Genomic DNA, 57,671 nt, shown 5'->3' with positions numbered 1-57,671 from the left:
TCCAACATGTAGTTCCTTTCTTAAATGTGCTAATTTCTCATTGGCGAATGTGATGGATTCATCATTGAAAGTAAATTCATTAGGGACGAATAAATTGATTCCAAAGGTACCCCTGGTTAATTGTTTGATTTCCCTCGATTGTATTTTTATTTGCTCAGGAGTCATATAACCTGCTCCAATCATTCCTAAGCCGCCGGATTTGGATACCTCGGAGATCAATTGAGAAGTTGTGACCCCACCCGCCATAGGTGCTTGAATGATTGGATACTTAATGTTCAAAAGATCTGTCAATGTATTATTCAATAGATAACCCACCTTCATTGGAATTAGAAATATAACCAGAATTCAGATCAGAACTAACATACTAGCCGAAGACTTTAGACATTGATTTCTGTGAAGAAACTTCCCCTTAGGGATAAAGTACAAATTTCCAATAAGCCAAACAAATAAACGTACAAACCCAGGAAACAAACCCGAACACCGTCACAATCGTATTCTCGGACCACTCGTATTTCAACCCATAATGAAAATGAATCGGGGTCATCCTGAAGATCCTCTTCCCTGTCATTTTAAATGAGGCAACCTGCAGAATCACCGAAAGCTGTTCGGCAAAATAGATGATAAACAACAGTGGAATAAGCACCTCCACCTTCTCAATCACGGCAAGAAATGAAAGCGATCCGCCTATCGCCAATGATCCCGTATCTCCCATGAACGCTTTTGCCGGGAATAGATTATAAATCAGAAAACCGAGCAGGCATCCAATCATGACCAAACTAAAAAGCTTCACCTCTGGGGTGTCTGAAATCACAAAGAAGAAAAAGTATGTAGGGATGGCAACCACACCTAACAGCCCGTCCAGGCCATCCGTAAAATTGATGGCATTCGCCGACCCAACAACAAACAAGGCGATCACGATGAAATAGACCACCATCGGAAGATCGAAAGAGACATTTTCCGTAATCCGTATTCCCGTATCGATCCCCAGCTCGCTGATCACGTAGAAAAGCAGTGAGCCCGTAAACAGGAATTGCAATACAAGCTTGGTCCTTCCCGATACCCCTAAAGGATCCTGGCGTGATGCTTTCCAGAAATCGTCCAAAAAACCGATAAATCCAAATAGAATATACGTCACAGCCAAGAAATACATGATTGGCGTAGGTGAAAATAGGATGGATACGATCATACCTGTTAAAAGAATGATCCCAAACATTAACGGAGTCCCTTTTTTCAACTGATGATTGGAAGGAAGCTCTTTCCTTATCGGCTGAAGGAGCTTTAATTTTCTTAACAGAGCAATGAAAAACGGGGACAGAACAGCGACTAAAATAAAGGCAATGATGGCCGGGATGATTTGATCACTCACATCTAGTATTCTCCTTTTCTATTTATTTCCTATATATAAGTTCTAGTAAGAAGGGTGATATCCTTTAATCTATTAAAAAAAGCTGGGGTGATCAGGATGGCCATAAAAAAAGCCTTCCGCTCCCCTAAGGAAGCAGAAGGCCGAAAACCCTTTATTTTTTATGAACAGAAGCATCGTAAATCGATTCGATCGCACTCTTCATCGCTTTATCGAATTCTTCGCCCGTCTGATTGACCCTCAATTCCTCAGCCAGTGCGCGTGAGAAACTGGCGATCATTCCATCGTTTTCTTTCAGCTTCTCATTCGCTTCATCACGGGAGTAACCTCCGGAGAGGGCAACCACCCGGACCACGCGTGGATGCTCGACCAATTCTTTGTAGGCATTAGCCTTTGTCGGAATCGTGAGCTTCAGCATCACGTTTTCATTTTCGGACAGATTATTCAAATGATTGAGGATTTCCTTCCGCAAGATTTCTTCGCACTTTTCCTTGCTCTCACTGTGGATATTCACTTCCGGCTCAATGATCGGAACGAGATCGGCTGCGATGATTTTCTTGCCGATTTCGAATTGCTGCCACCACAGCCTTGATCCCCGCTTCATTCGGCTCATGGATGACCGACCGCATCTTGGTGCCAAAAATATTCCGCTCATTGGCACGGCGAAGCGTCTCATCCAAATCCGGGTTCGGCTTCATGAGCTGGACGCCATTTTCTTGTTCAGCAAGACCTTTATCCACTTTTAAAAATGGGACGATATCATGATCAGCCAGATAATCCGCCGTATATTTCCTCTCCACCTTGCTGTCCATCGTCTGCTCAAACAGGATCACTCCGAGGATGTGCTCGGAACTGAAAGCTGGAGACGTCATGATTCTCGTGCGCATCTCATGCACCTGATCAAACATCTCGTCCTCATTCGAATAGGAGTCTTCCATCACTCCATACGCTGCCAATGCCTTAGGTGTACTGCCGCCGCTCTGGTCCAGCGCTGCAATAAATCCTTTACCATTCTTCATTCGATCCAATTGACTCTGATTCATGTGTTCCACTCCTTTTTCATTCTTCTGGTAAACCTTCCTCTATACTAGTTCCCCATTTTTGTAGGAGTTAACACATTAGAAAGAATTGAATGTAACTTCTGAAACAGGCTGCGCAGTTTGTGTGATCCGAAATAAAAGAAATTATATAGTTAGATTTGTAGTATAATTGTAAATAACAATCAATATTCTAAAAGAATGTCTAGGACACTAGGGAATAGAGGGGGAAATTTGAAAAAGAGAACCAAGCATATCATAGCAGGTCTGCTTTTGCTCGCGTTTATCATCACGATACCGCCAGTGTTAGCTCCAGCGGTACACGATAATGAAACGCCGAGGTCTGCATTGAGACAAGCCATTTACAAGGATGGACATCCCTATCAAAACTTTTTTGCACTTATAAAAAAGGGAGATTATCAAGATGAAGACTATGGGCAGCGTTACAATGTATATTGGTATGATCACAATAGTCCAACGGGAGAGACAGCATCAATATGTTATACAAATATGCTAGAAAATGAAAAATATGAAGTTACTTGTGGGACAGGTCCATAACGGGATTTCAGTCACGTAAAAACTATAAAAAAACCCAGATCAAGTCTGGGTTTTTCACTTATGATTGTTTCCTGCATGTAATCACCAAAAAAGAAAACGGCGGCTTCCCCTCCGCGTTCTTATGAGGCTCCATAATCTCCGACACTTCCACAAGATCAACATCCGCGAAGTCACGCTCGATTGATTCCCTATCATAGAAGTACATTTTCACACCTTCCATGATCTCGAAATAATCCTCACCGAGCTGTCTGCCCTTTCCGTACATTGGGGCATCTTTAGAAATCGTGGTAAACACCATGTATCCGCCGGGTTTCAGCTGATCATAGCAGTCCCTGATAAACTTTTCTCTCTCCTCTTCACTCAACAAGTGGAGAAGTGCATAGCTGAAAATCCCGTCGTACTGTTTGTTTTCAAACGGCATATCGGATACCGGCCCGTGAAATATAGGAATCTCAAGTCCGCTCTCCCTAGCCAGTTCAATCGCTGTTTTTGAAATCTCGATGCCCGTGACCTTCATTCCGCTGTCCATAAAGACCTTCGCATTCCGACCATATCCAATACCGGGGATCAGTACTTCTTTCACGTTATTCTCAAGGAAAAAGTCCTTCGTCCTGATGGCCGAGTCTGCAGGTTCGAATCCCCACATCGTTTGATTTTGTATAAAACTCGATTCCCAGAATTCAGTCAAAATCACACACCCTTTTTAATTAAATTCAGCCTTAATCACACTAAATTTAACATTTTTTCATTATTTATTGTTGCTCCAGCTCTATTTATCATTTGATCTTTATGAAAAAACCTTTTTTAAAGTCAAATGGGACAAAATCAGCAGCCTGCCAGCTCTTTTATTATCGAATTCTTTGAATTTATTATCGAAAGCCGAAGATTTATTATCGGTTTTGAAGAATTTATTATCGAATCACCTGAAGCCGCTTTAGTTTATTATCAATTCACAGGATTTATGACCAAATAGCTCTTATTATAAGCGATTTGTAACGTTTATTATCAAACGATGTCCTTCCGCACCGAAACCTCTAGAGAAAAACGATGTCCTCCCCACCAAAACCTAAGAATCCTTCGGTGCCGTGAAGCACACCTGCCCCAGCCTCATCGCCTGACAGACCCCATCCCGACCGAAAAATAAAAATACTTCTTATCCAACGACTCAGGCTCCCCGCCTACCATCACATCCGTACAATCCACCCACTTCACCTGCTGAAGCTTGCGGCTCAACTGCCGGTCAATCTCCTTTTCTATCTCCCTCATCTCCGTCATGAATTGTCCAAATGTGAGTTGATAGTGATCCGCTGCCTGGCGGTGGGGAGCGTGCTGGATAAGCAGGCTCATGAATTCATCGGATGTGGATGCCTGCCGGGCAAGTTCATCTTCCCTCCGGACGACAAACTGATACATGTCTCTTTTACGTGAAGGAAGGGACCTTACGATATCTCTCGCCAGTATTTCCATCAAATATCCGTTCATGTCATACACCTTTCTTCAAATGAAAGAAACGGGCTGCCAATCTTCTGCAGCCCTTTCCATTATTATTTCATCTTGTATTTCTTCATGAAGCGCTCCGCACGGCCTCCGCGATCGGAGAACTTCTGTCTTCCCGTATAGAAAGGATGGGTGTCGGAACTGACTTCCACTTTCAAGAGCGGATAAACGTTTCCGTCCTCCCACTCGATCGTCTCACTTGAGTTCATCGTGGAACCCGTCAGGAACTTAAATCCGCTGTTTGTATCCATAAACACTACATCATGATATTCTGGGTGAATGTCTTTTTTCATCAGTCATACTCCTCCTTTTTTATCTTACCAGCTTGATTTCTTTACACCGGGAACCTGGCCTTTATGCGCCAACTCACGGAATGCAATACGCGACATCTTGAACTTTCTTAGATATCCACGCGGACGCCCCGTTACCTCACAGCGGTTCTTCAGCCGCGTCGGGGAAGAATCCCGCGGAAGCTTCTTAAGCGCTTCATAATCCCCTTTCTCCTTCAGCTCTCTCCTTAACGCTGCATATTTCATCACCGTCTCTTGACGTTTCTTTTCCTTTGCCACTTTTGATTTCTTTGCCAACTGAAAATCCTCCTATCTATCTACAAATCGTAACGGTTACGATTTAATGAGTATAAAGATATTAAATCATAATCATTCCGATTATGCAAATAAAAGAATTTCTTCAAACTAAAAAGGCTTAGTAATATCCTAAGCCCAGATCCTTAAAATCATTTCCCCGCAATGAAAAGATAAATGAGAGAATAAAAGTCAAAAAGGCAATAAAGAGCTATAAACAGCAAAAAAGGCTGACCCATTACTCAGTCAGCCCCCACCTTCACCCATTCACTCCTGAATATACGCCTGCTCCTTTAAATGGCTTGTATGGTCAACCATTGCATAATAAAAATGGTCATACTCCACCCAACGGATTGGAATCTTTAATTGCAGGGCGTTCTCCTTATTGAAGATATTGATATTCTTCTTATCATAGGTTACTTTTTTTATCTCATGAAGAAAGATGCTTTCCTTCTGATTTCCTTTGGCCTTGATCAGTTCTCTGCCGACAATGGAGACGGCACTCCGTTTTTTCTTCCAAAGTTCATACACAGTCAACAGTCCACCGATGACAGTGAAGGCGATTGAAATATACACTTCTTCATCAATCCCGTCAATGAACACCCTGATCCAATGGCTGATCAGGAGCGCATAGAAAAACCACAACCCTTTAGGAAGGCTTGGCGAACTTTCAAAATAGACCGCCTGCTCGCTTTCCGTATGTTCCTCTTGACGCTTTTTCATAAACAACTGCTTATGTTCTTCCACGGTCCTTTCATGGAAAGGTTCGAAATCGGTGTACGTCCCTTCCCACAAGTCCGCTGCGTCATCCTCTTCCTCCAATACATATCCGCCAGTCCATGCCGTCAGCACTTCCCCCTCATGTAAAAAGCTCATAAGATAATAACGAAGAGGTTGATTGTAAGAATTGAACGTATCTACAAAATCAACGACCTGAATATCTTCTGGATAGATATTCAGGTGTTCCCCTTCTTCATCACGCAAGAATGCAAGGTGGTTGAATAGATGCGATTTGGCAAGAACCGGCTGCTTAGGGCTTACCGGAAACAAATGCTCTTTCTTCCCTTCTGAAAGCCCCCAATACACCATTTCTGCACTTTCGGCATTGACCGAAATTGATTCAAGGATTTCCTCTTGGACATGGATATTCTTATCGATACACACCACTGCCGCAGTACCGCTGATCCTCGGATCCCTGAACAGGGCAGCTTCTTTCAAAGACTCCTCTGCCTCTTCCGTAAAATAAAACGTCATCAGCCTGATCAGCGTATTGATTCGATATCTGAGCAGGAAATATGAGTCTTTCCAGGACCTATATACATAATGGGGCTGGTATTCGGCATCGTAGTACGTGAGATACTCTTCCCTCAACCGCTTATAATCCGCGGAAAGCACCGGCAGGATTCTTGCTCGTTTATAGCCCGGTTCCACTCCCGACTCATTGATTGCCAGAATAAATTCATAGAGCACAAATCTATAATGTTCCGATTCTATTTTTTCAAAGGTCTTATCCACGATGCCTCTTAAAAGCACCGGAAACTCAGACAATTCCTCGACCGGCAATTCGACTTCCTCTTCGAGAATCAATTTGACAGTCTGTTCATGGATTTCCTGAAATATCCCCTCATCCTTCGTCAACAGGAGGCATTCCAAGGCACGAACTTTAGCCTCGGGATCAAATTGATCCATATGCAGGACGATTTCATCGATGATTTCGGGCATCGGATAATCACACACAAAATCAATCAAGGCCAGAGAAGGGTTATCCCATCTGTCGACACGTTCAGGAAAAGAAGAAGCAGCCGACTTCACCATATCCTTCAACAATTCAACCCGGATTTTCAGATCGTCATTCTCTTTCAACTCATACAAACGGCCCATGGCATCAAACCGCTTTTCAGCATCAGGACTATGCAACTGCTTCATCATATTTCTTAATGTTATTTCGTTCATACCTTCCCCTTCTCCTAAATAATTCAAATCATTTCTACTTTATTTTATTATGGCGCAGCCGCCCACACATGTGTCTTATGACCTATATAAAAATAAATCTTGCATACGCACATCACGTTCCCTTAAACTAAAAAACAGCCCTTCAGAGAAGGACCGTCTCATAAATGTATGGAAGCGAAATCAGGCTAGCCGAATAACCCATAAACCTTCAGAATACCCCACACCATCATGATGAACCATAACAAAATAATGACTGAACCCGCCAACCAATTTTTCGGCTTGTCCTTTTTCAACATTTCTTCTGCCTTTCGCTCACATTCTACTATTACTTCATCTGGTATCATCTTTAACGCAAAGACGATACCCACAGGAACGAGAATGACATCGTCCAAATAGCCAAGTACAGGTATGAAATCAGGAATCAAATCAACCGGACTCAGCGCATACGCCACTACACACGCTGTGAATAATCTTGCATACCATGGCACCCTGTCGTCCTTATACGCTAAATAAAGGACCAAGATTTGCTGTTTTAATTTTTTCGCCCATTCCTTCATTTTCTCCATAAGATGCTCTCCTCTTAAATCGGACTATATTTATGAAATGATATATAAAGAAGTAAGCCTACATAAAACATCATCATAACTCCACACATCAATCCCATAGAAGCCAGCATTTTCTTCTCATTCTTTTTCAAAAGAGCCAGAATGCTAAATAGAATAGTTAAAACTATACCGATTGATTGTATACTCATAAAGTATCTAGGAAAAATATTAGTGAACAAAGGGTGTAAAATCAACACTATACCTAATCCAAATGATACGTAACTTAACCAAGAATATCTTTTTCTTTTCATAATGCCCCTCCTGCCCTTTTTCGATTTCCAGCTCATGCCCTTTAACAGCAACAAGGTCACTTTTGCTTATCTAACCCTTCCCCGTTACCTTCAAAATGCTTGTATACTTCATTTTATGTAAAACCTGAAATACCACCTTGACTGATCACTCCGTTGTTATAATCATAATAATAATTATGATTAAGCAAATAAAAGATTTTCTACAAAATAAAAAGGCTTAGAAATGCCTAAGCCAAGACTCTCCTTAAAAATCATTTCCCCGCAATGCAAAAATAAACGAAAGAATAAAAGTCAAAAAGGCAACCGGAAGAGCAATCAGTATCGTCGCAGAAGCCTTCCTCCAAAACCCGCTCTCACTAAACCAGGAGGCCGCTGCAGAACCTACATATCCTACGACGATAATCCACACCCACAGCTGGCCGATTTGTTTTCCAACGAGAGCCTGTAAAAGTAAAGACGTCAATATCAGAATGAGAATTGAGACAACCCCCAGATATTTTCGCAATCGAAATCCTCCCCGTAAAAAATACTTACTATATTGAGATTCTTATAGCTGCCACATTAAAATATGTCTCTTTCACAATAAAAAGGTGTCCAGTGTATCGAGTCTTAACCATCGTCTTCATTTAAAAAGACGGTCCTTCACTGAAGAACCGTCCCTCCTTTATAGATATTTAACCACAGCCATCTCCCTGCCAAATCGGTCTCCCTCATCAATAAACCCGAGGCCTGCATACAGGTTATGGGCACCCTTGTTGTCCGGGTGGTAGCCGACGACGATTTTTTCCGCATCAGGCAGCTTGGCCATTTCCTCTATCATCCGTCTCGTTGCTTCTTTTCCTATCCCTTTTCCCTGACTGGACCGTTCTACCATGATCCTGTAGACCCAGTACGCGCCAAGCTCTTCCTTAACTGAATTGAACATCAGGAACCCGGCCATCTTTTCATCACCGTAAATGGCAAATGCCCTGAGCGTCGGTTCGAATTTCGTCTGCGCAATCGAAATCGCATTTGATTCCAAGTATTCGGCTTGATCTTTGGTTAATTCCAATTGGCAGCACTCGTACCAATTTTCCGAGTTGATTTCTACTAATCTTACATTCATTCTATTTTCCCCTTTCGATTTCGGGGACCACCTTTGTTAATGAGGCGTACTCCCCTTGTCTGTTCCTTTTTTCAATGCAGGATGTTTTTTCATCATGAACGCCTCCCTTAACAAAAATGGCCTAAAGTATTCAGGCATAGCTATCATACCATAATTTTCTAGATTGGAAGTATAATTATTTTGACTACGTACTTGTTGAACGGATCCGGACCCGATTTGAAAGTGACATTTTTGGGTCACTATCCCCTAATCAAAGGACAAGGCAGCTCCGGTTTGAGCCGGAGGACCCGTCCTCATGACCCGCCTAAGGCAGCAATACGATCTTCCCCAGCTTCCCCTTCTCCTTAAAATACACCTGTGCTTCTTTTGCTTGTTCCAATGGAAAGGTCTTATCGATGACAGGTGTTATTTTCCCTTCAGAAATGGCTATCAGCATCTCTTTGAACTCTTCTCTAGTCCCCAGCACAGACCCGTACATGGTGATATGTTTTAAATACAAGGTCCGAAAATCGAGATTTGTCTGCTGTCCCCCGGCAGAGCCCGATATACAGAACTTCCCGCCTTTCTTCAGAACCTGAAGAGACGTGTCGAATAGAGCGTCGCCCACCACATCCAGGACGGAGTCGACTGGTCCCCCGTTCGCGTTTAGAATATCTTCTTCCAGGTGTTCGGAGTGATAGGATACGACATGGGACGCCCCTAATTCCTTCAACCTTTCTTCACCGCCCAAGTCACCAACGACCGCAATGACCTTGGCGCCAAAAACATTTGACGCGATCTGCACATTCAACGAACCCACCCCGCCATTCGCACCCGTTACCAGGATCGTTTCCCCAGGTTGGACTTGAATCTGGTTCACCATATGCCACGCTGTCAACCCGCTCACCGAAAAAACGGCGCTTTCCGAATAACCGGAAAGAGGCATATTAAAACAGAGTTCAGCCGGCCACACGACATATTCAGCATACCCGCCGTCATACTCCGATCCGATGAACGACATATCCTCCGAAATATGCTCCAATCCACTTTCCCCACTCGAGGTAAAAGGAAACAGCACAACATCCCTGCCTATCATCGATTGAGGTACAGAACTCCCGACTTTCACAACCTGCCCCGTAATATCAGAGCCGGGAATCCTCGGGAACTGCACCCCCTCCGGCCGCCAGCCCGATTGGGTGCCGGTTCCGTAAGCCCCTTCTCTCATCCAGATTTCAGTATTATTAATCGCACAAGCCTTAACGTTCACAAGAACTTCATTAGCTTTTGGTTCAGGAACCGGGATATCCACCACTTCCAGCATATCCACATCCCCGTATCCCGTTACTCGCACCGCTTTCATAGCCATCATCCTTTACCGAATCAGAATCATTTGAAAACTTATTATTTGTTGTTTCATTTTTTTTAATCATAATTTCCGATCCACAATCGGGGTCTGTCCCCCGTCGCCCTAACGCTTTAATTGACAGGCGGACAGGCCCACCCTATTAGGAAACGAATATCGCCTCCCCATTCCGCCCATAATAAAACCCAAAAGGATGGTGAACAGTATGACACAAAACCAACAGCCTAACCAAAAATTAGACTCTGCAATGAAACCCGACTTCGCGGGAACAAATGCTCAGGAAGTGAAGAAGCAGATCCAGAAGGACGTGAATGCGGGACAAGGCGCAATGACTTCACGTGAAGCTGGTGCGATGCGGGGTTAGCCTCAGTCTCACTATTTTAATATAGAACAAGGGCTGATTCCCCGCCAAACCTGCAGCAGGGAATCAGCCCTTGTTTTCCTTTTCAATAGGCACAACGATCTTTCGTCAGATAATGGATAATAGCATCACAGGACCTGTTCCCTTGCACTATAAACTGAAACAGCTTTATTCACCATGTTCCCCTATATGATGAATTCGAATCTTATTCCAAATCCCTTTCCAATTCTTCTTCCTGACCCGCTCCTCGTAAATCACTGCACGCTCTTTCGTTTCCATAAAATAAGCGGTTGGTTTTAATTCCAGATTTAGTACATCCTCTATCCCGCAAGGTGCGGTTAGAACCAGCTGATTTTCCTTGTTCAGCTTCACCCCAAGAGCCGTGGCCGTTTCAGGAAATTTGGAAATGGCATCTTCAGAAGAAGTGTAGGGTGGGATATGATTGATAACGTGCATCCTGGCCTCATTTTTAACAGACCAGGGAATGCCGGTCAAAATGCTTCTCAACTTATTCTCCCATTCCTTTTCAACCGCTTCATCCAATCTCGTGTCATCAAAATAAATCACATCCACATCCGGAGTCTTCGTCCGTTCATCGAACCCATGCAGCGTATCCCAGATTTTCGACCGGACGAATCCTGCACATATCCACCAGTCCGGCAAATCCAATGTGCTCGCAGCCTCCAAAATCTCCATCATCTCATCATCGCGTCGGATCACCGCAAGAATATCTTCTTCTGTCTTCAACATGTTGAATTCCCCCCTCATCCCACTCGAACATTTATTCTCATTTTAACACAGCAGGATGAAAAGGAAGCAGTCTCAGAATAGAAAAAAGCTGCCTCCCACTTCAAAATGTGAAAGGCAGCTATATCTTAAAGGCACATTCACATCTTCCTCCGCGCCCTCATCCGTCCAACAACCAAATACCCTCCGGCCATCACAAAAAAGATCACCAGCAAGCCCGCGAATCCATCCGTAAACCCGCTCCGCTCAATTGCATATCCAAACAGCGGAAAGCTGATCATGATTACAAAACTCTCCATCAACCCGATCAGTGAAAGAAATGTCGACCTGACGTTGCTTTCCAGGAAGCGCTGAATGAATGAGCTGAAGATCGGTTCGAACAGGCTCAACAGCTGCGCCAGGAACAGGAAGGACAACAGGATCGCCCAGTCAGTGGCAAAGATGAACAGGATAAAGAACATCAGGAATAGTCCCAATCCGTAATAAAGGATATTGAAAAACTTGAACCGTTCCTCCACCTTGTATGCAATCTTTGCCATCACGACACCGAGCAGTCCTTCAATCGTGAAAATTGCCCCGACCACGATCGAAGAATAGCCCAATTGAATGAAATATTCCTGTCCGTAGAACACGATGATCACCATCACAGCGCTCGCCAATATGAACAGTACGACAGGCTGATGGATGACGGGATTGTTTTTCCAGACCCTCACACCAAGCTTGAATTGATGGACCCACTGGTTATACCATCGACCGCCGATGTCTTCCGTCTTATCACGTTCTGGTTCCTTCATGAACAGCAGCGGAATCACGGCAAGGACATGGGTGACGATCGTCGAGACGTATACCCATTCCCAGCTGACCTCGGCCATGAAGCCGCCGAGGAATTTAGCCAGGCTCAACGATAATAGGGAAATCGCCGTCATGCTCCCGATGACCCTCGTATAGTCTTTTTCACGGTTTTGATTTTTCAATGTGTCATACGCGAATGCCTGCTCGGCCCCTGAATGGAAGGTGACCATCAGCCCCATCGACAGAAACGCGAGCGTGAACACCGTAAATGTCCCGCTTATTAGCATGAGCAGTGCATACAGGAGGCTGAACAGATTCCCGATTACGAGGCTGACCTTCCTCCCGTACAAATCGGCGATCATGCCGGTCGGCACCTCAAATAACACAATGGCGAGATGCAGCAAAGCTTCGAGCAGTCCGATCTCACCGAACGTCATGCCTTTATCGCCTAAATAAATGACCCATAACGCACGGTCGAAAAATAACTGTGCAAAAAATAGATAAAAATAAAGCAGATAGATATTGTTTTTTGTCTTAAACATCGAATGTCGTCCTCTCTTAAACAAAAAGTCAAAAAAAGCCGCAGGGCATCATCCCCTGCGGCTTTCGCTATTATTTCAGGAAATCATACATCGTTCATGGATATTCAGCTAAAAATGGACAGACCTGTCCCGTTGGCAGCTGAATATCCAAAAATAGACATCATGAAAACAAGATATTTCTTTCTGGCCCTGATGTCCACAGTGAACGATTGCATGAGTTTCCCTCCTTTATGTTTAAGATTCTCTTTTATTATATAGAGGTTTCCAGTTATAGACAAGTGAATTTTAGGGCTCATACTCCATTCAGTCTCTTCTCGAAACCTGAACCCCATTCTGTACAAATTTAATCTCTTTAAAACTCCCCCAAAAGCCTTCTGCCTCAATTGAAAAGAATTGATCGGGGTTATCCCTGTTCCTGTAAAGGCGCTTTGTCTGCATCGCCATATTCAAAAAACCCGTCGAGGAATCATAATATCCATCTGCATTCCAATATGTACTGCGTGCTGAAGCCTCCCCGCCTTCGCTACTCAGCTTCAAAGTATAGCACTGATCATCCATACAGTCGACTTCATAGGTATCCGATACCCACCAGACAAAATCGTTTTCATCTGGTTTATTGATAAACATTGCAGCGACTCCTACTAGAATAAGAGCAATTGCAGATAACGCAGCAAGCCATTTTTTATTCATTTTATCCCCCCTCAAAAATAGTTTACCAACCTTTTAGACTTTCTTAAAGCAGCAGTCGGGTACCACTCATACCAAACGAAAAGAAGCGCAGGACCGGTTCTGCAACAATAGAACCATTCTTTGCACTTACTGACTTTTCTGGGTGCATCTAATCTGAGCCCCTATCCTATTCCCCCAGCTCAATCACAATCGGCTCAAGCTCAACTTCTTCATGCCCCTTACCTGACATCAGACTTGCAATCTCAACCGGCTGAATGATGAGCTGACTGGCATTTTCATGAATTGTACCGAACGCAGTGGTCCCTTTAAAAGTCTTACCGTCATCCTTCGACACACCACCGCCGCCCGTTCCATCGATGTACACATGACCAAGATCGTCAGTCACTCTGAAAACAGGTGTCACACTCTGCCATTTTTCAAGGAGTTCATCCGTCACCACCTGCTCATAGGCAATGACCGTAGACACATCCGTGAATTCAACCGATTTCAGCGTAAAGGTTACATCGTCGTGCTGGACGATTTCATTGATAAGTTTCTCCTCACCTTCAAGGCGCTCCAACGAAAAGGCAAATGACCAATCCCCCTTCTCCTCTAAATCATTTTCCATGTTTGTAAAGGCATGCGGCGTCCAACTGATGTCCACCTCTTCCGGAGGCTCATCCTCAAAGTGCGGTGTAAAGGTGGATAAGCCGACATAGCGCGTTTCACTGATCCGTGTGATTTCGTTGCTGCCTCCGCTCCCGGTTGATCCCGCGACGTCAAACCAGTTCGGTCCGGTCATTTGCATGAATTCCCCGAAATCCTCTTCCGTTTCAATCGCGAACGACACCGTGATATTCGTTCCGTCGTATACCGCATTGTCGATCATGACCGTCACCCCATTATCCGTCTCCGCAAGACCGATATCTGTGGAGAACGTTTCAAAGTTCTTGTTTTCTTCTCCATTAAAATACCGGATGACATCATCCATAAATGGTATTTGTGATGCAACTGACGGCAACGCAAAACTTGCTGCAGTCGTCGCCCCGATCATAATGACAGCGGCCGCTGCAATCTTACGCCAAACCGGTGCCTTTTTGCGTTTTTTCCATACGTGCTGTTTGACCCGTTCTTTTTCCGCATCCGACACATCCAGTAACTCAAGCTGATCGACATCAAGCTCCATCCATTCCTTCATGCTCATACGAATAGCTCCTTCACCTTCAAATTAGAGGCCAAAATCTTCTTTCCCCGGTACAAGCGGTTATCGACAGCCGCTTTCGTCAGCCCCAGATGGTCAGCGATCTCACCGTTTGAAAGCTCCAAATAATATTTCATCATAAAAATATCACGGTCATTTTCCTTCAGTTGACTGATCGCAGCTATCAACTCATCCCGTTCTTCCCGCTTCATGACGGAAACGTCCGTTTGCAATGGACTCGCTTTCCCCTCGGTTCATCCGACTGTTCATGGGCCATCCGTTTTTTCGCCTGGCGGTACAGGTCTATGGCTTTGTATTTCGCAATCATGCCGATCCATTTTTTAAAATCGCCCGAATCACCCTCAAACTGACGTGCATTCTGCCAAACCGTCAGAAACACATCATTGATGCATTCATCGATATCCGGCTGCTTCATACTGTGCAGAATCTTCGTCGCGATCGTCTTTACAAGTGGCATATACGCATCAATGACATACTCAAGTGCATCTTCTTTCTGTTTTTTTAACCTAGAGATAAAGTTTACCGGGGAACATTTCATCTTTTCCGCTCCTTTAGTTATTGAAAAAGCTTTTTCACAAAGTACAACGAACTGTGGAGGAGATTATTCTCAAAAATATACAGTTGAAGGATAAAGGAAGGATTTACTTGACGGTCATCTTCATTTTGTATATGGCTTTTTTAATAGAATACCTCTATCAAACACACAAAAATAGCCCCTGCAGAAAAAATCCATCAATGGTAATTACAGGAGAGAAAAGCTTAACAAGGATTTTTCAAAAAAATACCGAACTATACCATTATGAAACTCAATACTGTCAAGGGAAGTAGTAATGAAATTTGAGAAGGGAGTAAGATTTTTTCTTATCTATTAAATTTGAAGAATCACACTAATCAATGAGGAGATGGGTTCTATGCAAGTTGTAACCAACATGTTTTTAGATCAGTTCGACATGCATGTTCATGAGAATGATTGGTTTGCCTCCATGGATCAGGCGCTTCAAGGATGCACCGCAGCTGAGGCAGCATGGACAAGTTCGGGAAACAGCAATTCGGTTTGGCAGATTGTCAACCACCTGATATTTTGGAATGAAGACGTAATCCATCGAATGAAGGGCACAGAGAATCCCCTGAAGGCAGAAGACAATGAAGAAACCTTTGGAAATCCGGGGGATCCAGAAGACGAAATGGGATGGACACAGACAGTGCAGCGCCTTAATGAAGTCATGAATAATTTAAAATCGGCCATTGAGGACCTTGACGATGAAAAGTTAAAGGCTCCATATGCAGCTGACAGGTACTCTTATGAGCGTTTACTAAGCCAGATCATGATGCACGATACGTATCATGTCGGTCAAATTGTCCTGTTGCGGAAGCTGCAATCCTCTTGGGGAGGCGTTGATTGGTCCTGAAATTCTGTGCTTAATTGAATAACCGTCTCAAAAAAACCGGTCAGTGGCAATAGCCATTGACCGGTTTAAATGCAAATACCCTTGCCGAGGGACCTGTCCCCTCGACCTACCCTTAGTGAATGTCCCTCTTCTTAAATCTTCCTCCACGAACCTCATTGATATCCGCCACGGCGAGAAATGCTGAAGGATCGAGTTCTTCGACGATCGATTTCAATTTGGCTTCCTCGAGACGTGTCACGATGCAGAAAATCACTCTCTTATCGTCACCGGAGTAGCCTCCTTCGCCCTTCAGATAGGTAACACCGCGACCCAGGCGCGCTAATATCGCATCCCCGATTTCTTGATCTTTATCACTGATGATCCATGCAGATTTCGATTCATCGAAACCATCGATGACAATGTCGATCGTTTTAAAGGCAATGACATACGCAAGAACCGAATACATGGCACGATCCCAGCCGAGGACAAATCCGCCCCAGGTAAAAATAAAGACGTTGAACAGCATGATGAATTCGCCGACGGAAAATGGGAACTTCTTATTTAACAGGATGGCAAGGATTTCACTTCCATCCAGGGCACCCCCATACCGAATGACGAGCCCCACCCCTGCACCGAGGACAATCCCGCCGAACACGGTGGCGAGCAGCATATCTTGAGTGAATGCCGCCACGTGGTGAAGGTAATTCGTTGCCAGGGATAAAATGGTGATGCCGATCAGGGTCGATATGGCAAATGTCTTTCCGATTTGTTTATAACCGAGAAAGAAGAACGGTATGTTCAGGAAAAAGATAAACGCCCCCAGGCTGATGCCTGTAAGGTTATAAAGAATGATCGAGATGCCGACAATCCCGCCATCCATAATCATATTGGGAACAAGGAATACTTCGATCCCGAGCGCCATCATGATCGCTCCCAACAGGATGAAAAAACCCCGTTTCGCGATCTTCGCTTTTGTTAATTTCGGATGCTGCAGCCTTGATTTCACTTGCTGCTCCAATGTTTCTTCAGTCATTTCAACTTCCCCCTATTTCTATCATTTCATGGTAAATGATCTATATATAATGAATTTAGATAGATTAGGAGAGATAATTGGACTGGTACATGACGACTTCAATGAACCCAATCGTATCAGGAGAAATGACCATTGCGGGCTCCCCCGTCAAACCTGCGGGTGCAAAGGATCTGATTTTCTCAGTCAAATACGCTTTTAGTGGCACCCCATCATCAACCGGATGAGGAAGTGAAGAGGCTGTAGAGAGGATCATATCAATTCCCCTCAGGTGAGAGGTATCTGCTTTCAATTCTTCCTTGACGCTCACATCTTGGTATTCCAATATATGTACTTGCTGAAGTCCTGCTAGAAATACAAGTAAAGACCAGATCGAACCTTTCCTCACTCTTTCCCCTCCCCCGACATCATTTCCTCTATAAATTATACCTTATTGCACACATTAGGCAAAATCTCTTAACCAGGGGGCCACAGGGATATATTCCGCAAAAAGGGTTTCCTGCCCTCTTTACAGAATCTATACTTCATAGACAAATAGAAAGGAGCACGTCATGTATATCCCGCCGCAATTCAAGATCACAGACGAATCGATTGCTTATGACATCATAAAAGAACACGGCTTCGCGACGCTCATTTCCCAGCAGAACGGAATGCCCGCGGCCACTCACCTGCCATTGCTGCTTAACGAGGATAATACCTGTCTTTACGGCCATTTTGCCCGCCCGAATCCGCAGTGGAAAGAAATCGAAGACAGCAGCGCACTCGCCATTTTCCATGGCCCGCACTGCTATATCTCCCCCTCCTGGTACGAGACGAATCAAACCGTGCCCACCTGGAATTACGTGACCGTTCATGTATACGGAAATGTCGAGCTTGTGGATGACGAAGATGAAGTGATGAAGTCGCTGCAGGACTTAGTGATGAAATACGAAGCCCCTGACAGCCCGTACAAATTAGAGGATGTCGATTCCAAGTACCTGGCTGGCATGAGCAAAGGAATCCAGGGCTTCAGACTGCACATCACAAAAATCGAGGGGAAGGCGAAGTTAAGCCAGAACCATTCAGCGCATCGCCAAGAGCGGGTCATCCAGGCGCTGGAACGAATACCGCATGAGAATGAGCAGGAAATTGCACGGTTGATGAAGAGGAATCAGCGGTAAGCTTCAAGGCTTCATAAAAATACGGCTTCACAAAAAAATGGGGTCTGCCCCTCAAATGGGGGACAGACCCTATATAAAACGCTGTTGCTTCTAACTTTCCTGAACTTCCTTCGGCTTGGATTTCATCCATCCTACAACCCCGATTCCTACCAGAACCGCCCAGAAGATACCTTTCCAAACCGGACCCTTTGCGAATTCATATGCGATGACCCCAACGGCCGGATGAGCGAGTGTGTAGACGGCAAGCTTGACGCCGACCCATCCGACAATGACGAAGGCAGCCGACTCAAGTCCGGGACGTTTCTCCAAGAGGCCGACAAACGCAGACGCCGCAAAACGCATGATGACGAGCCCGATGATGCCCCCAAGCAGAATGACAATGAAATGTCCGCCGTCCAGTCCGCCGATTGCCGGAAGGTTCGTCTCAGGCAAAGTGACCGCCAAGGCAACTGCTGCCAGGATCGCATCCACCGCAAACGCGATATCCGCTGCTTCGACTTTGACCACTGTCCACCAAAAACCTGACGACTTTGGTTCTTTTTTTTCTTTATGAGGTTCCATTGATTTTTTCAACACGTGCTTTTTCAATAAATGATAGATGGCAATCCCCAACAGATACATGGCACCGATGGCCTGCACCTGCCAAATGTCCACCAGATACGAAATCAGGAACAGGGAACCGAACCGGAATACAAACGCCCCCGCCAGACCATAAAACAACGCCTTTTTCCGTTTGTCCTCCGGTAAATGCCGGACCATCGTGGCAATGACCAGCGCATTATCCGCCGCCAGAACCCCTTCCAACGCAATCAAAATCATCAATACCCAGCCGTACTCAAGTATTAAAGACCATTCCATCGGTCATCCCTCATTTCTCATTTTGAATAAGTATTCACAACTGACAGCTATACACCGACATGCCCCACGATCCTACATCTCCTGCCACTCCTTTTTCCCATAGAAAAAGACCTCTACCGATTGGTAAAGGTCTTATGTCTGCAATCTATACGCAAGGGGTCCTTTACCGTTCAGGCAAAGGTCTCGCAAGCAACATCCCTGTTGCCAAGTGAACCGGAGACGGAAAACCCGTCACGAAATGACGACACACTTGAAAGCTACTCCCCTTTGGAGTCTTACCTATTTAATTAAATTTGCTTCTTCCTTCACTATAGCAAGCGGATCAACCCGGAGTCAATAGGCAGATGTATCATTTTATTGGCAAGAGGGCAGGTTGTGGGATCCGGGCTGCCAGCTGGAGTCTATGCTCTCCCATTTTGGCTTAGGGGACCTTTTTTGTATAAAATCATAAATTTTTTATTGGATTCAGGTTCAAAACGTGTGGAAGATTGATTTTTAAGGGAAAGGCGCGGGTCCAGCATCCCTCAACAGAGCTGCCCGGTTTGCTATATTATCAATACTGGACACTTTATTATCAGAAAATCTAAATATATTATCAAAACCATATTTTCACCCGTTCCAGCAGCAGAGGCGCCACTCTATATCGTATCAGGACCTGCCCCCCTTTGCTGCTCTAATACTTTAGTGGACAGGGGATCGAACAGACCGCGTCCCTTGGTAGCATGTCCAGGGAGTGACTCCAGCCATTGCCCTCATCCATACATTAAGTCCCCCACAATGCCTTACCAAACAAAAAAGCCGTGCCCGGCACCAGCAATCCAGGAACAGCCCCAATCACAAACTCCTCTATTCCCGTCGACAATTCACTCTCCGTCACCCATTTATGATTCTTCACTTCTTCCCCGCCGTCCGTCGGCATGTAATCCCACCATGTAGACGGCCGTTTGGAATTCATTTCTGTGCCTCCTTAAGACGGCTTTAATTTTGGCAAGCAGCACGTCTATAAAAAAACACCCTTATAATTTTTTATAAGGGTGTACATCACTGATATATAAGAAGTTTAAAATTATGATAATCATTGTGAGGAACCTATCTTCTCCACCTTCAAATGCTCAAACGTCACTTGTCCCCCTTCCGAAAATAATGAAATACCTTGATCCCTCACTCGCGGAAAGACCAAATTCGTATGAACGGTCCGACCACCATCAATAAAGACCTCGACACTCGTCTTATCAACCAAGATAGTGAGGTGAACCTGTTTAGCAGCGGAATCGAATGGTGCCTTGCTTTCCAGGAATGTCCCTTCTCTGTCCGGTTGATCGGTAAATCGCCGGTTCACGTAAGAGTGGTCACCTTCCAGGGAGATTCCAGCATCGATATGTCGGGACCGATCTTCGGACTCGCGTAATCTGAAGCCGACTTGATCGGCCTCATCCCAAGAAATATCCGCCTCAATCCGATAAGTCGCCCCTTCAAAATCCAGCTTCTCCATTCCATCTTCAATAGTAATATCCTCAAACCTCTCTGAAGATTCCACCAACCCATCAAGCGCTTCAATAGGCTTCGAACCAAGAAAATATCCACCCTCAGCATCACCATCCAACCTGATTTCCCGCACGATTGAATCAGTCCCATTAAACCCATCATGCTCCATCGTTGGAGTGTTATCCGCATACGACCACTTATTCATCCAGGCAAATGCATAACGCTTCTCTTCCTTATCCTCGGCCTTTCCGTCTTCAAACGTGACCCCTCCATACCAATCGAATCCATGATCCAGCCACTGTGGATCCGACTGATCTGCTTCAAACGTGCTTCCATTGAATTCCCCAGTCCAATAGGCATACGTATTCGGTTCCCCAATCGTTTCTCCATTGGCACTCACTCCAAGCACCCATTTCACCATTCCATCAGGGGCTCTCAATTTGAACAGATCCGGACATTCCAGCACGCCTAAGTCCGATGTGTGGAAGTCCCCTGTAAACTCCCAGTCCTTCAGATTCTCAGATTCATAGAAACCGACCTTTAAACCTTCCGCCATGAGCATGACCCATTTGTCACGCTCATCATCCCAGACTACTTTGGGATCACGGAAATCCTTCTTGCCCGGGTTTTCTAAAACAGGATCTTCACTGTAATTCTTGAAGGTCTTTCCTTCGTCGGTACTCACCCACATGTATTGCTCCTGCTCACCCGTCTCCCCGGTTGGCTGGGTCACGATCGCAATGAAGGCATCCTTTCCGAACCCGGCTGTATTCTCCCGGTCGATGACGACGGAGCCGGACCATGGATCGCCGTTTTCATTGGTGTATTTCGGGATCGTCACCCCCTGGTCTTCCCAGTGGATGAGATCCTTGGAGACGGCATGGCGCCACTCCGTCCCATTGCCGTCCGGGTAGTCTTGGTTATAAAGATAGTAGTAATGGTATTTACCTTTATAGTAGACCGGCTTTTGCGGGTCGTTTTTCCACTTGTCGGGGGTCGTGAAATGGTAGGATGACCGGTACGAACCATCCTTTTCAGCCTCTGGGGATTCGCCTTTGTCATGAGATTTCGTCCACCATGCAGCCGCTCCAACCAGCAGGACGATCAGAACGATCAGCAGGAAAATCCTCTTCTTTCTTTTTATTGGATTCATTTTTTTCCACCGCCTAATAAAAAAAGAAAATGCCATCAATGACATTTCCTTTTTTGAAGTTTGCTTTTATTGCTCGTCGTAAGTGATTTGACCTTGCTCCAGGATGCCGCTTTCCACAACAGAGGATTCCTTGTTGTTGATATCAAGCAGGAATGATGGAGCGAATGTTGATTTATGATCCTCGAAATAACCACGGTTCGTCATGTAGCTGGTTACGACGAATTTGTCGGATTCTTTTTGCGGGATCACATAGTGTGCGTACGTCCAAGTGATATCGTTCGGATCCAGGTCCTGATGTAGGACGATTCCTGTTTTGTTCATCGGTTTGAACTCGCCTGTCAATGAGTCAGCCACATAACCAAGCATGTAGATGTCTTCATTGTCTGTTCCTTCAATGGTCATTTTCGATCCTCGTGTGCTGGTGAACAGGTAGAACTTTCCGTCTTTCTGGAAGATGTTCGGGCGTTCGATTTCATCCGTCACCGTGTTCGATACAATCAGCGGTTTCATTTCTTTCTTGATCGTATAGTCATCATTGATTTCGATGATTCCAATGGCACCGTTCGCGAGCTCTGCCAAATCTTTCTTAGGGCTTTCCTGAAGGGATTGGAATTCCTCTTGGAAGAAGCTCATTCCGTTTCCGTAGTACGCACGGTTATAAAGGGAATCTTCACCTGCGTAGCCGTACTCTGTACCTGTGTTTGCTTCGAATACTAAGTATTTTTTGCCATTGTCTTCGATGTAGTGGGGGTCACGAAGCGTATGGTTGTTCATGAAGTTACGGTCTTCGAATGCTTTCCCGACTGTTTCATAGGTATCTCCGTCGCCGCCGCTGTAGATGGATTTGTGATCCTCGACACCGTCGATGTTCAATTCGTTTTTCGCTTGTTCAGAGATATTCACTTGAGCCGTCGTCAATGATTGACGTCCGAATAATCCCTTGCTTTCATTGAAGTCTCCGCGGTTGGTGTAGAATAAGCGGATATCACCGTCTTCTGTGAAGAGTGCGGAGCCCGACCATTCTTCAACCTGACCCTTTAACGTTTCATCGTTCGCTTTGTATTTATCTTGATCGTCGAAGACACGGCCTGCATTCTTCCAGGCATCGATGGAGTCATCACCGACTTTCTTATAGAACATATAGATGAAGGTATCATTGGCGTTTTCAGGGTCGCCGGCAAGTCCGAATACAATGTGATAGCCGTTGTACTCAGCTACAGTGCCGTCTGCGTTTTGAAGCGGCCATGTATCCCATACGTCCATTTTGATTTCATTTCCGTTTTCATCAATCTTCGTTGCCGATTCTACATTTTTTATGGAAGAGGCGTCGAAGGAAGGAACTTTGAATTGAGCGTCTTCCTGCTGCTCTACCATGTTCTTCATATCCTGGCGGGTGATTTGTGATGTGCCATACGTTTCTTTGTATCCTTTTTCAGAAGCCCCGTTGGCAGAAACCGATGTGAAGCTCCCCCCGAAAAGAATGGCTGCACTTAACGATACAACTGTTGCTTTGCTTGCAAATTGACGATAGTTCATTATGTACTCCTCCTCGTATATTATAAGTTCCGGCGCTCTAAGCTCGCCTTACATATATCAGTATAAGAGGGGTGCCCCAAACTGGATATGGCATGGATTGATGTCATTTTCGTCTTAAATTGATAAGGGGGAATATGGGCTCAGATAGGGGGAGGATAATAGTCATTGAAATACAATCATTGAGGAGAATACTCCAGGTGTCCTTTTCTTTTGTCCATTAGTAAAAATGCGCCGAAAATGAAACCGACCCGTCCATCTGGACGAGTCGGTTCTCTTTTATTAAGAAGAGGATGACAGGCATGCCCCTTCCTTCCAAGCCTTATCGAACTGCTCTAATGCAACCTGTCTCGAGCTTGCTTCATTGATATAATCCTGCATGATCTCTCCCATCTCCTTTTTAATACAAGGGGAAAATGAGGACCAATTGAAGGTGTCCGTCTCCTTGATCAGCTGCAGGGTTTCCTCACCGAGCGGGCCGATATCCTTAACTGGGATGTCCTTGAAGGCCGGGATGAAGTGGAACTTCTCCGTCATGTATCCCTGTCCTTTCTCTGATGACACCATCCAGTTAAGGAACTTCTTCGCTTCACGTTTTTCCTCAGGGGAAGATTGGGAATTAATGACCCAATAGCCCGGGACGCCTGCAAGGACCCTGCCTTCTTTACGATCATTGAGAGGCACTGGGAACATGCCGACAGGAATATCCTTTCCTTCAAGCAGGGGCTGGATCCAGTTCCCCTGCAGGATCATGGCGGCCTTCCCCTCTGTGAACAGTTCGAGCTCCGTATAATAATCGGTTCTCGCGGGGCGTTCATTTCCGTAACGGACCGTTAGATCGATGAGGGAGAATAGATCCTGGAATGACGGATTGTCCCGGAAGCTCGTTGAACCGTTATCCAATCCTTGAGTAAATCCCTTGTCTGCTTGAACAAAGGCGACACTCGCCATATGGTGGCCAAGCTTCCAATCCTCGTAATAGCCGTTGGCAAAGGGCATGATCCCCTTCCGGTCGAGCTTAGAAGCTGCTTCTTCAAGCTCCGGGTAGGTGGATGGCAGGGAAGTGATGCCCGCCTTTTGAAAGAGATCCCGGTTGTATACGATACCAAAGCCTTCTATATTCATCGGCATCCCGTATACCTTATTGTCCAAGGTGATCCCGCTGAGCACATTCTCTGATGTCCTGTTGACCCACGGTTCATCTGACAAATCTTCTAAAAACCGTCTCCATTCTTTCGCAGCTGCCCGTCCGAGGTTGGTGAAGATATCCGGTCCTTCACCCGCTGCAAGCTTCGCAGTTATATCGGAATAGTCATCCGCCGCTCCCCCAACTGTTTCCACCTTGATGGCGACTCCCGGGTTTTCTTCCTCATAAGTGGATACCATCTGTTCGAACTCGCTGGCGATTTCCACCTTGGGATTGCGGATTGTGAGGGTGACCTTTTCTTCTTCAGGTTCCGATTCCTTTATCTCTTCTTTGGTCTCGCCGCAAGCTGTGAGTGTGACAGAGATGAAGCCGATGATGAAGGCTTTGAGTAGTTTCTTTTTCATTCTGATCCCCCACTTGACCGGTATTCAAACGGCGTCAGTCCGGTCACTTTTTTAAAAAGCTTCGAGAAATATTTCTCATCCTGATAGCCGAGCATGGTGGATATCGAATAGATCGACTCCTCCGTCTCCATAAGCCACGACTTCGCCTGCTCGATCCGGATCTTGGTCACGAACTTCGACAGGGTCATGCCCGTTTCTTTCTTGAATGTCCTTGAGATATGTTCCCTGGTGAGGAAAAACATTTTCGACAGCTTTTCAAGGGAAATATCCTCCATATAATAGGTCTCTACATAGGAGACGAGCTCCTGGATGCGCCTTGCCGCCTCCATTTCATCGGGACGGCGGATCGTCCGGTACTGATTCTGTTCAAGCTCACGGGATAATCCTTCGTACACGTCCCGGGTGCTTCCCGGGGAATCGAGCTTGTCCTGTACGAGGCGGACGGGAACGGTCATGTTTTCACTCATCCACTCTTCCACATAGAGCCACTGATCCTTCGCAGTGATCACGATGCAAAGGCTGTCCCCGTCAAGAAAGGTGAATGCCCTGCCGATTTTCCGGATTCGAAGCTCTTTATCCAAGGCTTCTATATGTATTTCAGGGCGCTGTTTCCCATAGAAGGAAACAAGCGTCATGTCCATTTCCCTTTCATCGGGTAGAAGGGATACGAGGGTGTCCTCCGAGACCGTCTCTCCTGAACAGATGGCGGTCATGATCTGGTTCCCGCGCAGCCTCATCGCTTCTTCCAGGATCTCTCCCTTCTCGATTCCCTCTGCCGCTTCCTGCTTCACAGCCTTCACCACTTTTTCCAGAACAGCCTGGAATGCCTCCTCCTCAATGGGCTTAAGAAGATAATCGAAGCTGTTCAACTGGATCGCCTTCCGCATGAAGGTATAATCGTCATACCCGGTGACGAGGATGATCTTCCCCTTGAAGGACAGCTGATTGATTTCTTCAATGAGCTCCATCCCCGTCATCTTCGGCATTTTGATATCTGTGAAGATGATGTCGGGCGCCTCTTTCTTGATGATCCCGAGTGCTTCGACTCCATTCGCCGCCTCAAAGATCTCCGTGATGCCAAGCCTCTCCCATTCCCCGAGCTGGCGGAGGACATTGCGGACATTCCGTTCATCATCGACTATCAGTGCTTTCATTCGTTTTCCCCCTCTCTAGCGATCTTCCAGGAATGGAAGCGTCATGGTGACCCTGAAGCCCTTCCCATCCATTCGGTCTATGTCAAAAGATGTTTCATCATTGAAATTCAACTGCAGGCGTTCATATATATTCTTTAGACCAATCCCTGAATTTGCACGACCTTTCTTGTGAAGGGATGACTGAACTCGTTTCAGCTCTTCTTCGGTCATGTGCACACCGGTATTTTGTACAATGAAGGTAATGGAATTCCCCTCTCGTTTCCCGTGGATTGCCAAGGAAGAATTCTCATATCCTTCTTCATAGCTATGCTTGAAATAATTCTCCACAAGAGGCTGGAGGACCATGCTCGGAATGGATGCGGGAAGCACGTCCTCTTCCACTATGATATCCGCCCGAACCCCTTCCCCAAAGCGTTCCTTCTGAAGGGAGAGGTACGACTCGATATAGTTGAGCTCATCCTTGACCGTGACCCACTGATCCGCATAAAGGGAATACCTCATCATCTTCGACAGGGAGGTGATAAGCCTGTACACATCCTTCGCATTGGACCTGAGTGCTACAGCGCCGATCGTTTGGAGGGCATTGAAAAGAAAATGCGGATTAACCTGGGACTTCAAGGCTCGGAACTGATTCTTCCGGCTCTCGATCTCCAATTTATACTCACGATCGATATGCTGATTGATCCGATGCATCATATCATCCATATGTTCCTCTAAATGTCCCAGCTCATCCTTCCGGGAGGTGGTGAAATCGATATCCAAATTCCCTCCTTCGATGGACCTTACCTTTTCACTAAGGTGGATGATGGGTTTGGTGATGATATGGGAAATGACGATGACCATGATAATCCCGAGGACCACTACACCGATCCCCAATAGTATATTCGAATACGCAGCTTCATTTACATCCTTGAACAGGGCATCTTTCGGAATGATCTTCACGAGCTTCCAGCCTTCCAGTTCCCCTTCAAGTTCCTCTTTCAGAATGAGTTCATCTGGTGACGCTTCACCTTTGAATGTCTCTCCTTTTCGGCTGGAATAGATGATTGTACCATTATCATCAAGGAGCGCTACCCGTGCATCCCCCGTATCGGACAGATGCTGGATGATCGACCCGTAGGAATTCAGCTCGATATCCATGGACAGGAATCCAAGGAACTTACCCGTCAGGATATTTTTCACCTTGTGATGTATGGTAAGCACCTTCGTCTTATCCGATTCCGGGATGATCGCCGCGTTTCCAGTATTCTCGATCACATGGGGGGCTTCGATGAGATAATTCTGCTCTGACTCAGACAACTTTTTAAAAAGGGGATCCAGAAGGATATCCTCCTGCACTTTCGGGGCACTGAACTTCGAGCGATATACCGTCATCGCCTCTTTATCCCGGTTGAAATAAAAGCGAAGCTGACGGATGTCAGGACGGGTGACGGAGAAAATCTTCATGCTTCTCTCAAAGGAATTCTCCTGATCCCCCTGCAGTCCCTGTTCGAATACCCTCAAAACATCGGGGTCGTTATAAAGGGCATAGGGAAGGGATATCATGTCCTCGAAATACCGTTCCAGCACCGCCCCGCTCTCCTGCAGTTCTTCCCGGCTCGTCTCGATTTCATGCTCCTCGACACTGGTCTTTGTGTTGCTATATATGATGAACACCGACAGAAAATACGGCAGGATAATGAACAGGATCAGCATCCCGAACAACCGGCTGCGGACACTTCTCATCGGCACACCCCCTTTCGTTATTCCATTCCGACTTTCAGCAAGTCTAAACTATAACAGAAGCGAAGAACCCGTCAATGATTCGTAAGTCGTGCTGATCGGCTGTGTATGGGTCTATGGGGTTATTATGCAGGTGGGACAGGGAAAATATGATAAAATTGAAAAGACCCGCCAATCGTGAGGACGGGTCTTTTGTATTTTTAAGATTGTAAGCTCGTAAGTCACTGAAAATTGCGGAATGATAAAGGCTGGAACTAACTAAGTCCTTCAGCTTCACCCTTTTTTCTCTCCCGTTTCACCAGCATCCCCATTGGAAGATACGTGATGTAAAAAACGACAAGCGCCGCTATTTCAAGATTCATATAATATATGACTCCCGATCCGAAAAAGGACAGGATCGTTTTAGATTCGGTCGGATTTGCCAACTAGAAGAAATTCGTGTCGAGAAGAAGGTTAAGAAAGAAAATCGGAACCGCCGCTCCCCTCGCTCGCCGCATGACCCAAATTTAGAATCATTCTAAGTGGCTCATAAAATGAAAAAGCGGCTCGTATTTTTGAAATCTGGCCTGTAGTTTTGGAAAGCGGCTCGTATTTTAAAAAGTGTCCCGTAAATTTGATAAACAGCACGTAAAACGACCGCCGGCCTGACTTTCTCTATCCCATCTCCATCGTATCCACCACAATCTTCACCTGTAAAAGACCAATCTGTCTATTTTAATTAAAACCAAACATAAAAAGGGCTGATTCCCGGCAAAACCACTGCCGCGAGATCAGCCCTCTTCTATTTATTTCTTCTCGATAAACGGACCATAATCCCTTTGCTTATGCTGGACGCCGATCCATTTGACGGTGGTGAATTCCTCCAGTGCCCACTCACCATTGAACCGGCCTAGTCCGGAATCCTTCTCACCGCCGAACGGCATATGCGGTTCATCGTTTACCGGCTCATCATTCACATGGATCATGCCGGTCTGGACTCGGTGGGCGATGCTTGTCCCTCTTTCAATCGAAGAAGAATGAACCGCTCCGCTCAGCCCGTACGGATGTTCATTGGCCAGTCGTACCGCTTCTTCATCGTCTTCGAAGCGAATCATGGCGGCGACAGGTCCGAAGATTTCATTTTTCGCAATCGGCATTCCGTTGGTTACACCCGTCATCACGGTTGGGGAAAGCTGATTGCCTTTAGCGTCACCGCCTAAGATGACTTCAGCGCCCTGCTCCTTGCTGGCGTCGATGTCTTTCAGGATGCGTTCAGCCTGGTCTTCATCGATCAGCGGTCCGATGTGTGTTGCTTTCTCAGCCGGGTTGCCCGTGTTGAGTTCCTTCACCCGCGATACGAACGCTTCAACGAATTTGTCGTGGATGTCTTTGTGCACCATGATCCGGTTGATCGACAAGCAGATTTGACCCTGATGATAGAACTTGCCGAACAGCGCCGACTCGACTGCTTGGTCGATATCGGCATCATCGAGCACGATGAAGACATTATTGCCGCCGAGTTCGAGTGCCGTTTTCTTTAGATTTCTACCGGCCAGCTCACCGATCCGGCGTCCGACCTCGGTTGATCCAGTGAACGAAATGAGGCGCGGGATCGGGTGTGTGACAATGTCGTCCCCGATTTCGGAGCCGCGTCCGACGACGACGTTCAACAACCCTTTTGGAAGGCCTGCTTCTTCAAAAATGCTCGCGAACAACAATCCGCCCGTCACCGGTGTATGGGTCGCCGGCTTGACTACGACACCGTTACCCGTGGCAAGGGCCGTCGCGATCGATCGCACCGCGAGATGAAACGGGAAATTCCACGGGCTGATGATGCCTACGACTCCGAGCGGCTCCCGGTATACACGGTTTTCTTTTCCCGGCACCTGCGACGGCAGGATCTTCCCTTCCATCCGGTATGGATAGGTGGCCGCTTCCTTCATGCTGAGGATCGACACCTTCACCTCGCCGGCCGCTTTCATGTACGTACTGCCGGATTCCTTGATGAGCCAGTCGATGATCATCTCCTGATTATCTTCAACGATGCGAACCGCTTTTTCCATCACCTCGCGCTTCACCTGCGGGAGCTCATTAGCCCATTCCTGCTGCGCCTTCTGTGCAGATTGATAGGCGTGGTCCAGGTCCTCCTTGCTTGCTGCCTTGATTGTGCCGAGTTCTGATTGGTCATATGGATTGCGGTTTGTGATGGTACTGCCGCTGTTCCCGTCTGTCCACTCACCATTGATGAATAGTTTTGTAAAATCCGTCTTCATATCCTTGTCCCTCCTACATTCCCTGCTGCGTCGGGCGCACAATGATTTCGTTCACATCGACATGCTCCGGCTGCTCGACCGCATATGATATGGACTTGGCAATGTTTTCACTATCCAAAGGCTTCATTTCCTGCTGCTTGAAGGCCTCCAATACATCCTCATCCGTTATGGTTTCCGTCAGTTCTGTGGCCACCGCTCCAGGACTGATGATCGTCGTCCGGATGTTATGGGACGCATTCATTTCCTGACGCAGCCCCTCGGTGATTGCCCGGACCGCATACTTCGTTCCGCTGTACACCGAACTTCCCGGCATGACTTTATGACCGGCGACGGAAGAAATATTGATAATATGTCCCGACTTCTGCTCTTCCATATACGGAAGCACGGCCGCGATCCCGTACAGGACGCCCTTGATGTTCACGTCCACCATCTGATCCCATTCCTTGATCTTCCGCTTATTCATGAACGAAAGCGGCATGAGTCCCGCGTTGTTGACAAGGATATCGATGCTACCGCACTCCTCATTCGTCTTCTTCGCAAGGTCTTCCATCTCATCAGCATTCGTCACATCCGTCACCTGATAAAAGGCCTTGCCTCCGCTCTCTTGAATCTCCTGCTGAAGCTCTTTCAAGCGCTCTTCCCGTCTCGCTGCAAGCATCACCGTGATCCCCTTCGACGCCAGCTCCTTCGCAGTCGCCTGTCCGATTCCGCTGCTTGCTCCTGTAATGATTGCTGTTTTAGTTGTAGTCATGTATGATTCCTCCTGTTTATGTGTTAGATTTCAGTTTACTGTTCTTATCTACATATCCTGTTTTCACGAAAAGTAGATGGGTTAAACAAGAGGTGGAGAGTTTGGGAGATGGGGATGGGTTTGAGGGTCTGGAGATAGGGGCGATAATTTACGTATTTGGGAAGCAGTGAAACTGTATGGAAGGCCACATACGAGAGAGGAATCCCTAGAATATGTGTATATTTTTGCCGGGAACTTGAAACCGGGCCGGATCCTGCCGGAATCGCTGCTACTTCATCGTTAAAACAAATCTTTTTCTTACAGGATTGACGGATTTCCAGCCGGATGCAGATTTATAAGCTGGTAATCCCGTATAAAAAGAGCTCTCCCCTTGCTTAAAAATGGATGCACGATAATTTATGATCCTGTTTCGGGATTTATGATCCCCAATCCGAATTTATGATCCTATATCGAAATTTACGATCCTGAAACTAAAAATACGATCCTAAATCATAATATATGATCTTCTGATAATCATTCTAAACTAGAGGTTCCGCCCATGCCCCCATGTAATTTATTCAGGTTTAATGGCACGAATAGAGATACTGACTGGAGAATATTTACGGGGTGATGCCCCTTTACCGCAAGCGAAGTGCGAAGTGGGACACGGGCACAGGCACCTTGTCCAAACAGCAGTCCATTCATAATTCAAGGCCCATCCCTGAGTACAGTAACGCGTTAACGCACTCTGGGACGGGCCTTTCAGTTTTGACCTATTAGTCTTATTAATAATCAAGAACAGAATTCTGTCCTCCTTAACGCTACACCTTTAAATCCCTCTTTCTGTAAGCCCCAAAAGTAGCCGCACCCAGCACAAGGATCAACCCAAAGGATATTCCCACAAACAAGGGGTTCAATCCGTCAGCAAGCACGTTCTTTGCATCGAAGTATTTAAACGGAGTCAAGTATTTCAACCCTTCTATCTTCTCGCTCAGGTCGATCGCGAAGGATAATATGAAGGTGATGAGCAGGATGCTGGTTGCCAAGACGGATGCTTTTCCGGGCCGTTTGGTCAATGCAGCCACTGCAGTTCCAATGACGATAAATAATACTTGGAGGATCACCATTCCGGCCATGAGGCTTCCGATTTCGCCGGTTACATCACTATCTTCGGCATAGTGTCCGACGATTGCAATCGAAACACCCCATGTAACCAGGGTCAGGATCAGTGCATTCGTCAATGCGGCCAGCATCTTCACCGATATTACCTTCCCCCTTGTCACCGGTTTCACAAATAAGAATTCAACCGTCTTATCCCGTTCTTCTTTCGACAGGATAACGGCCCCAAGCATCGCCGCATGAATCGTTGCCATCAGGATAATATACAGAAATAGAAGGCCGTAGTATCCAACTGCGGTTGATAAATCCAAGCCGCCTCCCCCCATGAAGGATTGCATCGCTTTTGGCATACTCTCCATTAATTCATTCATTGACTGACCCGAAGACGTAAAAGCACCGTACTCACTCATCCCTGCACCGATCAGCGCCGCCATCCCGATGCACCAGATGATCAATGATTTGCGATGTGCCTTCAATTCTCTTAGATACATATTCACGAACAATCCCTCCTTCTATACCGTATGAATGTCTTTTTTCTTATACACGATGAAGCTGACAGTGAAGGAAACGATGATGATAGCAGCTCCCACCATCAAATACGGCCATTCATAAGCCTCCTCATTCATCACGTACGCGTAATCTATATACTTGAACGGCGAGAAATAACGACCTGCTTCTTCCAGCCCTGCCACCATTCCAAGAACAAAGAATCCAAACACCACACCAATCGAGACACTGACGACGGATTTAATTTTTGGAAAAAGTACCGCCAGCAGCGTACCCAGTGCGAACATGATTAAACTGATAATCAAGAGGCTCAAGGAAATTAATAGAAAAGCAGTCAAGCTGAATTCATCCTCCGCCACCGCTTTGGCGATGATGACGGCAGCTGCCACATACACGACGTTGGTAAAAAGAATACTCGTCAAGGCAGCCATTAATTTGGAGACAAGGACCTTTGATCTCGTCACTGGTTTTGTAAAGAGAAAGTCTGCTGTCTTCTCACGGATTTCCTTCGAGCTGATGGATATCCCAAGGGTCATGGCCTGGATGGCCCCGCATAATGCAATATACAAAAAGGTATAGGAGTAGTATCCATTGACGGATCCTATGGTCTCAACTTGAAGCCCCAAAGCCTTTCGCACGCCTTCAGGAAACCCTTCGAGTGCTTTCTTGAATTCGTCGATTTCCTTTGCTATCGGAGGGAACATCGACATGAACAAGAGAGCTAGTCCGATAAGGGCAAATGTCCACATGAGCGTATTCTTGCGGTATGCCTTCAATTCATACAGATACATATTCATGGAGGATCAAGCCTCCTTTTCGTAATAATGCATAAAGATTTCTTCCAAATCAGGTTCTTCAATCCACAGATTGGCAATGTCGATATCAGCGATTTTCTTCATGACTTCATTGATGTCTCCCCGGAATAAGAAGCTGATATGATGATCACGCACTTCAAGGTTATTCACGCCCGGCATATCAAAGTGGTCAGCCGCGACATCATTTTTCACTTCCACTTTAATTTTTTTATGATTGTTTTCCTTGAGTGTACTTATCTTTTCAACCTGGACGATTTCTCCTTCTTTGATGATCGCGACCCGGTCGCACATGCGCTGAACCTCACTCAGGATGTGAGAAGAAAATAAAATCGTTGCCCCTTTTCGGTTTTCTTCCTTCAGCAGATCAAAAAATGTCTGCTGCATAAGCGGGTCGAGCCCGGAGGTCGGTTCATCCAGAATGATCAACTTTGGTTCGTGCAGGAGCCCCTGAATGATCCCTACCTTCTTTTTGTTCCCGAGAGAGAGGTCATCGATTTTCTTGGTCAGGTCAAGATCAAGTTTTTCTGCAAGTTCCTTGATTCTGCCGCTGCAGTCCTTTTTGTAAAAACTTGCAGAGTATTTAAGTAAATCCAACACCTTCATATTGTCATAGTAAAACACCTCAGACGGCAGATAGCCCAAATCCTTTGCTATCTCGGGAGCATGCTCTGCACAGTCTTTCCCGAAGATCTTCGCGCTCCCGCCTGTCGGTTGGATAAGAGAGAGAAGCGTGCGGATAGTCGTGGACTTTCCTGCTCCATTCGGGCCGATAAATCCAAAGATTTCTCCTTCTTCCACGTTGAAGCTGATATTATTTATTCCTCTTGAAGACCCATATGTTTTGGTCAATCCATTGATTTCAATCACATTCATATGCTGCCGCCTCCCTTTTCATTTGTAAAATGACTTCTTAAGCAGTTCTGTATATGCGTTCATGTCAGCCAGGATTTCTTCTTTATCGATTTCAGCCACCGACATCGTCCTGGCCTTCACTTGCTGTTGACTCGCAAAACCTTCAAACGTCCAATAAATGATCTGGATCGCTTTTCCAACATCGATGCCCTCACGGAACTTAGTCGCATCCACATTGCTGAACAATTTCGTGAAGCTGCTGTCCGTCAGTGATGCCTTTATTTTTTCGATTCCGTCTTTCACTTCCGGCGCCTCTTCATGAAATGCACTATTCAGAAAGTTGATCAAATCGGGGTACGTCGAAAACATTTCAAACTTTATAAGAGACACCTTACGGATGATCTCGAATATATCCCGTTCTTGCAGGTCCAATTTTTCATAGATCTTTTCTGCAAATATATCCGATAGATATTCATACAATGAAAGATATAACTCTTTCTTGCTTTTAAAATAATGAAATAGGATTCCCTTTGATATTCCGGCTTCCTTCACGATGGCATTCGTCGATGCCCGTTTGTACCCATTCTCAGCAAACACCTTTGTCGATGCATTGATGATCCTGTCTTCCTTTTCAGTATCTATATTCAATGATCCGAACAAAATAAAAGGATCCCTCCTTTGAGTGAACAAGCTATTGACCAGTTGGGTCAATTCCATAATACACCTTTTGACCAGTGTGGTCAACACCAATTTCAAAGGCCCGTCCCCGATCACGTTAACGCGTTAACGTGATCGGGGACGGGCCTTCAGATTAATGGAAGTATTGATTCACAATGTTTAGTAACCGCTCGTTATTTTCGGATGAAACATTTTCAGATAACCTCGCGCCTGCTATGATAGGGGACCACGCGATTATTTCTTCTTTGGAAAGACCGCTTCTCTGACAATAGAGCCTCAGGTACATTTCGGCAAGATCCGATGACACCTGTGAATAGAGCAGGCAGGTACGATAGACGTCTGCACGAATATCCCCGCTGCTTGCATCGATCCAGTCGATAATGGCCACTTTATCATCTGACATGATCAAGTTATGGAGGTGAAAATCCCCATGGCAAAGCCGATTCTCGAATTTCATGGAATCTAATTTTTCGAGCAATGCGCTCTTGTGTTTTTTATCCAATCCCTTTACAGATTCAATCTGCCGGGTCAATTTTTCAGTCATGGGTTCAAGGGATGCAGCGCTCATTGAATGGATTCTCATCTGAATATCTACAGAGAGACCCATATTCTGCTTTTTCCATGTCGGCCAGTGCAAGTTCCCCTAACGTTCTGCCTTTAACATATTCCATGATGATCGCCTGTTTGCCATCTATTTTTGTAACGTTCAGTATGCCTGGTACCGGAAGTCCGCAAGAGTGGGCAAACTTTTGCTTTTTTGCTTCAAAAACAGCTTCCCCATCAGGCAATCTGTCATCGAGTATTTTCACTGCCTTGTTTTCATGAAGGTAGATTTTTGCAGTATTGCCTTCAGCGATTGAATTGCCTAGATTCATTGATTTTCTCCTTTGTTTTACTGCATATTACATTTTCACTGCTTTCATACCGGTTCAAAGAAAGCAAAGTTATTGTTTTTATGACGTGTCGACGGGAATTCCTATACTCTTTAGTCAATCAATGGCCTGTTGACGGTTGTCGCCACAGGATAATTCTCCATCCGAATAAATTCATATGTACCTCCATTTGTGTCCTGCATGAACCTATCCAATTCTTTAAAACCCATCTTTTTGTAGACATTGATCGCCCGTTGATTGAATGCTGCAACAGATAAAGTGATTTTCTCAGGTGCAAAACGGGTGATCACAAAGTCCATACCGGCCCTCAGAAATTCCAATCCCAAACCGCTCCCCGTCAAATCAGGCCTCATACCAAGTCCGATATCAAAAATCGAGTCCTGCTCTGTGTTGTTTACACTGAAAAAGCCCACTACTTCCTTGCCTTTACGAACGGTGAACATCGTGTCACCCCGAGACTCTGGATCCAAAAATCCGGCAAGGTCTTCTTTATCTGCTTCCATATCATAAAAAGAATATTCTCCATCATAATGCCAGTTATAGGCTATGTCCTCTGCTTCCTGCTGCGTCATTTTTTCAAACCTGTACATCACTTTTCCCCTCTTATCCTTTGCTCATAAAATCGAATCCAACAACTCCACCCTGACATCATCGGGATTCTCTGGATCATTATCCTCCTGATACATTTCTAAATTCCATCCGTGATTCAACCGTTCCTTCCTTTGTTCTGATATCCATCGATGCAGTTCTTCATAACTGCTTCTGATCTGGTCACCGGGTCCATGATGCATGATCGCAGCGTATGTTTGCTGAGGGACGGTCAACGTCACCATACCTTCTGGGATATCCTGATACTCTTCTACCTGGACACCGATCCAATATCCATCTTCTTCTTTAGACATTTCCTCCACAACAAATGCCCCCACCTGCCGGACCGGGTGAACGGCATTCTTTATTTCATATGACCGCTCCTTTAGCAACCGCGCTGCTTTCGGTATTTCTTCTAAATACTCTTCTCCTTCACACAGAACCCTGAAACCCACCAATTTGATTTCATTCAAACTTTTTATTGTTTTTTGATTAATGACTCTTTTGTACATGTAAGTTCCTCCTTTTTCACAAAATGACATATTATTGACCTTTTTATTATATACCAATTATTTCAATTTTCCGAATAAATTCCCAATAATACTCAAAGTAAAAAAGACTGAATTCAACGTAGAATCCAGTCTTAAATCACCCTTACTTATTATGGTACCAATACTTCATCAATGACATGAATGACACCATTGGATGCCTCGATATCCGCTTTTACAACATTCGCATTATTTACGCGTACAGGATCAAGTGAAATATCCACAGTCTTCTTCGCAAGAGTTTCCGCCTTCATCCCGTCTTTTAGATCCGTAGAGAGAACCTTACCTGATAATACGTGGTAAAGCAGGATTTCCTTTAAATCATCTCTTGCCAATAATTCTTCCGCTGTGATTCCCAACTTTTTCAGAAGCTTGTCAAACGCGGCATCCGTGGGAGCGAACACCGTATATGGCCCCTCCCCTTTCAATGTCTCAACCAGACCTGCTTTTTCCAAAGCGGCAGCCAGTGTCTTGAATTGCCCGGCTTCTACAGCAGTGTCGATGATATCCTTGTCAGCTGCTGGAGATTGACCCCCTACAGCCAACACTCCATTTGATAGAGACACAAACATCATGAACACAACGAAAATCAATGCCATTTTTTTCAATGTCAAATACCTCCTGAGTTCTTTTTGTAAACGATGCAAGAATTTTCGCTTTATCACTCTTTTAGCGAGACTCTGTATGTTTACTCAAAGGGTAGTATGCATCGAATTAGCATGATTATCCATTTACAATTTATTTTTTCTGATTAATTTGCAGCACGGCTGTATTCAATGTGTACACTTCCCAAGAGGTAAAATTCTAAAGGTGCATAAGACCTCACCAGTGAGAACCTTATCTATTACAAAATATAGAGGCTTATCTCAAATGAAATAAGCCTCTAACACTCATTTGTATTAAACTGTAAGACATTCTATATTTCGCGAAGGCATTGTTGAATACTCTCCTGGAGTGAACTGAATTTCGAGTACTCATTTAATTTCATATAAAAACTCTTCAAAAACGCCTTGCTGTTAAATACCAGAAACCAATACTTCTCTTCATCAAGGTGTTCCTTTTGGGCTTTTAATTCAGCTGGAAGGGCTTGGACTTGGGTTATTACTTCCTGCTCACTGAGGCCCCTATCCAGCATTTCAATGATCGGTGTGACCATCCTCTCGTCTTCTTGATGGATATAGGTGCTTTCTGAAACTAACATTTTCTTCCATAATGGATGGAGGATCTCCGAGTACAATTCTTGACTTATCTTCGGACTTTTCACAAGCTCGTCGAAGGTGTCGGCAACATGCGCAATACTGTGGGCCCAGCCCTTATAGGGTACATATCCCCTTAGATCTATCTCCTCATTAATATAATGGATCAACTCATGCTTTACTTGATCAATATCCTCTTGTGTCAAAAAACTTTCCTCATTATCCCTGTACAAAATAAGGGCGATCAATAGTGTCGTGAATGTTCTCGTAAATACAGAATCCGTTCCGCTTTCACCAATTCCCTTATGTAAAAGCTCATTTATACTTTTAAACAACAATTTTTTTAAATTCTCTGGTTCAATCAGATTATCCTCAATGATCATCCGATAAAAAGAGGTGTAAATGAGCTGATCCCTCAGTTCTGGATCAGTTGAACCTATATGGGCGAACATCGCTTGAACAATTGAAAGTCTATCCACTTCCAACCAGTTTTTTTCTCCGGATTTTATTTGGGTCAATACTATTTTTAGGTCATTATCTTTTAGAGCAGTTTTATGTAATTGCAGATTCATTAAAATTCCCCTTTATTGATAGCTTCAGCCAATTTATTATCTACATGCAACCATTGGATGAGTATGATTTTTATCTATGCTGATCAATCAAAATCGGATTGCCGTCCGGATCCTCTATCATCAAGCTTGCTGGGCCTTCACCCGTTTCGTCTGCTTCAGACAATATGTTGATCCCTTTAGCCTTAAGTTCTTTCTGTAGGTCCCTGACATCTGTAAAAGAATCAAGGTTTTCGGCATCTTGATTCCAGCCGGGATTAAATGTAAGAATGTTCTTTTCAAACATCCCCTGAAACAAACCAATAATATGACTTTCATTCTTCAAAATAAGCCAGTTCTGTGAAATGTCTCCCCCTAGCGTTTTAAATCCCAGATTTTCGTAAAATTCCTTGGATTTATGAATGTCCTTTACATTTAGACTTACTGAAAATGCTCCTAAATTCATATGTTCTCCTCCTATTATTTAAAAATTCAATTAACTCCCTTTAACTTAAGTTTACACGATTATATGGCAGAGAACACCAATATTTAACTTAACTTCCCTTTCCCCTTATAGCGTGAATAAAATCGTTTTGTGCGAAAGGGACCTGTCCCCGTGGCTTTAGCCTCTTTTTCGTATTCTATAAACAAGCTGACAAGCCTCCGCATAATATATTGATGAACAAGCATTTCTTTTACAGGAGGTGAAGCTTTATGGTTTCTAACCACAGAAAATGTTCATGCAGCGTTTTTGATATTTTCCTTGGGGTGCTGACAGGATTAATTTGGTTCCTGCTTGCGGCTTTAGGAGTAATTACAGATGCATTTGCTTTAGTAGGACTTGTCGGCGGCCTTGCTGATTTTGTGGCAATTTTCGTTGGAGTAGTAGGGTTCTTAGCAATTCTGCTATTCGGCATCTGTCTCTTCAAAAAGATTTGGCATTGCTGTTTCGGAAGAAGAAGAGGCGGCGGTGGCGGTGGCGATTGCTAATGAACCATTAGCATTTGCTAGCAAAGCGCTAGATAAGTGATAGTTTTCACAATCCTAGTAATCAACATACCAAGAAATTTAGTTTAATTGCTTAAAAATACAGGTGCCCTCCCACACGGTGTTCAAGCAACAAACCGTGAGGGGCGGGCACCTGCCATTTTCCTAAGCTCTATTTCTATTTTTCTATACATATACACGTTCCCCTTTTAACATGTCGCCCTCATAACACTAATCCCGGCTGGTCCGGTTTATAAATAGATACCCCACCATGCCCAATAAAAGGATCTTCTGATTCTCCGGAAGCTGGTCTGATATTTCTACCATATCATTATAGACGTCCCGAAAGATGTTGGTGTATGTGTGAGGGAACCTGCCGTAGCGGAATCTTGCCCACAGTCGGCCTTTTGAATCGTGAAGGGTGAATTCCCCTGTAAAGCCTGAGCTTTTAACGTCCAGGAGGGTTTCGCCCCGTAAATCTTTTAAAACCCCCGTGATGTTGACCATGCTTTTGAACTCTTCCTGTATGTACGAGCCGACCCGCTGACCCTCAGGACCGGATATTTCCAACATACTTTGCTTGAACCCCTTTCTCCTGCATGAAACCAAGACTTCTCCCTTGCATGAGGTGAAATAAAGTTCAAACGGAAAAAATGTTAATAAAGAAGGTTGATAGATTATGAACGGGTATGCCCACCAGGGAATTTTTCTTATGTGAAAAACGCCGATGAAACTGCCCGTCTTTTGAAACACAAGCAGCCTTGGCATCCAGCCGGCATCCCTTTTAATCACAATATGATTCAAATCCACGATGTCTGCAAATGCTTCCGGAATATCTGCACCCTTCACCTTGTTGTATTTGCTGCGGCTGGCGAGGGCAATTCCAAGCATCATCAAGGCCGGTAATAACAGGGCGAGACACTCCAGCCACTGCTCTGCCGACTCAGGCGTCGTAAAGGCGATAAACCCTCCAGCAGCCAATAAAAGGGCCGCGGATACGATATAGGCACGTCTTTCTCTCCGTATATACATGCTGGCAATCATGTTGTAGTCTCCTTTTTTCATATATTCTGTGCTATGAATCTCCTAGAAACCCTTTATACACACCACCCTGTAGAATGTCCTCTGCGTCAAGTTCCGCCCACTCCTCCAGCGTTACATCCCCATGATTTTTTAAATAATCCTGCATAATGAGATCACCCATCCTGTAATTCGCCCACCTGGGGATGTTCATCTCGGGATTTCCATCTAACCACCCTTCATATATCTCAAAATCAGTAGTGTTCCCACTTTCTTTTAACTGTGCGAATGCCACTTCCATTTCTTCATCAGAAAGCTGCTTCGTCCATGCTACTTCCGTTTCTGGATACAACGTTTTTGCAAATGCATCACCTTTCCCTTCAAAGACCACAAAGTCCAATAAGGAATCGTAAGCGGTATCCCCTTCCATCGTGACGGCATGGTGATACTCGTGCGCCATCGTATAGGCGAGCATTTCCTCATTATAAGAGGAGGACAGTGCTAATAGAATGACATTGTCATCGAGTGTCCATGCTGCTAAGCCTCCCATGTCCTCTGTCGGCATATCCGGATTGACCGGCATGACATAGATGGTTTTGTCCCCGCCTTCAAGTAGATCTGCCGACTTCACCAATGACTCTTTGATCAACTCATTCGTTGCATCCTGATGTTGAATCAATTCTGCAGTCTGATCTTTCAGATTTTGGATGTCATGAGTGATCGTGATGTTTGGCGGAATCTCCCTCTTCAAAATCATTTTCTTCTCCGACATTTTTTCAAGAAGCGGAGATTTCACCGTATAATTAAATGTTCCGAGTGTATTCAGCAGAGTGTTTCCCTCTACCACTTCGATGTAATCCAAAGTCTCTTCATAAAACGGGATGATTTGAAAGTTCTGATTACCATATGAGAATTCCATTGTTTTCTGCGCAGGCAGTTCCTCTATATGTATCTTTTCAGTATTATTTTCATCTTCTGCGCAGGCAGAAAGGGTGAACAGAAGGATTGTCATAATGGTAAGGGCTTGCTTTTTCACTGATTGATCGACCACCTTCCAGTATATTGAAATTAGATAATAGATATACGATAGATAGATGGACTAGGTTTCAATTTTTAATTATTTTCAAATAAACATGTTTTTCCACCCGGCGTTCTTCATGCCCGCTTTATTCGACTCAAAAGAGAGTATGTTAAGATTAAGGGTAGGAAATCAGACGAGGAGAATGATGATGAAAAAGACTTTAGACCACATTGGTATTGCTGTTAGAAACCTGGAAGACACTATTCAATTTTACGAAAATATTCTCGGAGCCACCCTGCTCGATCGTTACAGAAGCGATGCAAAAGGCGTGGAGAGCGAAATCGCCGTCATGGAAGTGGACGGGCACAGGACCGAATTGCTTGCACCGACGAATAATGTGACGTCACCGATTGCGCGTTTCATTAAGCAGAAAGGAAAAGGTGTCCACCATATTGCGTATCGTGTCGAGGACCTTGATGCTGCTTTGTCAGAGCTCCAGGATCAGGGAATTCGTGTATTAGAGGACAGTCTCCGCATAAACAAACATGGCCGGCGATTGATTTATTTGAACCCGGCTGATACAGAAGGGACGATCATCGAGTATTGTGATTATCCTGGTGTTGCTAAACCATAAAATAGGTGCTGGCTCAATCCCCTCTCAGCCAGCACCTATCTTCAAATTCTTCACCTCTCCATTTTTAGGACTTTCATCCTTTTCATCCCTTCATAGGAAAAGTAATTTCTACCTAAAAGAAAAAACTTTCAGTAAGCACTATGTTTCATTTGACAGCAATTCCACAAATTTCTACAAATTTCCCGTAAGCGCTTTCTTATTATTGAAGCAGGCATTTTATTTCGTGATGCTAAATAATCGTATAGGAGGAAGTTTATGAACAAGAAAAGGGTTATTGTATCTACCGCATTGGGGTTAGCATTACTGGCTTCTCAAAGTACATATGCAAATCCCCAATCGAATCCAAATGGTCCGTATGTGGAAAGAGAACAAAATGTTTCATTGTCCAGTCTGATGACGAATCAAGAACTGGAGGACAAGCTCTTGAAGCTCGAACATTCTTCTCAAGGAAAGATGCAGCTGGACATTGCCGGGTATTCCAACAATGGTTTTCCTTTATATGTAGCTAAATATGGTGATCATGATCCGGATAAGAAACGCGTGCTGATTTATACGCAGATTCACGGAAATGAAGTGCTCGGTACAGAAGCGGCCATGGAAATCATGCAGAAGTTCAATTCAGGGGATAAGGCCATCAATGAAATGCTCGATGAGGTCTCTGTCTGGATTATGCCTCGTGTAAACCCGGACGGTACCATGACGGAATATGAAGGAAACTGGAATCCGGTCCGTTACAACCACCAGACATGGGACCCTGAAGCTTTGGGTATGCCGGCCGATACGAAAAATCCTTGGTATTATAATCCTGGTATCGAAAGAGGACAAGCTAACGACGGAAGAATCAATTACGGTATTCCTGGATATGACCTAAACCGCGATTTTAACCCTAACTTTGATTTTGACATCAATGAGGCCGACAAGGAAAAGCTTGCTGAAGTGCTGAATGATGAGAAGACAAACAATATCAACTCCACCGGGTTTGGTGTCTCTCCTGAAGCTAGAGCGGTCACAAACGTAGTCAAGGAATTCAATCCAGACTTTGCAATCGATGTCCATCACCGAGGCTTCAATGTCCTTTCTGAAGAAGACAGCCGCTCTGTTTCCATCTCGGTCCTGGGTCTGTTCACCACAACACCATATATAGATCCTTTTACAGGAAAAACCTATGAAGTCGATACAGAAGTAGAAAAGCTCAGTAAGCAAATGACCGTAGTCGGCTATCAGTCCCTGCAAAGAGGATTCTCATCATTCGGGGCAATCCAGCAGTACCCTCAAGTGAATTATCCTGGTTCCGGTTTAGGTGCGATTCAATTAAACGGTACAGCCACCATGCTCATTGAAGTGAAAGGCCAAACACAGACACTCGGTCAAAAGCAGAATGGCATGCTGAAGGAAACAGTCAAGGTGCCGGTCTATGATATGTTGAATTCGATTGCGGACGGCTCTATAAATGATGTCGATGCCAATTTATATGATGAGATTCCGCCTGCTTATGGCAGTATCAGTGACCCTACAACACGTGACTAACATGGAAGGGGCAGTTCCTGCTGAACTGCCCCTTATTTGGTAAAATCTTAATCTTTCAAAACCGTTTCCACCATTAACTTCATGAAGGAACCTGTCTCCTGTTCTCCATCTTTAAGCTCTTCCTGAATCCAATGGTATTCACCTTTCAACAGACTCGCTATCTCATGAGCAGCTGCGGCGTGTCGGGAAGGAGTCATTTGTTCATAAATTCCAACTACCCGGTCTTGTATGTTTTGCGGCAAATCCCTATGTATGGTCTTCAAGCCAAGGAGTGCCCTCTCCCTCGCGTATCGTGACAAGAGGATGGTCGTCACGTTCCTCATGGTATGACGGAGCATTTCGGGCGCCCATGTATGATTACCTCTCTCCGCTGCTTTTTTATATTGAAACAGGAACCAGGCTGCGTCGAGCACGCTGTCCTTGAAATGACCTTTGGTGATCGTCAGGTGCTGGACAGTTTCATATTTTTTCATCAGGTTGTCAGGATCGTAGAGTACGGTAAAGAAATCCTTTTCTTGTATCGTCTTCTCCGTAACGGTGAACAGATCGATGTGCAGCCAGTCGTCATAAATGGCAATGATCTGGGGGGCGATGATGAAAATATCATCATAAAAGAGCAGGTCCTTATAAGCTTTGATATGATCAATGCGTCTCTCGAGGAACTCTTTCTCTTCTCTTTCATCTACCAGGCAATACAAATCGATATCAGAATACTGATCATGTTCTTTCCTTCCCATAGATCCCTTTAAGAAAATACTGCGTACCCTCGGGTCCCCTTTTAAACTGGCAGCCACTTTTTCTACTGCGATTTCCTGACGCATTATCAGTCACCCCTCAAATAATACTTTTTTCATAGAGTGCAAGAATCATGATTACTCTCAATATAGTTATAGCAAGTCCGGCACCCAATTGATTCCATTATTTTTTCCTTAAAATGATTCTATTGAGTAAGCAGCGTATAATAATAATTTGCATCTTTTAAGGCATTGTTCAAATCGATAAAAGTTATCATGCTGTTATAGAGAGCGATTCCAGCAAAAGAGGCAATGATAATGAGATGGCTGTTTTTAAGTATTTGTTTATTTTTCTTTAAAACAATGAGTACTGAGATAATGACAATAAAAAAATACCCGGCAGAAATCAGTAATTCAACTATATCTGAATTGATATCCTCGACGGAAAGTCTATATTGTTCCAGTTGCTCTCCATTCTCCTTATTTTCTTCCATTACTGTTTGTTTGCCCCGATGTGCAATTTTCCATGTATAAGTATTCTCTTCTTTAATAACAGTGTATTGATATCCTCCAGCTTTTTGTGATGCTATCACAGATTCTTTACCTGCAGCGCTATGCGGCACCAATACCATTATCAGAACGATCGTTAGTATTTTCAAGAACTGATGGTTTCTCTTCATCAATGAACCCCCTGTAAATAAATGAAGTTACCGCTGACACCTTAATCCTAATTTTACCATAACCAAAAGTCACAAACGGAAAATAAAAAAATGACTGTTCTCTTGCTTCAATTTTTGAAGAAGAACAGTCATTTCGATTCGCAGAAAGTAGAGAAATTTTTGGTTGCAATTTTATTAGATTATTATAATGAACTTTCAAAAATCCCCTTAATATCTTCAATCGCTCTCTCCAGATTAGAGTAAATAGCAATCTTTGAAAAATCGAGTCCCAGCTGGGTAGCTGTCTGTGCGACTTCCGGTCTCATTCCGGTAATGATGCTTTTCACCCCGATTAAATCTAAAGCAGAAACAAGCAGGAATATTTGGTTTGCTACCATTGTATCAACAATCGCCACACCGGAAATATCGATCACCAGGCACTCAATGCCTTTCTTCTGGCATTGCTCCAGACTTGATTCTATCAATGATTTTGCTCTATGAGTATCGATATTGCCGATCAAAGGCAGGACAGCGGTGGAATGAGTCAATTTGATGACAGGTGAGCTCAGTTCCATGATCACTTCTTTTTGTGCTGCAACAGTGGCTTGATGAAAATCTGTATAGGTTATGACAAATTCCTCAATCACGCTATCAAAAGCAAAATTGAATTGATTCGACCATTCTAACAGTTGGGCTGGAGATATACCTGAAGGATCCGTTTGAGTGAATCCATCGATTTTATTCCAGTAAATTTGTCTGAACAACTTGAATTGATGGATTATTTCACTTAGAGGAGTATTCGTTAAGACTCGATCCCTGGCCACCTCATTGGCCCATTGTTTAATCGCTTCATACTTTTTTTCATCATCACGATGTTTAAATATTTGTGCGATCGACATGATGAATTTTTTGTTTTGTGCACGAAGCTTCTCTTCAATGGTAATTGGTACACTTTCTGAATAGATACTGCCGATTGAAGCTTTTTTAGATTTAAACCAAGTGTTGGTCAGATCATCCGTGTTTTGCAAGATAAATTCATATAATTCATCATTTTTAGTATTCATCCGCGATCCCCTCGTTCCATTTAGAATTTTTTGGTTATTTCTATCATAACGTATATAGCTCATGAGTGGTCGGATTGAATATCACAATTTTGGAAACTTTGTCCTTTTTCTATGCACGATTCGAACGATGCATCAGTGTCTTCCACTTGCTAAAAGTACGCCTCCAAGCTTCACCCTCATTTCATCTTAGTACAGGGGAAGGCAGAACTTTTATCCCGTCTCCCCCTGACATTCACTCTGCAAACTTCATCCAAGTTTCCCATATTGACTCAAGCTCTTCATTCAACTTCCGCTTCCTTCTATCAAGCTCGCCCAGCTCCTCATGTTCCAATTCACCATGGCCCATGGCTTCATCCAGTTGAACGATCTCATTCTCAAGCGCTTCCACCTTCGACAAGAATTTTTCTTCTTCTTTCTTAGGATCTACACCCTTTCTTTGCGGCTTCTTAACCTTTTCAACAGGCTCTTTGATTAACTGCCTGATTTTTATTTTCTCGCCTTCCTCTCGGTAATCATCGTAATTTCCAGTGTAACTTTTAAATCCATGATCCTCAATCGCTACCACCCTCTCACTCATCTTATTGATAAAATAACGATCGTGGGAGATGAAGAAGATGGTTCCTTTGAATTCCTCGAGTGCTTCTTCCAATGTTTCAATTGATTCAATATCCAGGTGGTTCGTAGGCTCATCAAGTATCAATAAATTGATATCCCGAAACAGTAGCATGGCAAGTTTCAGCCTGATTCGTTCACCGCCTGACAGATGTTTCACTTTTTTGAAGACACTGCCTTTATAGAACATGAATTTTGCCAAGTATTCTCGTGCTTTTCCTTCTAAAATCGAAATGTCCTCCCTGAAAGCTTCCAGAACGGTGAGCTCTTCATTGGAAAACACGATTTTTTGAGGCAGATAAGCCGGCTTGACATTTGCGCCAAGTTCCACCATTCCAGCATTCGGCTGTTCCTCTCCAAAGAGCATTTTCAGGAATGTCGTCTTCCCGCTTCCATTTGAACCAATCAATCCTACTCGTTCCCCGAAATGAATCATCAACTCGGCATCTTTAAAAATCACTTTATCGAGAAATCGTTTAGACAGACCTATTGCTTTAACTGTTTCATTTCCAGACCGCTCGGAAGCTGTGAAGTCAATTCTCATATTCTTTTTTTCAAATACCGGTTTGTCGACCCTATCCAGTTTGTCAATTTTTTTCTGGATGCTTGCAGCTCTTCTGAAAAACTTATTGTTATCGGCTCGAAGCGCCCAGTCCCTCAGATTTTTTACCTGATGTTCCATATTGCCGATTTTCTTCTGCTGCTCACGGAAGTGCTCATATTGAATGCGCAGATTTTCTTCTTTTTGACGGACATAGGAGGAGTAATTTCCTTTATACGTCTTCGATGTCATATCCTCTATTTCAACGATCTTTGTAACCACGTTATCTAGAAAATAACGGTCATGGGATACAATGAGGACAATTCCCTTGTAGCTCTTCAGATAGTTTTCGAGCCATTCGATCGACTCCATATCCAGATGGTTGGTCGGTTCATCCAATAGCAGGATGTCCGGCGCATGAATAAGAAGCTTCCCTAGCATGACGGTTGTTTTTTCCCCGCCGCTCAAATAATCGAAATCCCTGTTTAAAAAACTTTCATCAAACTTCAATCCGGTGCATACCCTGCCCAATTTTTCCTCTGTCTCATATCCCCCCTTCATTTCATACAACCCAACGAGATCGCTGTATTTTGTCAGGGCTTTTTCAAGACCCGCACCATCGAGTGTTTCCATCGCTTCTTCTATTTCACGCATCTGCTTTTCGATGAGGTTAACTTCTTCAAAGGCAAGGTTTAAGACATCGATGACCTTCAGACCACGCGGGAACCGGGGCATTTGTTCAAGGAGAGCGACTGCCGCGTTTTTAGGTACATTTACAAACCCCTCATCATAGCCGTAGCTGGAAGTTTGAGGATAGCCTGGATAGTAATGCATGGATTCCGCCCCTGAAATCAATTTCAATATCGTGCTCTTCCCGCTTCCATTGGCACCGACGATCCCCACCTTCTCTCCGGTAAACACCTCAAACGTAATATCTTCAAGAACCAGTGTGGCATCCATATATTTTTTTACACCATTCATTGATAATTCAAGCATATTAATTCCTTCTTTCATCCATATTGTGCGTTACGCTTTTATGGACAGCATCAAGAAGAACTTCATACTTATTCAGTTAAATAAAAAAGACCATAAGAAGATGTTTCTTCTTACAGTCTTTTACGCTCTATAATTGTGAACAAGGAGTGGGCGCATCCAGACAGAACCCGGCATGGTAAAAAACACAGAGACCGCCTGTTTAGAGAGTCCGACAGTAACATATACGGACGCCAATCCTATTCATGAATATCTTGAGCAAAAGTAAGTAAGTACCTTCTAAATTGCCTGATTCCATAAAGAACATAACAAATAAACCTATTGAAGCTAGGTACATTAACGTTCTAAATAAAATCCCTATTAATTTAAAAATAAATTAATAAATTAGCAATTTGTTGGTCTCATAAACTTACTTTCCCCCTTCTTCATTTACTTGATTATCTCACTTTTTCATTATTTTGTAAATTAGGTTTTTTCACTATTCCATTAACTCCAAAACGCGCCTAAATACCTGCCATGCTCCGCTTCTTCAGCAGCCATCGCATCTGCTTTTGTCTTATGAACAGTGCCTTTTGGATGCTGCGGCGGAGCATAGATCGAGTAAAGCTTCAGAGGCTCATTTCCTGTATTCGTAAGGTTATGCCAAGTACCAGCAGGAATCACGATTGCGTAGTCATCCTCTACGTTCCTTTGAAAGGTCAGGTTATTTGGATCATTCCCCATTTGTACGACACCCTGCCCCTGCTCTATTCGGAGGAACTGGTCAAGTTCCGGATGGTTTTCAAGGCCGATATCTTCCCCGACACCTATGCTCATCAATGTAACCTGAAGATGTTCCCCTGTCCAGAGGGCGGTGCGGAATGTATTATTGCTGACTGTCGCCTCTTCAATATCAATAGTGAACGGTTCCGGTCCATAATCCATTCGATTTCCTGCAGCAGTGCCCAAGTATCTTAATTTGTCCGCATGCTCCCATTCACCTTTGCAGGCGTTAAAGAAAGCTTCATAAATAGAAGGATCCTGGGTGATCATTGTTCCCGTCCGGTAGTGTTCATAGCTCTCCAGTTCCGCTTCATAACCTTTTTGGAGTCCTTCCTGGTAACTATAAAAAGGAATCTGTTCAATCTCATACATCGGCTGCACTCCAGTCATCGAGATATATAGATTGGTCAACCGGCCCCACTGCGCTCTTTCGTCCTCTGCGATTTGGGCTAGTTGATTCCTGTGTTCCTTATCTGGAGCCACATTTGCCAGCCTGCTGTAAAAATCAACCGCTGAAGCCTTTCCAATGATTCCGTTCAGTAATACGTCCATTACCTGGTGATTCTGACTCCCATTCGTATAATCATTCGTATAATATGGATAATACATTCTCACTCATTCCCTTCACCTTTTTACCACGATATGATATGCGGGAATTCCTGAGAGTGTGCGTTTACCCAAACAAGACCCGTCCCTCGATGCATTAACGTGTTAACGCATCGAGGGACGGGCCCACTAGCGTTGCACGACTTCAAAAATATGTAAAATAACGCAAAATGGTAAAATTTCTTTACAAAAACAAAAAAAGCCCTAATGTAGAAGATAGTGACCTAAACGTTCCCTAATCTTCTACAAAAGGAGCTCACGCAATGAGTAAAAGTATAGGTCAAAGAATGTTAATTTGTCAATGTTTATCCCAACTTCCTACGGAAGATTTACAATGTCCTCTTCTTGATTATGGAAAGAAGCTGACTACCGAAGCCCTATTAAGGATAGGTGTGGCTGCGCACCTGGATCAGATGAGTTCGTATTCTCATATTGAAGAAAAGATCCGAGCGTATACCGATCTAATGAAACTATTGAATGTCAACGGGATTAGTGGCTCTCAAATAAGCCGGCGGATCAACGATCTTTCTACCGAGGTAGTACAAAGTGTTTTTATCAAAGTAATGGCTAAAGTTCGTCACTACACTCGGAAGCAAAACGGTATTTCGAATGCGATTGGACGTTTGAACATCGTGGATTCTACAGAATTTCGGTTACCTGAAAACATGTGTGACTGGGCCTTTATTTCAAAGGGCCATAATGCTGTTAAAATGCATACACGATTGGTTGTCACTTCCAAAAATACAGTGTTTCCAGATAAAATCGTCCCTTCAACGGGTAATGTGACAGACTTTGAAAGCTCAGATGTCATCATTGAAGAGGCTAACGCTACCTATGTCATGGATAGAGGGTATGGATCGAAGAAAAACTTGATGGACTGGTTGGACAAAGAAATTGATTTTGTTGCCCGTATTGGAAAGAACTTAGTTCTTTACACATTGGAAGAACGAGAACCAACTCACTCGTCTGTTCTAAAAGACGAGACCGTTAATTTTGGTATTTCAAATGAACCCGTTCGCTACATTGAGTTTGTCGATGAAAAGAATCAAGTATATCGGATTTTGACCACTCGCTTTGATTTAACGGATGTGGAAATCCTCGAAATCTACAAAAACCGATGGTTGATTGAACTCTTCTTCAAATGGATAAAGGGTCATCTCAAGATGAAAAAGATATGGAGTACCAAACCGCAAGGTATCTGGAATCACATGTTTCTAGCACTAATCGCATACGGGCTATCACTGTTAATCAAGCTTCAACTGAACTCAACGAAGACGGCATGGAACTTCTTTCGAGTCTTACAGATTTATTTATTCCAACCGGCAGACAGAATCTTGAATGAGTTAAACCGAAGGAAGAAACCATCCAAAGGAAGGCAGAAAGTGCAAAAACCTCTGGGGAAAAAGAATCTGTTTTTTGGTGATACTGGGATTGTGATGGTGAAAGAAAAGAAACCGAAGAAGAAATAACAATGGCACATTATACATATGTAAAAAAAAGGGAACAAGGTTGAGTTAACACCTTACTTCCCTTTTTTAATTTAGAAACTCAAAATAGATGTAAAATAATTGAATATATTCAATTTAATTACTTTCGTGCAACGCTAGTGGGACGGGCCTTTGCCACATTTGCCTTTGCACATTTGAACGTTTCAATTAAAGAAAGGAGGGGAATAGTTTTTTATCAAGAATTTAAAAATAGCTGGGAGGAACACCAATGCTTGGAACAACAGGGTTTTCTTTATTTTTGATACTTCCTCTGATCATAATATTAGGCTTGGTTGGAGTAACCATATGGTTTTTCAAAAAGAAATCGAAGAAGGATAAAAATTTTTAATAATGTTACGCTTCTAAAAAAAGATTTAAATACAAGGGTGCCCGGCCAAGTTGAAACCTCAAATAGCAGCACCTAAAAAGCTTCGTGTTTCTACACACGAAGCTTTTTAGCATTTACTTTTTTCTTAAATTTGTTTTATGATGTAAAGCAACTACAATGAATTACTTTCTATGCATGACAAATTGAGACTTGCTGACCTTAAACTTACTTTTTTCGTAAAATGGAAGCAGGTCCTCTTCGCAAAACAAACTGATCACATCAATATGAGAAAGCTCATCAAGTAAGCGGGATACGAGCTTTATACCAATCCCCGATTTCTGAAATTCACTTTGTATCACCACATCTTCAATGTACGCCCTGAATACACCGTCGGTCACTGCTCTTGCAAAACCTATAAGGACGTTGTTTCTCCAGGCGCCAACCGAATTGGTTTGTTGAACAAGCATCCCCTGAACATCCATTTCTTTTCTCTCTTCCCACCACCCTGCATCTTTATAAAGATTCATCAGTTCGGCAGCTTTTATCGGCCTTTCAGAGACACTCATTATTTCAACAGTCAATCTTGCCACCCCCTCTTTCATTTATTTTCTTTGTCCGGTCATTTGTGGTCATTTAATTCATTCTAGAAATAAATTTTACTTTGGAATCATTTCCTTGAGACAGCCCCTTTTGCTGAAACCGCAGCAAACGTTATCGTGATGGCACTGACAATGATGATGGCGAAAACACCTTGCATCAATTCCGGGAAGATCCATCCGTCGATCAGGACGGTACGCATGCTTTCGAAGATGTATGTGGTTGGGTTGATCGTTGCTGCAATCTTCATCCACTGTGCTTCAATCAATTCATATGGAACGAAAGTCGTACTCAGGAAAATAAGCGGGAAAAAGATGAAAGTACCTGCCTGTGCTGCTTGTGCATTTCTAGTCCGTAACGCAATACCTACGGAATATCCGGCAAAAGCAAGACCCCAGCCGACGGCAATCAAAAGCACGAATAGTACACCGGCAAACCCTGTCTCAACTTCCAGTCCGAGTAAAAACGCCATGCAGATGATCAGAAGCGTCTGAACAAGCAACTGCAGCATTCCGGCAATAATCGGACCGAGTACGATCGCAAGTCTTGATGCCGGTGTTAGTAAAAGCCTTGAGAAAAAGCCGTTCTCAATATCTTTCACAATGCTCTGCCCAGCTCCCCCTGCACCTCCGATGGCAGCAGAAACAATGGAAACAGGTAATATGAATGCGAGGTAATCAGCCCCCTCAAATGTTGGGAGTTGAGAAATCCCGCTCAATCCCCCTTCATATACGAGCAGGAAGAACGCAGAAATAATTAAGTTCGGGATGAAAGAAAATGGGTTCCTGAGGGTTGTTTTGATATTTCTGATGGTCATCAGCCATGTATCTTTTAGTACACTATTCCCCACAGACCTTCACCCCTTCCTGTGTATCGCTCGTCAGTTTCAGGAAGATATCATCCAGGGTAGGGGATGACAACTGGATATCTACTACTGCAATACCTTCTGTGTCAAAGATACGGACAACCTCCAGCAGCTGTTTCGTACCTTGTTCTACATAAATGAGGATTTTGCCTTGTTGGTTGATGACATCGACATCCTTAAGCTGCTGTCGAATTAGATCAGCAGAAGTATCCACCTTCTCTTTATCCTTCAACGTGATGGTGATCAAATCATGGCCGATTTGTGCCTTCAGCTCTTTTGGGGACCCCATCGCAACCATTTCGCCCTTATTGATGATGCCGATTCGATCAGCAAGGGAATCCGCTTCTTCTAAGTATTGTGTGGTCAGGAAGATCGTCGTCCCCTTTTCCTTATTCAGTCTGCGAAGCTCTTCCCATATCGCCATCCGGCTTGAGGGATCGAGACCAGTCGTCGGCTCATCAAGGAACAGGATTTTTGGTTCGTTGACAAGGGTGAGGGCGAGATCCAGTCTTCTCCTCATTCCGCCGGAATAACTGCCGATCCGGCGTTCAGCTGCTTCTGTCAGATTGACGATTTCAAGCAGGTTTTGCGCCCGTATTTTTCCTTCATCTTTACTAAAGCCGAATATGTATGCCTGCAATTCAACCATTTCACGTCCAGTCAGGTCCGGATCAACACCCGTTTCCTGCAGGGCGACCCCGATATGCTGACGTACTAGTTCCGGCTGACTGATTACATCATACCCTGCCACCTTCACTTTACCTGAAGTAGCATTGATTAACGTCGTCAATATCTGGACCGTTGTGGATTTTCCCGCTCCATTAGGACCTAAGAAAGCAAAAAATTCTCCCTCCTCTACTTGAAAAGAGACACTTTTAACAGCATGGACGTTCCCTTTTTTAAACATTTTAGTAAGTTCCTCAACCACGATTCTTCCATTCACTGACACCCCTCCGATTCTACCTTTCTATCTACCCTTATTCGTCAGCTTCGTCCAAAAATCCTTTAATATAAGGGGAGCTAAAACTCACCCGACGCAAAAAAAGAACGACTCCATTCCTTGTCATATACAAGCAAAAGAGCCGTCCCTTAGTCACACCCGTAGGTTTGAAATTGGATTCAGTTCACACGTTCATTCTAAACGCTAAAATATCCCATTCTCATTCGGAGAATCTTCCGGAATGAGCTGTCCTATATCCCACATTTCAACGATCCGATCATCCTGAAAGCGAAAGATGTGAACGACAACCGCTCCAAGGTCCTCTGGATTCTGCCTTACATGGGAGTGAACCATCACAGTGTCTCCTTCTTCCACAGAATGCTTGACCTCAAAAATCTTATCAGGATTTTCAGCAGCATTCTCTTCCATTGCAGTCATAAGTGATTCTGCATCTCCGCGGAAATAAGGATTATGGTGACATATGTCAGGGCTTGTATAACTACTGAATGCTTCCCTGACACTCCCTGATGCTGCCATTTGCAGGAAAGACACTGCATTCTCTTTCCTTGAATATGTACTTTTAACCTGTCTTTCACTCATTTCAACCATCCTCTCAAATATTCACTTAACACTTTATATTTTAAAGGGAATTTAAGGCATATGCGAATTCTTATTTATATATTTTCTTTACATTCTCGATCGGAACCCCAGCTTCTATATAACTTCTGACCAGCTTCCAGTCCCCACCTTCAAATTTTTTAAACGTGTTAAAAAACAAATTCACGGTTTCCATTGAGTTTCCATGAATGACGATAGTCGCAGAAAAGGTCGCGAGCATTTCATTCTCCCTTAATGGGATGATTGAGATTTCGTTTACATCCCATTGGGCTTGCTTTTCCTTTACGAAGTCAAACCCTTGTTTCCAGCCATTGATTGATTCTTGGTAACCAAAGTCTGCTATTTCACCCCCCGATATTTCCCTGGCTTGATAATCAGCAGATATACATTTTTCCATCTCCCAGATCGATGATTGTTTCCATGCAGCTAAAAAAGCATCAAGAAATTCACTAAATGAGCCGTCAGTCATAATTGCCTCCTTATGTGTTCCATATACTGTGTTTATTACCTGGGTATACAAATAAAAAGCCAGCTCTCTTATGAGAACTGGCTTGATGTTTGTAAAGTTAGAGCCACATTTGCCGTAATGTTAGATAAGAAAGTTTTAAACCACCACTCCTCAAAGTGGGTGTTTGCAGAAGACTTCCTGTCGTCCTCTATCGTGGAGGCTTGACATTCCGGCTTCGATATAAAACTCCCTGTTACAGTTTAAAGGTTAAAACTTCGTTATGATTACGTACAACGCAGCTTGTATGTTATATATTATATGATTTACACAGAAATTTCAACCCTAAAATCTCAAAAGATGATTAGGCGTCAAACACTTCAACTTTCTCCATTACATCGCCATTTCTCATTGATTTTACGGTATCGATGCCTGAAGTCACTTTTCCGAAAACAGTATGAACACCGTTTAAATGCGGTTGTGGGTCATGAACGATAAAGAATTGGCTTCCGCCTGTGTCTTTACCAGCATGTGCCATTGAAAGAGATCCTTCTTCGTGCTTGTGAGGATTGCCTTCAGTTTCACATTTGATGGTGTAGCCGGGTCCCCCCATCCCATTTCCATTCGGGCAGCCCCCTTGACTCACAAATCCAGGAATGACACGGTGGAATGTCAAGCCGTCATAAAAACCTTCTTTTGCTAATTTCTCAAAGTTTTCTACTGTTCCTGGAGCTTCATTAGGGAATAAATCAAATTCAACCTTTTCACCTGTTTGAAATTGTATGTATCCTTTTTTCGCCATTATTAACAACTCCTAATCATATATAAAGTCATTCATATTTTATCACTGAAGGTATGTATTGTCACTTTTAACATGATCATCACTCATCTTTGCCATCTCCCCCATTCATTTCATCCATTTAATAGGCGGTTTCCATGTCGTCCCTCTTACTTTAAATTGTCATGAATGTGACAGGCATAGGAATAGATTAGTAACAGCCCGATTCATAAGGAGGATTCTGCATATGACAGAATTGTTCAACGGAATAACCATACACCCTCAATTGACGACTCTTGTTCCCATACTTTGGGTATTAGGTTTTGCACTAAAAAGAACGCCTCAGATTCCTGACTGGTTGATCATTGGGATTTTATTAGTGGTCGGTGTGGCAGTCAGCAGCTGGAGATTGGGATTCGATTTTAACGGCATTGCAAATGGCTTCATTTGTACAGGAGCCGCCATCACCACCCATCAATCCATCAAGCAGACGTTTTTTGCCCGATTGAATGATCGGGACAAAAGGCAAAATAATAAAAATGATAAATAGTCTGTTAAAAAAAGACCAAAACAATTAACGGGTTCTCTTTTAAGGTACAAACTATAAAAAACATTGGAAAAGGGAAGCAAATCTAATGATTTTGCAACCCTTTTTTTATTGGATATAACAAACTTTTAATGGAATTCGGGTTTTACCGAAACTGCACGAAAATTGAAGCGTTACAGAGCTTTCTGTAACGCTTCAATTACAATGTTTTTTATCATCTGGCTAACGTGTTAGTGTAGTTTCCAAAGTTGAAAGATGTGAAAATTAGATAAATCCTTATTAAACTAAAGAACAGGTTGTTTGGCTGCATAGGATACCTTATCCCCGATAGAGTAACTAAAGATATAAATAAGGGGAAATTTTCCCGCTAATCTGCTGAAGCTCGCTTGGATAGGGGTTAATAAGGGGAAAATTTTCCTCTAATCTTGCCCAGATCCCCAATTTTAATGTTTTTCAAGTAAATAGAAGTAAAACTTCCCTTTATTTTAACTGTTTTCAGATCCATTTCTTCATTAAGGGAAATTTCTCCCCTTATTTAATAATCCAATCTTACTGATACTTTCATCTGGCGCGAGGGGGTCCACTTTTGTTCACTCTGTCGGGTAAGATTCCCTGTAAATGCATCTGCGATTACTGCCACATTTTGCGGTGTAGATTGCAATTTTGCAATCAAAAACAGAACCCGTTAAAGAAACAATACCCTCTTCCTTACGAAGGCGGGTATTTTTCGGTTTTTACTTTTAAGCCATTACGTCAATAAAGGCCCGCATGTAGTCTGGTAAGTCAGGAGGTCTGCGGCTTGAGACGATATGACCATCAACCACCACGGGTTCGTTCACCCAAACGGCCCCGGCGTTTTCCATATCATCCTTGATACCTGGAGTACTGGTTACTTTTACCCCGTTTAAAATTTTTGCAGAAATCAATACCCAGCCTGCATGACAAATTTGGCCGATTGGCTTGGTATCAGAATTCATATCTTTGATCATATTAATGACTTCAGGATATCTCCGCAATTTATCAGGAGACCATCCCCCGGGTACTAATATAGCGTCGTAGTTTTCCGGATTGACTTCGTTAAATGAATAGTCGGTTACGATCGGTACTCCATATTTCCCAATGTATTCTTCGTCTGCTTTTTCCCCGACGATATGAACCTCAGCTCCTTCTTCCTTCAAACGAAGGACAGGATACCACAGTTCAAGGTCTTCAAAATCACCGCTTACAAGCTGAATGATCTTTTTACCCTTAAGTTTCATGTTCATCCCTCCCATGTATCTATTGTGCTGACAATAGAAGTTCTTTGCAACTAATAAACCTTAATTATACGGACTGTACTTCTTTATCGCTTTAATGATGGTACTGGTTTGGACCAGGGAAACGGCTATCGCTATTACCGTCATCATGGCTCCGCATATGTATATAACGGCAGACAATTGCTTGCTTGTAACCTTTCTCATATGATCACCTTTCTCATTTAACTCTCATAAAGGTATTATGCCAAAAATTAGAAATAAT

The 57,671-nt window shown here is 44.0% G+C and carries 59 protein-coding genes, 1 other RNA gene and 4 pseudogenes (1 of these 64 running past the window's edge); 9 read left to right on the top strand and 55 right to left on the bottom strand.

Features of this window, described 5'->3' with window-relative positions; all coding sequences use genetic code 11:
* The 3 genes and pseudogenes from HWX64_RS21420 to HWX64_RS21410 all read right to left on the bottom strand — a co-directional run.
* Nucleotides 1-321, bottom strand: the beginning of a protein-coding gene (locus HWX64_RS21420; protein ID WP_175991503.1) for a nitronate monooxygenase family protein. Its footprint begins 786 nt before the window's first position; only the first 321 of its 1,107 coding nucleotides appear in the window; the start codon lies at nt 319-321; its stop codon lies beyond the left edge, outside the window.
* An 88-nt stretch (nt 322-409) separates the two neighbouring features.
* Complete coding sequence (mraY, locus tag HWX64_RS21415) at nt 410-1,375, bottom strand: phospho-N-acetylmuramoyl-pentapeptide-transferase (protein ID WP_175991646.1); 966 nt, start codon at nt 1,373-1,375, stop codon at nt 410-412.
* 142 nt (nt 1,376-1,517) lie between these two features.
* Nucleotides 1,518-2,406, bottom strand: a pseudogene (locus HWX64_RS21410) (fructose bisphosphate aldolase).
* Between the two features lie 228 nt (nt 2,407-2,634).
* On the opposite strand from HWX64_RS21410, the gene HWX64_RS21405 reads away from it, so the two are divergent.
* Nucleotides 2,635-2,958 (top strand): hypothetical protein, encoded by a 324-nt coding sequence (locus tag HWX64_RS21405; protein WP_175991502.1) that lies wholly within the window; start codon nt 2,635-2,637, stop codon nt 2,956-2,958.
* A gap of 58 nt (nt 2,959-3,016) precedes the next feature.
* Here HWX64_RS21405 and HWX64_RS21400 read toward each other — a convergent pair whose 3' ends face one another.
* From HWX64_RS21400 to HWX64_RS21355, 10 genes are all read right to left on the bottom strand, one after another.
* Nucleotides 3,017-3,646 (bottom strand): class I SAM-dependent methyltransferase, encoded by a 630-nt coding sequence (locus HWX64_RS21400; RefSeq protein ID WP_175991501.1) that lies wholly within the window; start codon nt 3,644-3,646, stop codon nt 3,017-3,019.
* A gap of 419 nt (nt 3,647-4,065) precedes the next feature.
* Nucleotides 4,066-4,440 (bottom strand): hypothetical protein, encoded by a 375-nt coding sequence (locus HWX64_RS21395; protein ID WP_175991500.1) that lies wholly within the window; start codon nt 4,438-4,440, stop codon nt 4,066-4,068.
* Nucleotides 4,441-4,502: 62 nt separating this feature from the next.
* Complete coding sequence (locus HWX64_RS21390) at nt 4,503-4,748, bottom strand: type B 50S ribosomal protein L31 (RefSeq protein ID WP_175991499.1); 246 nt, start codon at nt 4,746-4,748, stop codon at nt 4,503-4,505.
* 24 nt (nt 4,749-4,772) lie between these two features.
* Nucleotides 4,773-5,042, bottom strand: a complete 270-nt coding sequence (gene rpsN / locus HWX64_RS21385) for a 30S ribosomal protein S14 (protein ID WP_175991498.1) — start codon at nt 5,040-5,042, stop codon at nt 4,773-4,775.
* A 264-nt stretch (nt 5,043-5,306) separates the two neighbouring features.
* A complete protein-coding gene (locus tag HWX64_RS21380; protein WP_175991497.1) occupies nt 5,307-6,992 on the bottom strand; it encodes a hypothetical protein in 1,686 nt (561 codons plus the stop codon).
* A 185-nt stretch (nt 6,993-7,177) separates the two neighbouring features.
* On the bottom strand, nt 7,178-7,558 hold the full coding sequence (locus tag HWX64_RS21375) for a YkvA family protein (protein ID WP_175991496.1): 381 nt from the start codon (nt 7,556-7,558) through the stop codon (nt 7,178-7,180).
* Nucleotides 7,559-7,572: 14 nt separating this feature from the next.
* The gene (locus HWX64_RS21370) at nt 7,573-7,848 is read right to left on the bottom strand and encodes a hypothetical protein (RefSeq protein WP_175991495.1); all 276 of its coding nucleotides are present in this window, start codon (nt 7,846-7,848) and stop codon (nt 7,573-7,575) included.
* A 244-nt stretch (nt 7,849-8,092) separates the two neighbouring features.
* Nucleotides 8,093-8,353: a hypothetical protein gene (locus HWX64_RS21365; protein WP_175991494.1), complete on the bottom strand. Its 261-nt coding sequence runs from the start codon at nt 8,351-8,353 to the stop codon at nt 8,093-8,095.
* A gap of 159 nt (nt 8,354-8,512) precedes the next feature.
* Nucleotides 8,513-8,953, bottom strand: a complete 441-nt coding sequence (locus tag HWX64_RS21360; RefSeq protein WP_175991493.1) for a GNAT family N-acetyltransferase — start codon at nt 8,951-8,953, stop codon at nt 8,513-8,515.
* 304 nt (nt 8,954-9,257) lie between these two features.
* Entirely contained in the window at nt 9,258-10,292 is a 1,035-nt protein-coding gene (locus HWX64_RS21355; protein ID WP_175991492.1) for a zinc-binding dehydrogenase, read from the bottom strand.
* A gap of 208 nt (nt 10,293-10,500) precedes the next feature.
* On the opposite strand from HWX64_RS21355, the gene HWX64_RS21350 reads away from it, so the two are divergent.
* Entirely contained in the window at nt 10,501-10,659 is a 159-nt protein-coding gene (locus tag HWX64_RS21350) for a hypothetical protein (RefSeq protein ID WP_175991491.1), read from the top strand.
* A 165-nt stretch (nt 10,660-10,824) separates the two neighbouring features.
* Here the strand turns inward: HWX64_RS21350 and HWX64_RS21345 are convergent, their stop codons facing one another.
* The 5 genes and pseudogenes from HWX64_RS21345 to HWX64_RS21325 form a co-directional block, all read right to left on the bottom strand.
* Nucleotides 10,825-11,406 (bottom strand): nucleotidyltransferase family protein, encoded by a 582-nt coding sequence (locus HWX64_RS21345; protein WP_175991490.1) that lies wholly within the window; start codon nt 11,404-11,406, stop codon nt 10,825-10,827.
* A 137-nt stretch (nt 11,407-11,543) separates the two neighbouring features.
* Nucleotides 11,544-12,737: an MFS transporter gene (locus HWX64_RS21340; RefSeq protein ID WP_175991489.1), complete on the bottom strand. Its 1,194-nt coding sequence runs from the start codon at nt 12,735-12,737 to the stop codon at nt 11,544-11,546.
* Between the two features lie 303 nt (nt 12,738-13,040).
* Nucleotides 13,041-13,427 carry a hypothetical protein gene (locus tag HWX64_RS21335; RefSeq protein WP_175991488.1) on the bottom strand — a complete coding sequence of 129 codons (387 nt, stop codon included), beginning with the start codon at nt 13,425-13,427 and terminating at the stop codon, nt 13,041-13,043.
* Nucleotides 13,428-13,593: 166 nt separating this feature from the next.
* The gene (locus HWX64_RS21330) at nt 13,594-14,610 is read right to left on the bottom strand and encodes a DUF4179 domain-containing protein (protein ID WP_175991487.1); all 1,017 of its coding nucleotides are present in this window, start codon (nt 14,608-14,610) and stop codon (nt 13,594-13,596) included.
* Nucleotides 14,607-15,166, bottom strand: a pseudogene (locus HWX64_RS21325) (sigma-70 family RNA polymerase sigma factor). Before HWX64_RS21325 ends, HWX64_RS21330 begins: the two are co-directional and overlap by 4 nt.
* A gap of 373 nt (nt 15,167-15,539) precedes the next feature.
* Between HWX64_RS21325 and HWX64_RS21320 the strand changes: the two are divergent.
* Nucleotides 15,540-16,037, top strand: a complete 498-nt coding sequence (locus HWX64_RS21320; protein ID WP_175991486.1) for a DinB family protein — start codon at nt 15,540-15,542, stop codon at nt 16,035-16,037.
* Nucleotides 16,038-16,149: 112 nt separating this feature from the next.
* On the opposite strand, the gene HWX64_RS21315 is transcribed toward HWX64_RS21320, so the two are convergent.
* Both HWX64_RS21315 and HWX64_RS21310 read right to left on the bottom strand, forming a co-directional pair.
* Nucleotides 16,150-17,049, bottom strand: a complete 900-nt coding sequence (locus HWX64_RS21315) for a YitT family protein (protein ID WP_175991485.1) — start codon at nt 17,047-17,049, stop codon at nt 16,150-16,152.
* Nucleotides 17,050-17,113: 64 nt separating this feature from the next.
* A complete protein-coding gene (locus HWX64_RS21310) occupies nt 17,114-17,434 on the bottom strand; it encodes a hypothetical protein (RefSeq protein ID WP_175991484.1) in 321 nt (106 codons plus the stop codon).
* A 163-nt stretch (nt 17,435-17,597) separates the two neighbouring features.
* Here HWX64_RS21310 and HWX64_RS21305 point away from each other — a divergent pair, with 163 nt between their 5' ends.
* Nucleotides 17,598-18,206, top strand: a complete 609-nt coding sequence (locus tag HWX64_RS21305) for an FMN-binding negative transcriptional regulator (protein ID WP_175991483.1) — start codon at nt 17,598-17,600, stop codon at nt 18,204-18,206.
* Nucleotides 18,207-18,296: 90 nt separating this feature from the next.
* Here the strand turns inward: HWX64_RS21305 and HWX64_RS21300 are convergent, their stop codons facing one another.
* The 19 genes and pseudogenes from HWX64_RS21300 to HWX64_RS21205 all read right to left on the bottom strand — a co-directional run bounded on the left by HWX64_RS21300 (nt 18,297) and on the right by HWX64_RS21205 (nt 38,854).
* Nucleotides 18,297-19,064 (bottom strand): TerC family protein, encoded by a 768-nt coding sequence (locus tag HWX64_RS21300; RefSeq protein ID WP_175991482.1) that lies wholly within the window; start codon nt 19,062-19,064, stop codon nt 18,297-18,299.
* A gap of 853 nt (nt 19,065-19,917) precedes the next feature.
* Nucleotides 19,918-19,989: pseudogene (locus tag HWX64_RS22020) on the bottom strand (DUF1541 domain-containing protein); the annotation flags it as partial.
* 150 nt (nt 19,990-20,139) lie between these two features.
* Nucleotides 20,140-21,702 carry a GH32 C-terminal domain-containing protein gene (locus HWX64_RS21290; RefSeq protein WP_175991480.1) on the bottom strand — a complete coding sequence of 521 codons (1,563 nt, stop codon included), beginning with the start codon at nt 21,700-21,702 and terminating at the stop codon, nt 20,140-20,142.
* Between the two features lie 66 nt (nt 21,703-21,768).
* Entirely contained in the window at nt 21,769-23,238 is a 1,470-nt protein-coding gene (locus tag HWX64_RS21285) for a glycoside hydrolase family 68 protein (protein WP_175991479.1), read from the bottom strand.
* A 279-nt stretch (nt 23,239-23,517) separates the two neighbouring features.
* The gene (locus tag HWX64_RS21280; protein WP_175991478.1) at nt 23,518-24,786 is read right to left on the bottom strand and encodes an ABC transporter substrate-binding protein; all 1,269 of its coding nucleotides are present in this window, start codon (nt 24,784-24,786) and stop codon (nt 23,518-23,520) included.
* The gene (locus HWX64_RS21275; RefSeq protein ID WP_175991477.1) at nt 24,783-25,940 is read right to left on the bottom strand and encodes a response regulator; all 1,158 of its coding nucleotides are present in this window, start codon (nt 25,938-25,940) and stop codon (nt 24,783-24,785) included. Before HWX64_RS21275 ends, HWX64_RS21280 begins: the two co-directional genes overlap by 4 nt.
* A 15-nt stretch (nt 25,941-25,955) precedes the next feature.
* Nucleotides 25,956-27,665, bottom strand: a complete 1,710-nt coding sequence (locus HWX64_RS21270; protein ID WP_175991476.1) for a sensor histidine kinase — start codon at nt 27,663-27,665, stop codon at nt 25,956-25,958.
* Between the two features lie 782 nt (nt 27,666-28,447).
* Nucleotides 28,448-29,914, bottom strand: a complete 1,467-nt coding sequence (locus HWX64_RS21260) for an aldehyde dehydrogenase family protein (protein ID WP_175991475.1) — start codon at nt 29,912-29,914, stop codon at nt 28,448-28,450.
* Between the two features lie 13 nt (nt 29,915-29,927).
* Nucleotides 29,928-30,665: an SDR family oxidoreductase gene (locus tag HWX64_RS21255; protein WP_175991474.1), complete on the bottom strand. Its 738-nt coding sequence runs from the start codon at nt 30,663-30,665 to the stop codon at nt 29,928-29,930.
* A gap of 800 nt (nt 30,666-31,465) precedes the next feature.
* The gene (locus tag HWX64_RS21250) at nt 31,466-32,254 is read right to left on the bottom strand and encodes an ABC transporter permease subunit (RefSeq protein WP_254871257.1); all 789 of its coding nucleotides are present in this window, start codon (nt 32,252-32,254) and stop codon (nt 31,466-31,468) included.
* A 21-nt stretch (nt 32,255-32,275) separates the two neighbouring features.
* Nucleotides 32,276-33,067 carry an ABC transporter permease subunit gene (locus HWX64_RS21245; RefSeq protein WP_175991472.1) on the bottom strand — a complete coding sequence of 264 codons (792 nt, stop codon included), beginning with the start codon at nt 33,065-33,067 and terminating at the stop codon, nt 32,276-32,278.
* Nucleotides 33,068-33,073: 6 nt separating this feature from the next.
* Nucleotides 33,074-33,958 (bottom strand): ABC transporter ATP-binding protein, encoded by an 885-nt coding sequence (locus HWX64_RS21240; protein WP_175991471.1) that lies wholly within the window; start codon nt 33,956-33,958, stop codon nt 33,074-33,076.
* 18 nt (nt 33,959-33,976) lie between these two features.
* On the bottom strand, nt 33,977-34,597 hold the full coding sequence (locus HWX64_RS21235) for a TetR/AcrR family transcriptional regulator (RefSeq protein WP_254871234.1): 621 nt from the start codon (nt 34,595-34,597) through the stop codon (nt 33,977-33,979).
* Between the two features lie 151 nt (nt 34,598-34,748).
* Nucleotides 34,749-35,490 (bottom strand): annotated as a pseudogene (locus HWX64_RS21230) (phosphotransferase family protein).
* 110 nt (nt 35,491-35,600) lie between these two features.
* A complete protein-coding gene (locus tag HWX64_RS21225; RefSeq protein WP_175991469.1) occupies nt 35,601-36,101 on the bottom strand; it encodes a GNAT family N-acetyltransferase in 501 nt (166 codons plus the stop codon).
* Nucleotides 36,102-36,122: 21 nt separating this feature from the next.
* Nucleotides 36,123-36,608, bottom strand: coding sequence for a GyrI-like domain-containing protein (locus HWX64_RS21220; protein ID WP_175991468.1), 486 nt, complete (start codon nt 36,606-36,608; stop codon nt 36,123-36,125).
* A 149-nt stretch (nt 36,609-36,757) separates the two neighbouring features.
* Nucleotides 36,758-37,243 (bottom strand): fasciclin domain-containing protein, encoded by a 486-nt coding sequence (locus tag HWX64_RS21215; RefSeq protein ID WP_175991645.1) that lies wholly within the window; start codon nt 37,241-37,243, stop codon nt 36,758-36,760.
* A gap of 317 nt (nt 37,244-37,560) precedes the next feature.
* Nucleotides 37,561-38,412 carry a DUF2785 domain-containing protein gene (locus tag HWX64_RS21210; RefSeq protein ID WP_175991467.1) on the bottom strand — a complete coding sequence of 284 codons (852 nt, stop codon included), beginning with the start codon at nt 38,410-38,412 and terminating at the stop codon, nt 37,561-37,563.
* A gap of 70 nt (nt 38,413-38,482) precedes the next feature.
* Complete coding sequence (locus HWX64_RS21205; RefSeq protein ID WP_175991466.1) at nt 38,483-38,854, bottom strand: VOC family protein; 372 nt, start codon at nt 38,852-38,854, stop codon at nt 38,483-38,485.
* Between the two features lie 248 nt (nt 38,855-39,102).
* Here HWX64_RS21205 and HWX64_RS21200 point away from each other — a divergent pair, with 248 nt between their 5' ends.
* Complete coding sequence (locus HWX64_RS21200) at nt 39,103-39,378, top strand: ABC transporter (RefSeq protein WP_175991465.1); 276 nt, start codon at nt 39,103-39,105, stop codon at nt 39,376-39,378.
* Between the two features lie 228 nt (nt 39,379-39,606).
* On the opposite strand, the gene HWX64_RS21195 is transcribed toward HWX64_RS21200, so the two are convergent.
* Nucleotides 39,607-40,419, bottom strand: a complete 813-nt coding sequence (locus HWX64_RS21195; RefSeq protein WP_175991464.1) for a hypothetical protein — start codon at nt 40,417-40,419, stop codon at nt 39,607-39,609.
* Nucleotides 40,420-40,450: 31 nt separating this feature from the next.
* Nucleotides 40,451-41,431, bottom strand: coding sequence for a DUF2268 domain-containing protein (locus HWX64_RS21190; protein ID WP_175991463.1), 981 nt, complete (start codon nt 41,429-41,431; stop codon nt 40,451-40,453).
* A 193-nt stretch (nt 41,432-41,624) separates the two neighbouring features.
* On the opposite strand from HWX64_RS21190, the gene HWX64_RS21185 reads away from it, so the two are divergent.
* Complete coding sequence (locus tag HWX64_RS21185) at nt 41,625-42,050, top strand: VOC family protein (protein ID WP_175991462.1); 426 nt, start codon at nt 41,625-41,627, stop codon at nt 42,048-42,050.
* Nucleotides 42,051-42,305: 255 nt separating this feature from the next.
* On the top strand, nt 42,306-43,577 hold the full coding sequence (locus HWX64_RS21180; RefSeq protein ID WP_175991461.1) for a M14 family zinc carboxypeptidase: 1,272 nt from the start codon (nt 42,306-42,308) through the stop codon (nt 43,575-43,577).
* 47 nt (nt 43,578-43,624) lie between these two features.
* Here the strand turns inward: HWX64_RS21180 and HWX64_RS21175 are convergent, their stop codons facing one another.
* The 5 genes from HWX64_RS21175 to HWX64_RS21155 all read right to left on the bottom strand — a co-directional run bounded on the left by HWX64_RS21175 (nt 43,625) and on the right by HWX64_RS21155 (nt 49,551).
* The gene (locus HWX64_RS21175) at nt 43,625-44,398 is read right to left on the bottom strand and encodes a nucleotidyltransferase domain-containing protein (RefSeq protein ID WP_175991460.1); all 774 of its coding nucleotides are present in this window, start codon (nt 44,396-44,398) and stop codon (nt 43,625-43,627) included.
* A 119-nt stretch (nt 44,399-44,517) separates the two neighbouring features.
* Entirely contained in the window at nt 44,518-44,991 is a 474-nt protein-coding gene (locus HWX64_RS21170) for a hypothetical protein (RefSeq protein ID WP_175991459.1), read from the bottom strand.
* Nucleotides 44,992-45,173: 182 nt separating this feature from the next.
* Nucleotides 45,174-46,034, bottom strand: coding sequence for an STAS domain-containing protein (locus tag HWX64_RS21165; RefSeq protein ID WP_175991458.1), 861 nt, complete (start codon nt 46,032-46,034; stop codon nt 45,174-45,176).
* A gap of 232 nt (nt 46,035-46,266) precedes the next feature.
* Nucleotides 46,267-48,183: a ribosomal protection-like ABC-F family protein gene (abc-f, locus tag HWX64_RS21160; protein WP_175991457.1), complete on the bottom strand. Its 1,917-nt coding sequence runs from the start codon at nt 48,181-48,183 to the stop codon at nt 46,267-46,269.
* A 483-nt stretch (nt 48,184-48,666) separates the two neighbouring features.
* Nucleotides 48,667-49,551, bottom strand: coding sequence for a cupin domain-containing protein (locus HWX64_RS21155; RefSeq protein WP_175991644.1), 885 nt, complete (start codon nt 49,549-49,551; stop codon nt 48,667-48,669).
* Nucleotides 49,552-49,811: 260 nt separating this feature from the next.
* On the opposite strand from HWX64_RS21155, the gene HWX64_RS21150 reads away from it, so the two are divergent.
* Entirely contained in the window at nt 49,812-51,017 is a 1,206-nt protein-coding gene (locus HWX64_RS21150) for an IS4 family transposase (protein ID WP_175991456.1), read from the top strand.
* A 528-nt stretch (nt 51,018-51,545) separates the two neighbouring features.
* On the opposite strand, the gene HWX64_RS21145 is transcribed toward HWX64_RS21150, so the two are convergent.
* The 7 genes from HWX64_RS21145 to HWX64_RS21115 all read right to left on the bottom strand — a co-directional run bounded on the left by HWX64_RS21145 (nt 51,546) and on the right by HWX64_RS21115 (nt 55,630).
* Entirely contained in the window at nt 51,546-51,929 is a 384-nt protein-coding gene (locus HWX64_RS21145; protein ID WP_175991643.1) for a GNAT family N-acetyltransferase, read from the bottom strand.
* Nucleotides 51,930-52,030: 101 nt separating this feature from the next.
* Entirely contained in the window at nt 52,031-52,810 is a 780-nt protein-coding gene (locus HWX64_RS21140) for an ABC transporter permease (protein WP_175991455.1), read from the bottom strand.
* Nucleotides 52,800-53,768, bottom strand: a complete 969-nt coding sequence (locus tag HWX64_RS21135) for an ATP-binding cassette domain-containing protein (protein WP_254871233.1) — start codon at nt 53,766-53,768, stop codon at nt 52,800-52,802. The genes HWX64_RS21140 and HWX64_RS21135 overlap by 11 nt, the downstream gene beginning before the upstream one ends.
* Nucleotides 53,769-53,969: 201 nt before the next feature.
* Nucleotides 53,970-54,374, bottom strand: a complete 405-nt coding sequence (locus HWX64_RS21130) for a nuclear transport factor 2 family protein (protein WP_175991454.1) — start codon at nt 54,372-54,374, stop codon at nt 53,970-53,972.
* A gap of 61 nt (nt 54,375-54,435) precedes the next feature.
* A complete protein-coding gene (locus HWX64_RS21125; RefSeq protein ID WP_175991453.1) occupies nt 54,436-54,852 on the bottom strand; it encodes a flavoprotein in 417 nt (138 codons plus the stop codon).
* Between the two features lie 96 nt (nt 54,853-54,948).
* A non-coding RNA gene (gene ssrS / locus HWX64_RS21120) (6S RNA) lies at nt 54,949-55,136 on the bottom strand.
* Nucleotides 55,137-55,192: 56 nt separating this feature from the next.
* Nucleotides 55,193-55,630: a peptidylprolyl isomerase gene (locus HWX64_RS21115; RefSeq protein WP_175991452.1), complete on the bottom strand. Its 438-nt coding sequence runs from the start codon at nt 55,628-55,630 to the stop codon at nt 55,193-55,195.
* A gap of 223 nt (nt 55,631-55,853) precedes the next feature.
* On the opposite strand from HWX64_RS21115, the gene HWX64_RS21110 reads away from it, so the two are divergent.
* Complete coding sequence (locus HWX64_RS21110) at nt 55,854-56,156, top strand: phage holin family protein (RefSeq protein ID WP_175991451.1); 303 nt, start codon at nt 55,854-55,856, stop codon at nt 56,154-56,156.
* 737 nt (nt 56,157-56,893) lie between these two features.
* On the opposite strand, the gene HWX64_RS21105 is transcribed toward HWX64_RS21110, so the two are convergent.
* Both HWX64_RS21105 and HWX64_RS21100 read right to left on the bottom strand, forming a co-directional pair.
* Entirely contained in the window at nt 56,894-57,412 is a 519-nt protein-coding gene (locus tag HWX64_RS21105) for a type 1 glutamine amidotransferase domain-containing protein (protein ID WP_175991450.1), read from the bottom strand.
* Between the two features lie 60 nt (nt 57,413-57,472).
* Nucleotides 57,473-57,613: a hypothetical protein gene (locus HWX64_RS21100; protein WP_175991449.1), complete on the bottom strand. Its 141-nt coding sequence runs from the start codon at nt 57,611-57,613 to the stop codon at nt 57,473-57,475.
* Nucleotides 57,614-57,671: the final 58 nt, after the last annotated feature.

Source organism: Bacillus sp. Marseille-Q1617, assembly GCF_903645295.1.
GTDB lineage: Bacteria > Bacillota > Bacilli > Bacillales > Bacillaceae_B > Rossellomorea.
Note: the sequence above shows the minus strand (reverse complement) of the source record. Positions and strands in the feature narration are given on the sequence as shown.

Coding starts and splice junctions, on each gene's coding strand:
- HWX64_RS21185 (WP_175991462.1), top strand. CDS start 41,625: ATGAAAAAGACTTTAGACCACATTGGTATTGCTGTTAGAAACCTGGAA.
- HWX64_RS21195 (WP_175991464.1), bottom strand. CDS start 40,419: ATGATTGCCAGCATGTATATACGGAGAGAAAGACGTGCCTATATCGTA.
- HWX64_RS21175 (WP_175991460.1), bottom strand. CDS start 44,398: ATGCGTCAGGAAATCGCAGTAGAAAAAGTGGCTGCCAGTTTAAAAGGG.
- HWX64_RS21395 (WP_175991500.1), bottom strand. CDS start 4,440: ATGAACGGATATTTGATGGAAATACTGGCGAGAGATATCGTAAGGTCC.
- HWX64_RS21285 (WP_175991479.1), bottom strand. CDS start 23,238: ATGAACTATCGTCAATTTGCAAGCAAAGCAACAGTTGTATCGTTAAGT.
- HWX64_RS21370 (WP_175991495.1), bottom strand. CDS start 7,848: ATGAAAAGAAAAAGATATTCTTGGTTAAGTTACGTATCATTTGGATTA.
- HWX64_RS21165 (WP_175991458.1), bottom strand. CDS start 46,034: ATGAATACTAAAAATGATGAATTATATGAATTTATCTTGCAAAACACG.
- HWX64_RS21125 (WP_175991453.1), bottom strand. CDS start 54,852: ATGACTGACGGCTCATTTAGTGAATTTCTTGATGCTTTTTTAGCTGCA.
- HWX64_RS21315 (WP_175991485.1), bottom strand. CDS start 17,049: ATGACTGAAGAAACATTGGAGCAGCAAGTGAAATCAAGGCTGCAGCAT.
- HWX64_RS21100 (WP_175991449.1), bottom strand. CDS start 57,613: ATGAGAAAGGTTACAAGCAAGCAATTGTCTGCCGTTATATACATATGC.
- HWX64_RS21360 (WP_175991493.1), bottom strand. CDS start 8,953: ATGAATGTAAGATTAGTAGAAATCAACTCGGAAAATTGGTACGAGTGC.
- HWX64_RS21250 (WP_254871257.1), bottom strand. CDS start 32,254: ATGTATCTAAGAGAATTGAAGGCACATCGCAAATCATTGATCATCTGG.
- HWX64_RS21270 (WP_175991476.1), bottom strand. CDS start 27,665: ATGAGAAGTGTCCGCAGCCGGTTGTTCGGGATGCTGATCCTGTTCATT.
- HWX64_RS21305 (WP_175991483.1), top strand. CDS start 17,598: ATGTATATCCCGCCGCAATTCAAGATCACAGACGAATCGATTGCTTAT.
- HWX64_RS21115 (WP_175991452.1), bottom strand. CDS start 55,630: ATGGCGAAAAAAGGATACATACAATTTCAAACAGGTGAAAAGGTTGAA.
- HWX64_RS21380 (WP_175991497.1), bottom strand. CDS start 6,992: ATGAACGAAATAACATTAAGAAATATGATGAAGCAGTTGCATAGTCCT.
- abc-f (WP_175991457.1), bottom strand. CDS start 48,183: ATGCTTGAATTATCAATGAATGGTGTAAAAAAATATATGGATGCCACA.
- HWX64_RS21255 (WP_175991474.1), bottom strand. CDS start 30,665: ATGACTACAACTAAAACAGCAATCATTACAGGAGCAAGCAGCGGAATC.
- HWX64_RS21180 (WP_175991461.1), top strand. CDS start 42,306: ATGAACAAGAAAAGGGTTATTGTATCTACCGCATTGGGGTTAGCATTA.
- HWX64_RS21260 (WP_175991475.1), bottom strand. CDS start 29,914: ATGAAGACGGATTTTACAAAACTATTCATCAATGGTGAGTGGACAGAC.
- HWX64_RS21150 (WP_175991456.1), top strand. CDS start 49,812: ATGAGTAAAAGTATAGGTCAAAGAATGTTAATTTGTCAATGTTTATCC.
- HWX64_RS21350 (WP_175991491.1), top strand. CDS start 10,501: ATGACACAAAACCAACAGCCTAACCAAAAATTAGACTCTGCAATGAAA.
- HWX64_RS21110 (WP_175991451.1), top strand. CDS start 55,854: ATGACAGAATTGTTCAACGGAATAACCATACACCCTCAATTGACGACT.
- HWX64_RS21170 (WP_175991459.1), bottom strand. CDS start 44,991: ATGAAGAGAAACCATCAGTTCTTGAAAATACTAACGATCGTTCTGATA.
- HWX64_RS21345 (WP_175991490.1), bottom strand. CDS start 11,406: ATGTTGAAGACAGAAGAAGATATTCTTGCGGTGATCCGACGCGATGAT.
- HWX64_RS21205 (WP_175991466.1), bottom strand. CDS start 38,854: ATGAATTTAGGAGCATTTTCAGTAAGTCTAAATGTAAAGGACATTCAT.
- HWX64_RS21155 (WP_175991644.1), bottom strand. CDS start 49,551: ATGTATTATCCATATTATACGAATGATTATACGAATGGGAGTCAGAAT.
- HWX64_RS21300 (WP_175991482.1), bottom strand. CDS start 19,064: ATGGAATGGTCTTTAATACTTGAGTACGGCTGGGTATTGATGATTTTG.
- HWX64_RS21340 (WP_175991489.1), bottom strand. CDS start 12,737: ATGTTTAAGACAAAAAACAATATCTATCTGCTTTATTTTTATCTATTT.
- HWX64_RS21130 (WP_175991454.1), bottom strand. CDS start 54,374: ATGGTTGAAATGAGTGAAAGACAGGTTAAAAGTACATATTCAAGGAAA.
- HWX64_RS21280 (WP_175991478.1), bottom strand. CDS start 24,786: ATGAAAAAGAAACTACTCAAAGCCTTCATCATCGGCTTCATCTCTGTC.
- HWX64_RS21335 (WP_175991488.1), bottom strand. CDS start 13,427: ATGAATAAAAAATGGCTTGCTGCGTTATCTGCAATTGCTCTTATTCTA.
- HWX64_RS21375 (WP_175991496.1), bottom strand. CDS start 7,558: ATGGAGAAAATGAAGGAATGGGCGAAAAAATTAAAACAGCAAATCTTG.
- HWX64_RS21355 (WP_175991492.1), bottom strand. CDS start 10,292: ATGAAAGCGGTGCGAGTAACGGGATACGGGGATGTGGATATGCTGGAA.
- HWX64_RS21105 (WP_175991450.1), bottom strand. CDS start 57,412: ATGAAACTTAAGGGTAAAAAGATCATTCAGCTTGTAAGCGGTGATTTT.
- HWX64_RS21215 (WP_175991645.1), bottom strand. CDS start 37,243: ATGGCATTGATTTTCGTTGTGTTCATGATGTTTGTGTCTCTATCAAAT.
- HWX64_RS21145 (WP_175991643.1), bottom strand. CDS start 51,929: ATGAGTGTCTCTGAAAGGCCGATAAAAGCTGCCGAACTGATGAATCTT.
- HWX64_RS21390 (WP_175991499.1), bottom strand. CDS start 4,748: ATGAAAAAAGACATTCACCCAGAATATCATGATGTAGTGTTTATGGAT.
- HWX64_RS21210 (WP_175991467.1), bottom strand. CDS start 38,412: ATGAATCTGCAATTACATAAAACTGCTCTAAAAGATAATGACCTAAAA.
- HWX64_RS21320 (WP_175991486.1), top strand. CDS start 15,540: ATGCAAGTTGTAACCAACATGTTTTTAGATCAGTTCGACATGCATGTT.
- HWX64_RS21240 (WP_175991471.1), bottom strand. CDS start 33,958: ATGAATGTGATTGAAATCAATGGATTGACCAAAACATATGGGTCTTCA.
- HWX64_RS21275 (WP_175991477.1), bottom strand. CDS start 25,940: ATGAAAGCACTGATAGTCGATGATGAACGGAATGTCCGCAATGTCCTC.
- HWX64_RS21290 (WP_175991480.1), bottom strand. CDS start 21,702: ATGAATCCAATAAAAAGAAAGAAGAGGATTTTCCTGCTGATCGTTCTG.
- HWX64_RS21200 (WP_175991465.1), top strand. CDS start 39,103: ATGGTTTCTAACCACAGAAAATGTTCATGCAGCGTTTTTGATATTTTC.
- HWX64_RS21220 (WP_175991468.1), bottom strand. CDS start 36,608: ATGTACAAAAGAGTCATTAATCAAAAAACAATAAAAAGTTTGAATGAA.
- HWX64_RS21245 (WP_175991472.1), bottom strand. CDS start 33,067: ATGAATATGTATCTGTATGAATTGAAGGCATACCGCAAGAATACGCTC.
- HWX64_RS21330 (WP_175991487.1), bottom strand. CDS start 14,610: ATGAGCATGAAGGAATGGATGGAGCTTGATGTCGATCAGCTTGAGTTA.